51 protein-coding genes (2 of these 51 running past the window's edge) are annotated in these 56,983 nt (G+C 74.3%); 25 read left to right on the forward strand and 26 right to left on the reverse strand.

The genetic code is table 11. The features are described 5' to 3' along the window. Positions 1 to 362 carry the start of a LacI family DNA-binding transcriptional regulator gene (locus BM385_RS08010; RefSeq protein ID WP_019436184.1) on the reverse strand. Its footprint begins 676 nt before the window's first position, so 362 of the gene's 1,038 nt are visible here — the first part of the coding sequence; it begins with the start codon at positions 360 to 362; its stop codon lies off the left edge, out of view. 136 nt (positions 363 to 498) lie between these two features. Here BM385_RS08010 and BM385_RS08015 point away from each other — a divergent pair, with 136 nt between their 5' ends. From BM385_RS08015 to BM385_RS08035, 5 genes are all read left to right on the forward strand, one after another. After that, on the forward strand, positions 499 to 1,926 hold the full coding sequence (locus tag BM385_RS08015) for an endo-1,4-beta-xylanase (protein WP_093842623.1): 1,428 nt from the start codon (positions 499 to 501) through the stop codon (positions 1,924 to 1,926). A 189-nt stretch (positions 1,927 to 2,115) separates the two neighbouring features. Continuing rightward, a complete protein-coding gene (locus BM385_RS08020) occupies positions 2,116 to 2,649 on the forward strand; it encodes a hypothetical protein (RefSeq protein WP_093842624.1) in 534 nt (177 codons plus the stop codon). 72 nt (positions 2,650 to 2,721) lie between these two features. Further along, a complete protein-coding gene (locus BM385_RS08025) occupies positions 2,722 to 3,408 on the forward strand; it encodes a helix-turn-helix domain-containing protein (RefSeq protein ID WP_019436181.1) in 687 nt (228 codons plus the stop codon). A 77-nt stretch (positions 3,409 to 3,485) separates the two neighbouring features. After that, the gene (locus tag BM385_RS08030; RefSeq protein ID WP_093842625.1) at positions 3,486 to 4,244 is read left to right on the forward strand and encodes an HAD family hydrolase; all 759 of its coding nucleotides are present in this window, start codon (positions 3,486 to 3,488) and stop codon (positions 4,242 to 4,244) included. Between the two features lie 5 nt (positions 4,245 to 4,249). Continuing rightward, positions 4,250 to 6,742, forward strand: a complete 2,493-nt coding sequence (locus BM385_RS08035; protein ID WP_175542946.1) for a glycoside hydrolase family 65 protein — start codon at positions 4,250 to 4,252, stop codon at positions 6,740 to 6,742. Positions 6,743 to 6,757: 15 nt separating this feature from the next. On the opposite strand, the gene nirD is transcribed toward BM385_RS08035, so the two are convergent. The 3 genes from nirD to BM385_RS08050 are packed head-to-tail and all read right to left on the reverse strand — an operon-like array spanning position 6,758 to position 10,850. Beyond that, positions 6,758 to 7,114: a nitrite reductase small subunit NirD gene (nirD, locus tag BM385_RS08040; protein ID WP_019436178.1), complete on the reverse strand. Its 357-nt coding sequence runs from the start codon at positions 7,112 to 7,114 to the stop codon at positions 6,758 to 6,760. Beyond that, positions 7,114 to 9,702: a nitrite reductase large subunit NirB gene (nirB, locus tag BM385_RS08045; protein WP_093842626.1), complete on the reverse strand. Its 2,589-nt coding sequence runs from the start codon at positions 9,700 to 9,702 to the stop codon at positions 7,114 to 7,116. Before nirB ends, nirD begins: the two co-directional genes overlap by 1 nt. Continuing rightward, positions 9,702 to 10,850 carry an NAD(P)/FAD-dependent oxidoreductase gene (locus BM385_RS08050; RefSeq protein ID WP_093842627.1) on the reverse strand — a complete coding sequence of 383 codons (1,149 nt, stop codon included), beginning with the start codon at positions 10,848 to 10,850 and terminating at the stop codon, positions 9,702 to 9,704. The genes nirB and BM385_RS08050 overlap by 1 nt, the downstream gene beginning before the upstream one ends. 389 nt (positions 10,851 to 11,239) lie before the next feature. Here BM385_RS08050 and BM385_RS08055 point away from each other — a divergent pair, with 389 nt between their 5' ends. Continuing rightward, on the forward strand, positions 11,240 to 11,764 hold the full coding sequence (locus BM385_RS08055) for a GNAT family N-acetyltransferase (RefSeq protein ID WP_093842628.1): 525 nt from the start codon (positions 11,240 to 11,242) through the stop codon (positions 11,762 to 11,764). A gap of 10 nt (positions 11,765 to 11,774) precedes the next feature. On the opposite strand, the gene BM385_RS08060 is transcribed toward BM385_RS08055, so the two are convergent. Further along, positions 11,775 to 12,539 (reverse strand): SDR family oxidoreductase, encoded by a 765-nt coding sequence (locus BM385_RS08060; RefSeq protein WP_093842629.1) that lies wholly within the window; start codon positions 12,537 to 12,539, stop codon positions 11,775 to 11,777. A gap of 184 nt (positions 12,540 to 12,723) precedes the next feature. On the opposite strand from BM385_RS08060, the gene BM385_RS08065 reads away from it, so the two are divergent. Further along, on the forward strand, positions 12,724 to 13,179 hold the full coding sequence (locus tag BM385_RS08065; protein WP_019435558.1) for a lamin tail domain-containing protein: 456 nt from the start codon (positions 12,724 to 12,726) through the stop codon (positions 13,177 to 13,179). Here the strand turns inward: BM385_RS08065 and cutA are convergent. The 3 genes from cutA to BM385_RS08080 form a co-directional block, all read right to left on the reverse strand. Beyond that, positions 13,166 to 13,489 (reverse strand): divalent-cation tolerance protein CutA, encoded by a 324-nt coding sequence (gene cutA / locus BM385_RS08070; RefSeq protein ID WP_093842630.1) that lies wholly within the window; start codon positions 13,487 to 13,489, stop codon positions 13,166 to 13,168. The two genes, BM385_RS08065 and cutA, sit on opposite strands and share 14 nt — an antisense overlap. Before the next feature lie 156 nt (positions 13,490 to 13,645). Next, positions 13,646 to 14,029, reverse strand: a complete 384-nt coding sequence (locus BM385_RS08075; protein WP_019435560.1) for a cupin domain-containing protein — start codon at positions 14,027 to 14,029, stop codon at positions 13,646 to 13,648. Between the two features lie 60 nt (positions 14,030 to 14,089). After that, the gene (locus tag BM385_RS08080) at positions 14,090 to 16,207 is read right to left on the reverse strand and encodes a molybdopterin oxidoreductase family protein (RefSeq protein ID WP_093842631.1); all 2,118 of its coding nucleotides are present in this window, start codon (positions 16,205 to 16,207) and stop codon (positions 14,090 to 14,092) included. Positions 16,208 to 16,381: 174 nt separating this feature from the next. On the opposite strand from BM385_RS08080, the gene BM385_RS08085 reads away from it, so the two are divergent. The 10 genes from BM385_RS08085 (at position 16,382) to BM385_RS08130 (ending at position 29,249) form a co-directional block, all read left to right on the forward strand. Beyond that, positions 16,382 to 17,173, forward strand: a complete 792-nt coding sequence (locus BM385_RS08085; protein ID WP_026047746.1) for a sirohydrochlorin chelatase — start codon at positions 16,382 to 16,384, stop codon at positions 17,171 to 17,173. An 815-nt stretch (positions 17,174 to 17,988) separates the two neighbouring features. Then, entirely contained in the window at positions 17,989 to 19,236 is a 1,248-nt protein-coding gene (locus tag BM385_RS08090) for an MFS transporter (RefSeq protein WP_093842632.1), read from the forward strand. Between the two features lie 9 nt (positions 19,237 to 19,245). After that, positions 19,246 to 20,544, forward strand: a complete 1,299-nt coding sequence (locus BM385_RS08095) for a deoxyguanosinetriphosphate triphosphohydrolase (protein WP_093842633.1) — start codon at positions 19,246 to 19,248, stop codon at positions 20,542 to 20,544. 76 nt (positions 20,545 to 20,620) lie between these two features. Next, positions 20,621 to 21,874: an NAD(P)/FAD-dependent oxidoreductase gene (locus BM385_RS08100; RefSeq protein WP_093842940.1), complete on the forward strand. Its 1,254-nt coding sequence runs from the start codon at positions 20,621 to 20,623 to the stop codon at positions 21,872 to 21,874. 155 nt (positions 21,875 to 22,029) lie between these two features. Beyond that, complete coding sequence (locus BM385_RS08105) at positions 22,030 to 23,064, forward strand: Acg family FMN-binding oxidoreductase (RefSeq protein ID WP_019435566.1); 1,035 nt, start codon at positions 22,030 to 22,032, stop codon at positions 23,062 to 23,064. A gap of 49 nt (positions 23,065 to 23,113) precedes the next feature. Next, entirely contained in the window at positions 23,114 to 23,605 is a 492-nt protein-coding gene (locus tag BM385_RS08110; protein ID WP_093842634.1) for a GNAT family N-acetyltransferase, read from the forward strand. A gap of 42 nt (positions 23,606 to 23,647) precedes the next feature. Continuing rightward, complete coding sequence (locus BM385_RS08115) at positions 23,648 to 25,396, forward strand: pyruvate dehydrogenase (RefSeq protein WP_019435568.1); 1,749 nt, start codon at positions 23,648 to 23,650, stop codon at positions 25,394 to 25,396. 122 nt (positions 25,397 to 25,518) lie between these two features. Beyond that, positions 25,519 to 26,127, forward strand: a complete 609-nt coding sequence (locus BM385_RS08120; RefSeq protein ID WP_093842635.1) for a Uma2 family endonuclease — start codon at positions 25,519 to 25,521, stop codon at positions 26,125 to 26,127. 39 nt (positions 26,128 to 26,166) lie between these two features. Further along, the gene (gene dnaG / locus BM385_RS08125) at positions 26,167 to 28,086 is read left to right on the forward strand and encodes a DNA primase (protein ID WP_093842636.1); all 1,920 of its coding nucleotides are present in this window, start codon (positions 26,167 to 26,169) and stop codon (positions 28,084 to 28,086) included. 155 nt (positions 28,087 to 28,241) lie between these two features. After that, positions 28,242 to 29,249 carry an RNA polymerase sigma factor gene (locus BM385_RS08130; RefSeq protein WP_019435571.1) on the forward strand — a complete coding sequence of 336 codons (1,008 nt, stop codon included), beginning with the start codon at positions 28,242 to 28,244 and terminating at the stop codon, positions 29,247 to 29,249. A 36-nt stretch (positions 29,250 to 29,285) separates the two neighbouring features. Here BM385_RS08130 and BM385_RS08135 read toward each other — a convergent pair whose 3' ends face one another. The 5 genes from BM385_RS08135 to BM385_RS08155 all read right to left on the reverse strand — a co-directional run bounded on the left by BM385_RS08135 (position 29,286) and on the right by BM385_RS08155 (position 35,939). Further along, a complete protein-coding gene (locus BM385_RS08135; protein WP_093842637.1) occupies positions 29,286 to 30,362 on the reverse strand; it encodes an SDR family oxidoreductase in 1,077 nt (358 codons plus the stop codon). 294 nt (positions 30,363 to 30,656) lie between these two features. After that, positions 30,657 to 32,099 (reverse strand): FGGY-family carbohydrate kinase, encoded by a 1,443-nt coding sequence (locus BM385_RS08140; RefSeq protein WP_093842638.1) that lies wholly within the window; start codon positions 32,097 to 32,099, stop codon positions 30,657 to 30,659. 67 nt (positions 32,100 to 32,166) lie between these two features. Then, on the reverse strand, positions 32,167 to 32,982 hold the full coding sequence (locus tag BM385_RS08145) for a DeoR/GlpR family DNA-binding transcription regulator (RefSeq protein ID WP_019435574.1): 816 nt from the start codon (positions 32,980 to 32,982) through the stop codon (positions 32,167 to 32,169). 75 nt (positions 32,983 to 33,057) lie between these two features. Next, complete coding sequence (locus BM385_RS08150; protein ID WP_019435575.1) at positions 33,058 to 34,455, reverse strand: GntP family permease; 1,398 nt, start codon at positions 34,453 to 34,455, stop codon at positions 33,058 to 33,060. A gap of 65 nt (positions 34,456 to 34,520) precedes the next feature. After that, the gene (locus BM385_RS08155; protein ID WP_093842639.1) at positions 34,521 to 35,939 is read right to left on the reverse strand and encodes a homoserine dehydrogenase; all 1,419 of its coding nucleotides are present in this window, start codon (positions 35,937 to 35,939) and stop codon (positions 34,521 to 34,523) included. Between the two features lie 191 nt (positions 35,940 to 36,130). Between BM385_RS08155 and otnK the strand changes: the two genes are divergently transcribed. Together otnK and BM385_RS08165 are read left to right on the forward strand one after the other, a co-directional pair. Further along, complete coding sequence (otnK, locus tag BM385_RS08160) at positions 36,131 to 37,393, forward strand: 3-oxo-tetronate kinase (protein WP_093842941.1); 1,263 nt, start codon at positions 36,131 to 36,133, stop codon at positions 37,391 to 37,393. A 31-nt stretch (positions 37,394 to 37,424) separates the two neighbouring features. Then, positions 37,425 to 38,099, forward strand: coding sequence for a class II aldolase/adducin family protein (locus BM385_RS08165; RefSeq protein WP_093842640.1), 675 nt, complete (start codon positions 37,425 to 37,427; stop codon positions 38,097 to 38,099). A 75-nt stretch (positions 38,100 to 38,174) separates the two neighbouring features. Here the strand turns inward: BM385_RS08165 and BM385_RS08170 are convergent, their stop codons facing one another. From BM385_RS08170 to BM385_RS08180, 3 genes are all read right to left on the reverse strand, one after another. Beyond that, on the reverse strand, positions 38,175 to 39,131 hold the full coding sequence (locus BM385_RS08170) for a C45 family autoproteolytic acyltransferase/hydrolase (protein WP_093842641.1): 957 nt from the start codon (positions 39,129 to 39,131) through the stop codon (positions 38,175 to 38,177). Between the two features lie 101 nt (positions 39,132 to 39,232). Further along, positions 39,233 to 40,600, reverse strand: coding sequence for an MFS transporter (locus BM385_RS08175; RefSeq protein WP_019435580.1), 1,368 nt, complete (start codon positions 40,598 to 40,600; stop codon positions 39,233 to 39,235). After that, on the reverse strand, positions 40,597 to 41,250 hold the full coding sequence (locus BM385_RS08180) for a winged helix-turn-helix domain-containing protein (protein WP_093842642.1): 654 nt from the start codon (positions 41,248 to 41,250) through the stop codon (positions 40,597 to 40,599). Before BM385_RS08180 ends, BM385_RS08175 begins: the two co-directional genes overlap by 4 nt. A gap of 119 nt (positions 41,251 to 41,369) precedes the next feature. On the opposite strand from BM385_RS08180, the gene BM385_RS08185 reads away from it, so the two are divergent. The 3 genes from BM385_RS08185 (at position 41,370) to BM385_RS08195 (ending at position 43,513) form a co-directional block, all read left to right on the forward strand. Continuing rightward, positions 41,370 to 41,849, forward strand: coding sequence for a cation:proton antiporter regulatory subunit (locus tag BM385_RS08185; RefSeq protein ID WP_019435582.1), 480 nt, complete (start codon positions 41,370 to 41,372; stop codon positions 41,847 to 41,849). Between the two features lie 6 nt (positions 41,850 to 41,855). After that, positions 41,856 to 43,094, forward strand: coding sequence for a cation:proton antiporter (locus BM385_RS08190; protein WP_093842643.1), 1,239 nt, complete (start codon positions 41,856 to 41,858; stop codon positions 43,092 to 43,094). 122 nt (positions 43,095 to 43,216) lie between these two features. After that, a complete protein-coding gene (locus BM385_RS08195) occupies positions 43,217 to 43,513 on the forward strand; it encodes a hypothetical protein (protein WP_019435584.1) in 297 nt (98 codons plus the stop codon). Positions 43,514 to 43,516: 3 nt separating this feature from the next. Here the strand turns inward: BM385_RS08195 and BM385_RS08200 are convergent, their stop codons facing one another. The 6 genes from BM385_RS08200 to BM385_RS08225 form a co-directional block, all read right to left on the reverse strand. Then, positions 43,517 to 44,617: a universal stress protein gene (locus tag BM385_RS08200; protein ID WP_093842644.1), complete on the reverse strand. Its 1,101-nt coding sequence runs from the start codon at positions 44,615 to 44,617 to the stop codon at positions 43,517 to 43,519. A 7-nt stretch (positions 44,618 to 44,624) separates the two neighbouring features. Continuing rightward, positions 44,625 to 45,197 carry a potassium-transporting ATPase subunit KdpC gene (gene kdpC / locus BM385_RS08205; protein WP_019435586.1) on the reverse strand — a complete coding sequence of 191 codons (573 nt, stop codon included), beginning with the start codon at positions 45,195 to 45,197 and terminating at the stop codon, positions 44,625 to 44,627. Between the two features lie 5 nt (positions 45,198 to 45,202). Further along, positions 45,203 to 47,263 carry a potassium-transporting ATPase subunit KdpB gene (gene kdpB, locus BM385_RS08210; RefSeq protein ID WP_093842645.1) on the reverse strand — a complete coding sequence of 687 codons (2,061 nt, stop codon included), beginning with the start codon at positions 47,261 to 47,263 and terminating at the stop codon, positions 45,203 to 45,205. Beyond that, positions 47,260 to 48,921, reverse strand: coding sequence for a potassium-transporting ATPase subunit KdpA (gene kdpA / locus BM385_RS08215; protein WP_093842646.1), 1,662 nt, complete (start codon positions 48,919 to 48,921; stop codon positions 47,260 to 47,262). The genes kdpB and kdpA overlap by 4 nt, the downstream gene beginning before the upstream one ends. Next, a complete protein-coding gene (locus tag BM385_RS27060; protein ID WP_019435589.1) occupies positions 48,921 to 49,010 on the reverse strand; it encodes a potassium-transporting ATPase subunit F in 90 nt (29 codons plus the stop codon). The genes kdpA and BM385_RS27060 overlap by 1 nt, the downstream gene beginning before the upstream one ends. 128 nt (positions 49,011 to 49,138) lie before the next feature. After that, positions 49,139 to 49,942 carry an alpha/beta fold hydrolase gene (locus BM385_RS08225; RefSeq protein ID WP_093842647.1) on the reverse strand — a complete coding sequence of 268 codons (804 nt, stop codon included), beginning with the start codon at positions 49,940 to 49,942 and terminating at the stop codon, positions 49,139 to 49,141. Positions 49,943 to 50,037: 95 nt separating this feature from the next. On the opposite strand from BM385_RS08225, the gene BM385_RS08230 reads away from it, so the two are divergent. The 3 genes from BM385_RS08230 to BM385_RS08240 all read left to right on the forward strand — a co-directional run bounded on the left by BM385_RS08230 (position 50,038) and on the right by BM385_RS08240 (position 53,875). Then, complete coding sequence (locus BM385_RS08230) at positions 50,038 to 51,393, forward strand: aminotransferase-like domain-containing protein (RefSeq protein ID WP_093842648.1); 1,356 nt, start codon at positions 50,038 to 50,040, stop codon at positions 51,391 to 51,393. A 147-nt stretch (positions 51,394 to 51,540) separates the two neighbouring features. Beyond that, positions 51,541 to 52,863 (forward strand): acyltransferase family protein, encoded by a 1,323-nt coding sequence (locus tag BM385_RS08235; protein ID WP_175542947.1) that lies wholly within the window; start codon positions 51,541 to 51,543, stop codon positions 52,861 to 52,863. A 4-nt stretch (positions 52,864 to 52,867) separates the two neighbouring features. Further along, positions 52,868 to 53,875: a polyprenyl synthetase family protein gene (locus tag BM385_RS08240; protein WP_019435594.1), complete on the forward strand. Its 1,008-nt coding sequence runs from the start codon at positions 52,868 to 52,870 to the stop codon at positions 53,873 to 53,875. Between the two features lie 199 nt (positions 53,876 to 54,074). Here BM385_RS08240 and BM385_RS08245 read toward each other — a convergent pair whose 3' ends face one another. The 4 genes in view from BM385_RS08245 to BM385_RS08260 are tightly spaced (at most 8 nt apart) and all read right to left on the reverse strand, a layout consistent with a single transcriptional unit that may run on beyond the window. Further along, the gene (locus BM385_RS08245; RefSeq protein WP_093842650.1) at positions 54,075 to 54,794 is read right to left on the reverse strand and encodes a class I SAM-dependent methyltransferase; all 720 of its coding nucleotides are present in this window, start codon (positions 54,792 to 54,794) and stop codon (positions 54,075 to 54,077) included. An 8-nt stretch (positions 54,795 to 54,802) separates the two neighbouring features. Next, positions 54,803 to 55,747: a UbiA family prenyltransferase gene (locus BM385_RS08250; protein WP_237751372.1), complete on the reverse strand. Its 945-nt coding sequence runs from the start codon at positions 55,745 to 55,747 to the stop codon at positions 54,803 to 54,805. Next, positions 55,747 to 56,877 carry an FAD-dependent monooxygenase gene (locus BM385_RS08255; protein WP_019435597.1) on the reverse strand — a complete coding sequence of 377 codons (1,131 nt, stop codon included), beginning with the start codon at positions 56,875 to 56,877 and terminating at the stop codon, positions 55,747 to 55,749. Before BM385_RS08255 ends, BM385_RS08250 begins: the two co-directional genes overlap by 1 nt. Continuing rightward, positions 56,877 to 56,983, reverse strand: the end of a protein-coding gene (locus BM385_RS08260) for a chorismate--pyruvate lyase family protein (protein ID WP_019435598.1). The gene runs 436 nt beyond the window's last position; the window shows 107 of its 543 coding nt (coding positions 437-543); the start codon falls outside the window, past its right edge; the stop codon is at positions 56,877 to 56,879. The genes BM385_RS08255 and BM385_RS08260 overlap by 1 nt, the downstream gene beginning before the upstream one ends.

Here is a 56,983-nt window from a genome sequence, read left to right on the forward strand (position 1 = left end):
CGCAGGTTCTTCATCCACTGGCGGGCCGCGCCCGCCCGGTCGTGGATCGCGGAGACGACGGTGCCGACCCCGGCCGCGTGCGCGACCTCCTCCACGCCCCGGATGATCTCCACCGCCCAGGGGCTGTCGAGGTCGTTGAAGACGAGATCGAGCAGCGCCGCCCGGTCGCCGGGGGCCACCGTACGGCGCCGGTAGCCGTAGCTCCGCAGCAGCTCCTCCACCCGCGCCCGGGTGTCGGGCGCGACGTCGGAGCGGCCGTTGACCACCCGGGAGACGGTGGGTACCGAGACGCCGGCCTCGCGGGCGATGGCTGTGATGGTGACCTTGCGCCGACCGTCGCCCTGGTCCTTGTTGCCGCCCATGTTCCCTACTTTCTGCCGCCGGCCGACTCCCGCCGGAAGTTTTTCAACATTATTCCGGAAGGGTTGACGCCCACCATGGTCCCCCTTACAACGGTCCCGTCAGCCTGCGGGGGCATGACAATGGGAAGGGACGGCCATGTTTTCCCAACTGCGCAGAGCCGCGGTCGTCGTCGCCACCGGGGTCCTGCTCTCCGGTGCGGCGCTGCACGGCGGCGCACAGGCAGCTCCGACGACCACGGACGAGGCGCCATCGGCTCAGCTGGCGACCTTACGCGAAGCGGCGTCAACAAGCGGTAAATTCATCGGAACGGCGGTCGCCGACCACCGGCTGAGCGACGCCACCTACAGCGGGATCGCGGCGCGCGAGTTCAGCAGCGTCACCGCCGAGAACGTCATGAAGTGGGAGTCCATCCAGCCGCAGCGCGGCTCGTTCAACTGGGCGGGCCCCGACCGGCTGATGCAGTTCGCGCAGGCCAACGACCAGCAGGTGTACGGGCACACCCTGGTGTGGCACAGCCAGATGCCGGGCTGGCTGGCGAACGGCAACTTCGGCGCCACCGAGATGAACCAGATCATGAACACCCACATCTCCACGGTGATGGGCCGCTACCAGGGGCAGATCAACCGCTGGGACGTGGTGAACGAGGCGTTCAACGAGGACGGGACGCTGCGCAACTCCAAGTGGCTCCAGGTGCTCGGCCGGGACTACATCGCGAACGCCTTCCGCGCGGCGCGCGCGGCCGACCCGGACGCGAAGCTGTTCATCAACGACTACAACACGGACGGCATCAACGCGAAGAGCACCGGGCTGTACAACCTGGTGCGCGATCTGCGCGCCCAGGGCGTGCCGATCGACGGGGTGGGCTTCCAGTCGCACCTCATCCTGGACCAGTTGCCCAGTGACTATCAGGCCAACCTCCAGCGGTTCGCCGACCTGGGCGTGGAGGTCGTGGTCACCGAGCTGGACATCCGGATGCAGATGCCGTCCGACGCGGCCAAGCTGGAGCGCCAGTCCCAGCAGTTCGCGCGCGTGGTGCAGGCGTGTCTGAACGTCTCGCGCTGCTCGGGCGTCACCGTGTGGGGCTTCAGCGACCGGGACTCGTGGGTGCCCGGTACGTTCCCGGGCGAGGGCGCGGCGCTGCCGTACGACGACAACTACCAGCCCAAGCCCGCCTACAACGGCATCCTGACGGCGTTCGGCGGCGACCCGGGCGGCGGCGACCCGGGTCCGGGCCCGGGCCCCGGCGCCGACTGCACGGCCGCCTACCAGGTGGCCAACCGGTGGAACGCCGGCTCGGTGGTGGACGTCCGGGTCACCGCTCGGCAGGCCCTCAACGGCTGGGCGGTGACCTTCACCCTCCCGGCCGGGGAGTCGGTGACCAGCCACTGGAACACCCAGCTCACCCAGTCCGGGACGACGGTGACCGCGCGCAACGTCGCCCACAACGCGACGATCCCGGCGGGCGGCACCCTGAACTTCGGGTTCCAGACCAACAGCGGCGCCGTCTACTCGGCCCCGGTGGTGAGCCTGAACGGCACCGCCTGCACGGCGGCGACCGGCTGAGCCGGGCGTCCGGCACGGACCCAGGGAGGTCCGAGCCCGAGCCCGAGCCCGGGCCCGGGTCCCGGGTGGTCACCATCGGCTGCGGCCGGCGGTGGCCACCCGCACCGGCACCGGCGCCGTACCCGCGCCCGTACCGGCCCCGACCCGCACCCGCTGACGCCCCGGCGGCGATGCCGTACCGTTCCGCCCATGAGCGACCGTGAGCTGCTGGACCGGATCGCCGAACAGCCCGAGCTGTTCCGGTACTTCGAGTGGCCCTGCGACTTCGACGTGACCCGCCGCGACCCGGTGGAACCCGGCCTCGCGCTGCGCTCGGGCGCCGCCCTCACCCCCGTCGCGGGCTGCGGGGCCGGCGGCAGCTACTTCCTCGCCGACGGTGCCTCCCTCCTCTACGCCTCCTCCGAGGGCGAGTGCGCCCTGCTCGCCGGCTCGCTGCGCACCGCCCTGGAGCTGATGACCGCGGTGCCGTTCTGGAAGGAATACCTCCACCTCAGCCCGTCCCGCCGCGCCCGCCCCGTCGCCGGGGTGCTGGCCGAACTGGACGAGGAACTGTCCGGGCTCCCCGAGTTCGACCCGGCCCGCGGCCGGGCGGCCGCCCGCGCCCTGGGGCTGGCCCCGGGCGACCGCGTCGCGCTGCTCACCGGGCTGCGCGAGGCGATCGACCGCACCGCCCCCGCGCACCTGCTGCACAACGCCGCGGGCGACCCGTACACCGTGTTCTGAGTGTTCCGACCCGTGATCGACGAGCGGCCCGCCCGCCCCCGCGCCATGCTGGGGTGAGGGAGGTGGTCGCCCATGGCAGGACCACGGTCCGGACACCGCTCGCACCCGCGGCAGACGGCGGCCGACCACCGTACGGACGTCGGCCGCCGCGTCGTGCTGCTGCGCGAGCGGCTCGGCCTCAGCCGCGAGGAGGTCGCCCGGCGCGCCGGGATCGCCCCGGAATACCTCGCCTACCTGGAGGAACACCCGGCCGAGCCCAGCCGCAGCTCGCTCACCCGGGTCGCCCGCGCCCTGGACACCACCGTGGCCGAGCTGACCGGCTCCGACGTCGCCTCCGGCGGCGGCCGGGCCAACCGCGAGGCGCGCCTGGTGGCCCTGGACGCCGCCGAGTCCCGGGCCCGCATCCCCGACTACGGCGTCGGCCGGATCGGCGTGGAGAGCGAGGCCGGGCCCGGCATCTACCCCGTCAACTACTCGATCGTCGGGGACAGCGTCGTCCTGCGCACCTCCGCCGGCTCCCCGGTCGCCTCCGCCGCCGGGCACGAGGTGGCCTTCGAGGTCGATCACATCGACGAGGCCCTCAGCCAGGGCTGGAGCGTCCTCATCGTCGGCCACGCCTCGCTCGTCACCGACGAGGAGACCCGCCGCCGGCTGGAGGAGGCCGCGCACACCGAACCGTGGGCGGGCGGCGACCGGCAGCTGTGGGTCCGCATCCGGCCCGAGCGGGTCTCGGGCAGCGAGATCACGGCGGACTCCTGACCCGCCCCGCCCGCACCCCGCACGGCCCCCGCCCGCTGCCGTTGCCGACCTGGCGAACAGGGGTTCCCATGGAAACCATGAGTGCCATCACCGTTCCGGAGCTGGAAGCGTGCCGGGCCGTCGTCTTCGACACCGACGGAGTCATCACCGACTCGGCCCCCGCGCACGCCGCCGCCTGGAAGGCGGCCTTCGACCCGGTCTGCCGCGAACACGGCCAGCCACCCTTCGACCCCGGCGAGGACTACCGGCGCTACGTCGACGGCAAGTCCCGGCTCGACGGCGCCGCCTCCTTCCTCACCCAGCGCGGCATCGGCCTGCCCTTCGGCGACCCCGACGACCCGCCCGGCACCGGCAGCGTCTGCGCGGTCGCCGCCCGCAAGGAGGAGGAGTTCCTGCGCCGCCTCACCGACGGCTCCGTGGACGCCTGGCCCGGCACCGTCCGGCTGCTGCACGCCCTGTACGAGGAACGCGTCCCCTGCGCCGCCGTCTCCTCCTCCCGGCACGCCCGCGACCTGCTCGCGCACACCGGCGTCCGCACCCTCTTCCAGACCGTCGTCGACGGCAACGACGCCGCCCACCTCGCGCTGCGCGGCAAACCCGACCCCGCGCTCTTCCTGGAGGGCGCCCGGCGGCTCGGCGTGCCGCCGGACGCCTCCGCCGTCGTCGAGGACGCGCTGGCCGGCGTCGAGGCGGGCCGGCGCGGCGACTTCTCCTTCGTCATCGGCGTGGACCGGGCCCACACCGCCACCAGCGCCGGCGACCTGCGCGACCACGGCGCCGACCTCGTCGTGACGGATCTCGGCGAACTGCTGGCCCCCGACGACGGCGGGAGGTGAGCGCGGTGACCTCCATCGAGCTGAGCCGGCTGACGGACGAGTGGATCTGGGCGTACGAGGACTACGACCCGCGCAGCGAACGGCTGCGGGAGGCGCTGTGCACCCTCGGCAACGGCTACTTCGCCACCCGGGGCGCCGCCCCCGAGGTGACGGCCGGCGCCGCCCACTACCCCGGGACGTACGTGGCCGGCTGCTACAACCGGCTCACCTCGCACGTCGCGGGACGCGACGTGGAGAACGAGGACATCGTCAACCTCCCCAACTGGCTGCCGCTGCGCTTCCGCATCCACCCCGACGACGGGCCGCCCGGACGCTGGTTCTCCCCCGACCGCGAACGCGACGGGCTGCTGCTGTACCGCCAGTGGCTCGACCTGCGGCAGGGCACCCTGCACCGCGCGCTGCGCTTCCGCGACGCCCACGGCCGGCACCTGGGCGTGGAACAGACCCGGCTCGTGCACATGGGCGACCCGCACCTGGCCGCGCTGCGCACCACCTTCACCGCCGAGGACTGGCACGGCACCGTCGAGGTCGACTCGGCCATCGACGGCACCGTCGCCAACAACGGCGTCGCCCGCTACCGCGACCTGGCCGGCGCGCACCTCACCAAGGTCAGGACGGGCGCGGCGCCCGACGCCGCCGACACCGTGTGGCTGCACTGCCGCACCACCCGCTCGGCCATCCATGTCGCGCTCGCCGCCCGCACCCGCTGCCGCGCCGGGCGCCGCAAGCCGGAACAGGTGCTCACCAAGCTGGCCGGCCGCCGCGCCGCCCAGCGGCTCACCGTCCCCATCGGCCCGAAGAAGCCGGTGACGGTGGAGAAGACGGTGGCCCTGCACACCTCCAGGGACCGCGCGATCAGCGGCCCGCTGGAGGCCGCGCTCGAACGCGTCCGGCACGCCGGGGACTTCAACACCCTGCTCGGCTCGCACGCCGCCGCCTGGGAACGGCTGTGGCGGCGCGCCGACGTCGAGGCGCCGGGCGAGGCCGGGCACATCCTGCGGCTGCACCTGTTCCACGTCCTCCAGACGCTCTCCCCGCACACCGCCGACCTGGACGTGGGCGTGCCCGCGCGCGGCCTGCACGGCGAGGCGTACCGGGGGCATGTCTTCTGGGACGAGCTGTTCGTCCTGCCCTATCTGAACCTGCACTTCCCCGAGGTGTCCCGGGCGCTGCTGACCTACCGGTACCGCCGGCTGCCGCAGGCGCTGCGCGCCGCCCGCGCGATCGGCCGGGACGGCGCCCGCTTCCCGTGGCAGAGCGGCAGCGACGGCCGCGAGGAGACCCCCGAGGTGCACCTCAACCCGCGTTCGGGGCGCTGGCTGCCCGACCACTCCCGGCTCCAGCACCATGTCGGCTCGGCCATCGCGTACAACGTGTGGCGGTACGGGCAGGCCACCGGCGACACCGGGTTCCTGCACGCCGAGGGCGCCGAGATGCTGGTGCAGATCGCCCGCTTCTGGGCCGACTCGGCGGTCTTCGACGACGATCTCGGCCGGTACCGCATCAAGCAGGTGGTCGGCCCGGACGAGTACCACGAGGGGTATCCGGACGCGGACCGGCCCGGCCTGGACGACAACGCCTACACCAACGTCACCGCCGCCTGGGTGCTGGCCCGCGCCCTGGAGCTGACCCGCGAGCTGCCCGCCTCCCGCCGCGACGACCTGTTCGCCCGGCTCGACATGCGGCCCGGCGAGACCGAGCTGTGGGACGAGGTGTCCCGGCGGCTGTACGTGCCCTTCCACCGGGGCGTGGTGAGCCAGTTCGCGGGCTACGGCGAACTGGCCGAGCTGGACTGGGAAGGGCTGCGCGCCCGGCACGGCGACATCCGCCGGCTGGATCGCATCCTGGAGGCGGAGGGCGACAGCGTCAACCGCTACCAGGCGTCCAAGCAGGCCGATGTGCTCATGCTGGGCTATCTGTTCACCCCCGCCGAGCTGGGCCGGCTGTTCGGCCGGCTCGGCTACGACCTGGACGAGGCGACCTGGCGGCGCACCGTCGACTACTACCTGGCCCGTACCAGCCACGGCTCCACGCTCAGCGGTCTGGTGCACGCCTGGGTGCTGGCCAGGGCCCGGCACCGGGACGCCTGGGAGCAGTTGCAGGAGGCGCTGGCCAGCGACGTCGCCGACATCCAGGGCGGGACGACGGCCGAGGGCATCCACCTGGGCGCCATGGCGGGCACCCTCGACCTGCTGCAACGCGGGCTGACCGGCCTGGAGGCGCGGGACGGGGTGCTGTGGATGGACCCGGCGCCGCTGCCGGAGCTGTCGGAGTACGGGTTCTCGGTGCGCTACCGCAGCGACGGCGGCATCCAGGTGCGGATGAAGCCGGGCCAGCTGTGGGTGGGCGTCCCGCCGTGGGAGGAGGAGCCGGTACGGGTGCAGCTCGCCGATGGTTATGTCGCGCGGGACGGGGCGGGCCCGCGCGACGGCGTCGGCTTCGAGGTGGCGCCGGGCGAGAACCGGCTGATGCCGCTGCGGGAGAGCACCCTGTCCTGACCGACCGGACGGGCCCTACGCTCGCGTGTCCGCCGGCCGGACCCGGACCGGATGGACAGGGACGGAGCGGGCCGGATCGTCGTCGTCCAGGCACCGTCCGGTGCGCAGATCGAACCGCTGCTTCAGCAGCGGCGACGCCACGAAGGCCCGCCCGCCCGCCGAGCCCAGCAGCCCGCGCGAGAGGACGTAAGCGCCGGTGAACGGGTCCCGGTTGCCGATCGCGTACGCCGTGCCCGAGCGGTCGGTGAACACCGCGATCTGCCGCCCGTCCGGCAGCAGCGCCGCCACCCCGCGCCCCGGCACCAGACCGTCCGCCGCGCACACCGGCACCCACCCGGTGCCGCACCTGACCTCGATCCGCTCCCCGGCCATCACACCCGCCCCCCGACCGGGATCTCCGGGCCGGACAGCAGCACCAGATCGGGCTTGCTCTGCCCCCGCTCCGGCACGAACCGCACACTGGGGTCCGGTACGTCCGGCGCGTTGACGAAGGACACGAACCGCCGCAGCTTCTCCGGATCCTCGATCACCTGCGCCCACTCGTCGCGGTAGCCGGCCACATGCGCCGCCATCAGCGCCTCCAACTCCGCACAGATGCCGAGCGAGTCGTGCACCACGACGTCCCGGACATGGTCGAGACCGCCCTCGATCCGCTCCAGCCACACCGAGGTGCGCTCCAGCCGGTCGGCGGTGCGGATGTAGAACATCAGGAACCGGTCGATGAGCCGCACGAGTTCGGCGTCCGACAGGTCCTGCGCCAGCAGATCGGCGTGCCGCGGGGTGGCGCCGCCGTTGCCGCCGACGTACAGGTTCCAGCCGTTCGCCGTGGCGATCACCCCGAAGTCCTTGCCCATCGCCTCCGCGCACTCGCGCGCGCAGCCCGAGACCCCGGACTTGAGCTTGTGCGGGGAGCGCAGCCCTCGGTAGCGCAGCTCCAGATCGATGGCCATCCGCACGCTGTCCTGCACCCCGTAGCGGCACCAGGTGGAGCCCACGCACGACTTGACGGTGCGCAGCGACTTCCCGTACGCGTGCCCCGACTCGAACCCGGCGTCCACCAGCCGGCCCCAGATGGCGGGCAGCTGGTCCACGCGGGCGCCGAACAGGTCGATGCGCTGCCCGCCGGTGATTTTGGTGTAGAGGCCGAAGTCGCGGGCGACCTCCCCGATGACGATCAGCTTCTCCGGGGTGATCTCGCCGCCCGGGATGCGCGGCACCACCGAGTAGGAGCCGTTGCGCTGGATGTTGGCGAGGAAGTGGTCGTTGGTGTCCTGGAGGGCGGCCTGTTCGCCGTCCAGCACATGGCCGCCGGCGCCGATGGACGGGGCGAGCGAGGCGATGATCGAGGCCACCGCCGGCTTGCAGATCTCGCAGCCCTCGCCGCCGCGCGCCGCCTCGCGGCCGTGGCCGTCCAGGAGCTGCCGGAAGCCGGTGATGCGCAGCGCCAGCACGATCTCGTACAGCTCCCGGCGGGTCTGCGCGAAGCAGCCGCACAGGCCGCTGTCGATCTCGGCCCCGCCGGCCGCCAGTTCCTCGTTGACGAGCTGGCCCAGTACCTTGACGCAGCTGCCGCAGCCGGTGCCCGCCCGGGTGCACTTCTTCACCTCGGGCAGCGAGGTGCAGGCGTGGTCGGTGACGGCGGCCCGGATGGTGCCCTTGGTGACGTTGTGGCAGGAGCAGATCACCGCCTCGTCGGGCAGCGCGCCCGGCCCGAGCGCGGTGGGCGGCGCCAGCCCGGCGGGCAGCACCAGCTGCTCGGGCGGGGCGGGCGGCACGCTGCCGGTGAGCGGGCGCAGCATGCCGTACGCGTCGGCGTCCCCCACCAGCACCCCGCCGCGCAGGGTGCCGTCCGGGCCGATCACCAGCTTCTTGTACACCCCGGAGCGGGAGTCGGCGTACACCACGTCCAGCGCGCCGTCCGCCGTGCCGTGCGCGTCGCCGAACGAGGCCACGTCCACTCCGAGCAGCTTCAGCTTGGTGGAGGTGTCGGCCCCCGTGAACCCGGCCGCCCCGTCCTGCCCGGCGATGGCCCGGGCGGCGGTGGCGGCCATCTCGTAGCCCGGCGCCACCAGGCCGTACACCCGGCCGTCCGCCGCCAGCGCGCACTCGCCGATCGCGTACACCGCCGGGTCGGACACCGAGACACAGCGCTCGTCGACCGCGACGCCGCCGCGCTCACCGACCGTCAGCCCGGCGGCCCGGGCCAGCGCGTCCCGGGGGCGCACCCCGGCCGAGAAGACCACCAGTTCGGCGTCCACGGACGAGCCGTCCGACAGGTCCATGCCGCTGACCGCGCCGTCCTCGGCACGGGTGCGGATGCGCTGCCCGCCGACCCCGGTGTGCACGGTCAGCCCCATCTCCTCCACGGTGCGGCGCAGCGCCGCGCCGCCGCCCTCGTCCACCTGGACGGGCATCAGCCGCGGGTTGAACTCCACGATGTGCGTGTCAAGGCCGAGCCCGCGCAGCGCGCCCGCCGCCTCAAGACCCAGCAGCCCGCCGCCGACCACCACCCCCGAGCGGGTGCGGTCCGACTTGGCCCACTCCTCGATGGCCAGCAGATCCTCGATCGTGCGGTACACGAAGCAGCCGGGGGCGTCCCGGCCCTCCACCGGCGGCACGAACGGCGCCGAGCCGGTGGCCAGCACCAGCGTGTCGTACCGGATCACCCGGCCCGAGCGGGCGGTGACCGTGCGGGCGGCCCGGTCGATGGACTCGGCCGGGTCGGACAGCAGCAGCTCGATGCCGTGCTCCCGCGCGAACCCGGGCGGGGTGAGGGAGAGTTCGTCCGGGGTGACGCCCGAGAAGTACGAGGTGAGCCGCACCCGGTCGTACGCGGGCCTGGCCTCCTCGGCGAGCACGATCACCCGGGAGCGGGCGGTGACGCCGCGCTCGGCCAGCTCCTCCAGGAAGCGCTGGCCGACCATCCCGTGCCCGATGAGCACGATGGTGTCCGTGGACATCAGTTACCTCCGTCGTGGGTGAGCAGATGGAGCAGAGGGGTGGCGGGCAGCGGCTCGTCCGCCTCCCAGGTGCGGGTGAGCGTGCCGACGGCGCCGAGGTCGCCGACCAGCACCCCGCCGCGCAGCCGGTCGCCGCGCACCACGAGGCTGCGGTACGTGCCCCGGGTGGCGTCGGCGAGCCGCACCGTGTCGTCGCCGGGGTCGGCGCCGGTGGTGCCGAACGCCGCCAGATCGATGGGTCCCGGCAGCGAGAGCCGGTACAGCGGGCGGGAGCCGCGGTAGGCGGCGCCCGGGCGGCCGGCCAGCAGCTCGGCCAGCACATCCGCCTGTTCGAGCGCGGCCGAGGCCAGCCCGTAGGCCCGTCCGGCGTGTTCGGCGCAGTCGCCGATGGCGTGGATGTGCGGGTCGGAGGTCCGCAGCCGGTCGTCGACGATCACCCCGCCGGTGCGGCCGGTGCGCAGCCCGGCGTCGCGGGCGAGCCCGGTCAGCGGCAGCGCGCCGCAGGCCAGGATCACCGTGTCGGCGGCGAGTTCGTAGGCGTCGGCCAGCTGGACCGCCCCGGGCAGCAGCCGCCGTACCCGGCACGCGGTGTGCACCTCGACGCCCAGCGCGGTCAGCCGCTCCCGCAGCACGGCGGACGCCCCGGCGTCCAGCTGCCGCTCCATGAGCCGTTCGCCCTGCTGCACCAGCACCGTCTCGGTGCCGCGCACCGCGAGCGCCGCCGCGGCCGACACCCCCGACAGGCCGCCACCGATCACCACCGCCCGCGCCCCGGGCGGCGCCAGCGCGTCGTCCAGGGTGCGGAACGCCCGTACGCCCTCGGGCAGGACGCCGTCGTGCAGCGGCGGCAGCACCGGCGCGGCGCCGGTGGCCAGCACCAGCGTGCCGTACGGCTCGGACGAACCGTCGTCGCACCGGACCGTACGGGCGGCGGTGTCGATCGCGGTGGCCCGCACCCCGGCGCGCCAGCGCACCCGCTCGCCCGGCTGCGGCAGGGCGATCACCTCGGGCCCGTACTGTCCCGCGAGCACGCCGGGCAGCAGTACCCGGTTGTACGCCGGGCCCCGCTCCCCGGCGATCACGGTGGTGGGCGCGTCGATCCGGCGCGCCAGCCGGGCGGCGGCCATCCCGCCGCCGACGATCACCACATCTGCCATGCCCTGAGCGTGCGCGGTGCGCGTTACCCGCCCGCATCACCCCCGTTTCCCCCGGGCAACGCTGCCCTCAGCGTCCGGGGCGGCCCGCTGTGAGCCGCCCGGCGGGTGGTTAAGGACCGCTCAGCGCCGCCTTATGCCCCGCTTAACGGCCGCCCCGGCCACCGGCGGCGGCCGTACGCTGCCGGTCATGAAGGCGACCCGGCCGGCGCCCCCGCGACCGGCCCGCACACCGCCCCGCCCGCCCCGGCCGCCCGTTCCCCGGCCGTCCCCCGGCACCGGGAGCCGCACCGCGGGGCCCGCGTCCTGACGCCGCGTCACGGCGGTGACGCCGGCACCGATCCCGTCCGTACCGGAGCCCGCAGCAATCGTGGAGGCACAGGATGACGCCGCACGTACGCACCGCCCACACCGCGGAACTGTCCACCCCGACCCTGCGCGCCATCCGGGGCCTGCTGGGGCTGGCCGAACACGACTGGGACCACACGCTCGGCGGCCTGCACACCATGGTGTGGGACAGCGACGGCGACCGGCTGATCGCGCACGGCGCGGTGGTGCAGCGCCGCCTCATCCACGCCGGCCGGGCGCTGCGCACCGGCTACGTCGAGGCGCTGGGCGTCCACCCCGACCACCGGGGCCGGGGCCACGGCCGCACGGTGACGGGCGTCCTGGAACGGGTGATCGCGGCGGCGTACGACCTGGGCGCGCTGTCCGCCCGCCCCGGCACGGCGCCGTACTGGCAGGACCGCGGCTGGCAGCCGTGGCAGGGCCGCACCTGGGCGCTGACCCCGATGGGCATCGCCCGCACGGAGGAGTGGGACGGCACGGTCCACATCCTCCCCGGCCCGGTCCCGCTGGACACGACGGGCGAACTGGTCTGCGACTGGCGCGACGGCGACATCTGGTGAGCCGCCCCGGCTACGCGCTCACCCGTTCGCGCAGGAAGTCCTCCCAGGAGCGCGCTCCCCGGGTGACGCCCTCGGCGGCCAGGTTGCCGCCCTCCCGGTAGACCCGGCCCGCCCGGGGTGGCAGCGGGAGCGGGAGGACCGGGCGGCGGGTGGCGGTGGCGCCGAGGTAGGAGCGGACCAGGTCGGGTGCCGCGTACACCGTGGGGCCCGGCAGGTCGGGCACCAGGCCGGCCGGGGAGCCCAGGGCCAGTTCGGCGAGCCGGGCCGCCACGTCGCGGGCGTCCACCGGCTCCAGCCGGACCTGCTTCGGGGCCGGGACCGCCGGGAGCTTCGCCATCTTCCGCAGCACCATCAGCACCAGGTCGTGGAACTGCGCCGCGCGCAGCGTGGTCCACGGGATGCCGGATCCGGCCACGGCCGCTTCCGTGCCGTGCTTCATGCGGAAGTAGCCGACCGGGACCCGGTCCGCGCCGATGACCGAGATCAGCACCAGATGCCGCGCCCCGGCCTCCGCCGCCGCCCGCACCAGGTTGCGGGTCGCCTCCACGTCGCCCTTGGGCCCGCCCGCGAGGTGCAGGATCGTCTCCGCCCCGGCCACCGCCCGTTCGACACCCTCGTTCGCGAGCAGATCGGCCGTGACGTACTCGACGCCCTCGCTCGCCGGGTGCTCGTGCCGGCTGAGCACCCGCACCCGCTGTCCGGCGTCGCGCAGCAGGGGCACGACCTGCCGGCCGAGGGTGCCGGTGCCGCCGGTGACCAGGATGGGTGCTGCCATGGCGTCTCTCCTCCGTGCGGGGATTCTCTTCTGCCATGACCCGTGGGGCGCCACCGATGTGACGCGCCGCAGACGCCGCCGCACGAATGAGAACGAACGCCTGCGCACGCTCATCGGGTTTCCCTAAAATCTCGTTCACCTCGTCGCCTCATGGGGCGACTCTGTGCGCAATGCAAGGAGAAACATGACACGCTCGCGCTTAACCGCACTGCTGGCCACCTGTGTGGTGGCCCTGCTGCTGCCGCTCGGAACGGCCGGCGGCGCGCAGGCGGCCGGAGCCGTGAAGATCAGCAAGATCCACTACAACAGCCCCGGCAAGGACGACCGGAGCAACGCCAGCCTCAACGGGGAGTGGGTGCGGATCACCAACTCCACCACCAAGGCGGTGAGCCTCAAGGGCTGGACGCTGACGGACGCCCAGAAGCACACGTACACCTTCGGCACGTTCACGCTGGGCTCCGGCAAGTCGGTGACGGTGCGCACCGGGTCGGGCAAGAACACCGCGAGCAACGTCTACCAGAACCGGCGCGCCTACGTCTGGAACAACGACAAGGACACCGCCACCCTGCGCAAGGCCAACGGCACCAAGGTGCACTCCTGCTCGTACAACAACCCCAAGGTCGAGTTCAAGAACTGCTGACCTGCTCCTCCAGCCACCGCAGATAGGCGTCGCTGCCCCCGGTGACCGGGGTCGTGATCAGCTCCGGGGTGTCGTACGGGTGGCGGGCGAGGAGGTGCGCCTGAAGGTCCGGGTAGCGGGCCGCCGTCGTCTTGTAGGTGACGCGCCACTCGGTGGCCGTCTCCACCTCGCCCTGCCAGCGGTACACGCTGGTGATCGGCCCTTCCACCTGGGCGCAGGCCGCGAGCCGGGCCTCGATCGCCGAGGCGGCCAGCTCGCGGGCCGACTGCTCGCTGTCGGTGGTCGTGCAGGCCAGGACATGGGTGGTCATCGGCAGCCTCCCGGGGCTCGTTTCCGGTCTCCGGGAGGCTATCCAACGCACCGGCCGCGCCACACGCCCGCAGTCGGTGACGGCGCCGGGCGCCCGGCGCGTACCGCGTCGGCTACGGCAGCGGCTTCGCCCGCAGCGCCGCGTCCGAGCGCCGCATCAGCCCCAGCCGGCACCGGGAACGTCGGCATCCGGCACCGCCGTCACCGAGGTGAGCACCAGCACCGCGTCCTCCAGCGCCACCACCGCGTGCCGTACCTGCGGCACCTTCAGGATCTCGCCCTCCGTCAGCGGGATGCTCGCGCCCTGCCCCTCGGCCGGCACCACCCGGACGGACCCCCGGACCAGGTACAGACTGGCGGCCGGCGGGGCGTTGTGCTCCTCCAGCTCCGCGCCCGCCGTCAGGGCGATGACGCTCTGCCGCAACGGGCCGTCGTGCAGGAACAGATGCGCGCTGCGGCCGTGCTCGGCCTCCCGGGCCCGGCTGAGGTGATGATCGGCCAGGGCGCTCAGATGCGTGGTGTGCTGCGTGGTGTCGGTCACCCTTCCATGCTCCGGGGTGCGGGCGCCTCCGCAACCCGGTTCACCGCGACGCGCCCCGCTTCACTCCTGTTCCACCGGTTCCGCGCGCTCCACCCGTACCGCGCAGACCTTGAACTCCGGCATCCGGGAGGCCGGATCGAGCGCCGGGTTGGTCAGCGTGTTGGCCCGGCCCTCACCCGGCCAGTGGAACGGCATGAACACCGTGTCCGGACGGATCGCGGTACTGATCCGGGCCGGCGCCACCGCTCGCCCGCGCCGCGAGACCACCGCGAGCCGGTCGCCCTCCGCCGCCCCGATCCGCTCCGCCAGCCGCGGATGCACCTGGACGAACGGGCCCGGCGCCGCCGCGTTCAGCTCCGCCACCCGCCGCGTCTGCGCCCCCGACTGGTACTGCGCCAGCACCCGCCCCGTCGTCAGCAGCACCGGGTACTCGGCGTCCGGCTCCTCCGCCGCCGGCCGGTGCCCGGCCGCCGCGAACCTGGCCCGCCCGTCCGGCGTCGCGAACCGGTCCAGGAACAGCCGCGGCGTCCCCGGATGGTCCTCGGCCGGACACGGCCAGAACACCCCGCCCTCCGCCGCGATCCGCTCGTAACTGATGCCCGCGTAGTCCGCCACACCCCCGGCCGACGCCCGCCGCAGCTCCGCGAACACCTCGGCCGGCTCCTCCGGGAACCCCCGCTCCCAGCCCGCCCAGCCCAGCCGGCGCGCCAGGCCCCGCAGCACCGCCAGATCGCTGCGGCAGCCCGGCGGCGGATCCACCGCGCGCCGCCGCAGCTGCACCCGGCCCTCCAGATTCGTCATGGTGCCGGTCTCCTCCGCCCACTGGGTGACCGGCAGCACCACATCCGCGAGCCGCGCGCTCTCGGACAGCACCACGTCGCACACCGCCAGGAAGTCCAGCGACCGCATCCGGTCCTCGATGTGCGCGGCGCGCGGCGCCGACACCACCGGGTTGGAGCCCATCAGCAGCAGCGCCCTGATCCCGGCGGGGGAGGGGTCGCCCAGCGCGTCCAGCAACTCGTACGCGCTGCGGCCCGGGCCCGGCAGCACCGCCGGGTCCACGCCCCACACCCCGGCCACATGGGCGCGCGCCGCCGGGTCGGTGAGCATCCGGTAGCCGGGCAGCTGATCGGCCTTCTGCCCGTGCTCGCGCCCGCCCTGACCGTTGCCCTGCCCGGTGAGACAGCCGTAGCCGGAGTACGGCCGCCCGGCCCGCCCCGTCGCCAGGCACAGATTGATCCACGCCCCGACCGTGTCCGTACCCTTCGCCTGCTGCTCGGGCCCGCGCGCGGTGAGCACCATCGCCGCCTGGGGCGCGCAGAACAGCTCCACCGCCTCCCGCAGCCGCGGCACCGGCACCCCGGTGATCCGCTCCACCAGCTCCGGCCAGTGCGCCATCGCCTCCGCCCGCGCCCCCTCCCAGCCGCTGGTGCGCTCCGCCACGAACGCCTCGTCCACCCGGCCGCCCGCCACCACCAGATGCAGCAGGCCCAGCGCCAGCGCCAGATCGGTGCCGGGACGCGGCGCCAGATGCAGATCGGCCTGCTCGGCGGTCCGGGTACGGCGCGGGTCGATCACGATCAGCGTGCCGCCGTTCGCGCGCAGCTCGGTGAAGTACCGCAGCGCGGGCGGCATGGTCTCGGCGGGGTTCGCGCCGACCAGGATGATGCAGCCGGTGCGCGGGATGTCCTCCAGCGGGAACGGCAGCCCCCGGTCCAGGCCGAACGCCCGGTTCCCGGCCGCCGCCGCCGAGGACATGCAGAACCGGCCGTTGTAGTCGATCTGCGAGGTGCCGAGCACCAGCCGGGCGAACTTCCCCAGCGCGTACGCCTTCTCATTCGTCAGCCCGCCGCCGCCGAACACGGCGACCGCGTCCGCCCCGTACCGCTGCCGCGTCCCCGACAGGCCGCGCGCCACCCGCTCCAGCGCCTCGTCCCAGCCGGCCGGGGCCAGCTCGCCGTCCGCGCCGCGCACCAGGGGCTGGGTGAGCCGGGTCCCGGGCCGCAGGACGGCGGTGGCGGTGGCGCCCTTCCCGCACAGCGCGCCGCGCTCCACCACCCGCAGCCCGCTGCCGTCCCCGGCGCCGTTGCTGCCGTCTTCGCCGTCGCCGGTCCTGGCGAGCCCCATCGCGCACTGGAGCGCGCAGTACGGGCAGTGGGTGTCCGTGATGTCTGTCATAGCGGGGCTCATGGCGGCCATCCTGCGGCGGCCGTGTTACACCGGCCCGGCCCCGGAGTTACGGCCCCGGCGCGCCCTGCTCACCCCCGGGACCCGGCCGCCGGTGAACGCCGGGCACGGCATTGGTGACACCCGTGCAACACAACGGCAACGCCAGGGGCTCAGGCTGGCGGCATGAACGCCCGCACGCTTCCCACTCTGGTGGCCGTCGCCCACGGCTCTCCCGACCCCCGGGCCGAGCGGAGCACCGCCGCGCTGCTGCGCCTGGTGCGCGCGCTGCGGCCGGGGCTGCGGGTGGAGCCGGGCTTCCTGGAGAACGACCGGCCGCGCCTGGCCGACACCCTGGCCGGGCTGTGCGGCGGCGGCCGGGCCGTACTCGTCCCCCTGCTCTTCAGCCGCGGATACCACGTCAAACACGACATACCCGGCGTCCTGGAGAACGTGCGGGACGACCTGACCGTCAGCACCGCCGCCTGCCTGGGCCCGCACCCGCTGCTCGTCGACGCCCTGCACAGCCGGCTGATCGAGGCCGGCTGGCACCGCGACCTCACCGACCCGCACGCCGACGCGGTCGTCCTGGCGGCGGCCGGCTCCCTGGACCCGGAGTCGGCGGCCGGCACCGAGTACACCGCCCACATGCTCGCCGACCGGCTCGGCGGCGTACCGGTGCTGCCCGCTTACGCCTCCGCGTCCCGGCCCACCGTGCCGGAGGCGGTGGCCGCCCTGCGCGAGCGGGGCCACACCCGGATCGCGGTGGCCTCCTGCTTCACCGCGCCGGGCCGGTTCGCCACCCGCTGCGCCGAAGCCGCCCCCGGGGTGGCCGCCGCCCCGCTGGGCGCGCACCCGGCACTCGCCCGGCTGCTGCTGCACCGCTACGACCAGGCGCGCGGCGCGATCCCCGCGCCCGCCCCCACCCCTCTCCCCGCCACCCGCCGCCCGGCCCTCGCGGCGGGCCCGCAGCGCTGACCGGGGCGGGTACGGGGCGGACGGGGACGCCGATCCCGGCTGCGATGGCGCAGACCGGCGACGGCCGGCCCGGGCGGGGCTGCCGGAGCCGTGCCCGGCGGGCACGGCGCTCGCTGCCCGGAGGGCCGCCGGTTGGTATACAACCGCAGCGAGCCGGGGCCGGACAGCGGGGTCCTGCCGGCCGGGCCGCAGCCCCGTGCGACGGTCGGCCGTACCGGCCCGGGGCCGCACCCACCGCCCGCCCGGGAACGGCGACTCCCGCGCTCCTCGCGCCACACCACTCGCCCCGGCCGCCGCTGCGCTCCGCCGCCCGCTGCGGCGGGCGTGGTGCCGTGCGGCACCGCCCGTGCGGCTGATGCCCTGTCGTTTCCCCCGCTCGCCGTCAACCGCACCGCGGTGCCGCCGCTCGCCCCGCCGCTGTCTGCGCAGTGCCGGGGGGTGGGCATGGCCGTGTCACGTCGCTGCGGTTCCGTCCGCACCACGCGGCGCCGCCCGCACCGCGCTCCCGCACCCCCCGGTGCGTCCGCATGTCCATGAGGTGACCGCCGCCCGGACGGCGGCGGGACGTTGTGTACGTTTCTCCGCATGGGCGGCACGCGGAGCACCGGAACACGGACCCGCGCCCGGCGACCCCGCGTCCCCCGGGCCGCCGCCCCGCCGCCGCTCCCGCGTCCCGCCGGGCGGCGCCCCGGCTCCGGCCGCCGCGCGCCGCTCGCCTGGCGGGACCCGGCCACCGCCGCCGGGCCGCACCGTTCCGCAGCATCCCCCCGGCAGCTCCTCCGGCATGCCGGCACCACACCGGGCAGGTACCTCCCATGACCCAACGCGACACGCCGCCGTCCGGCCGTCCCCCCGTCGCCCTCTCCGCGGCGGGCTTCGTCAGCTGCTTCGACCGGTTCGCCATCAGCCCGCTGCTGATCCTCATCTCCACCGGTCTCGGCATCCCGCTCTCCACCGCCGTGGTCACCGCCAGCGCCTACTTCCTGGCCTACGGACTCTCCCAGCCCCTGTGGGGCATACTCTCCGACCGCGTCGGCCGGGTCCGCGTCATGCGCGTCACCCTCCTGGTCGCCGCGCTCGCCGGGGCGGTCTCCGCGCTCGCGCCCAATGCGGCCGTGCTGATCGGCGCCCGGATCGTCGCGGGCGCCTGTTACGGCGCGGTCGTCCCCACCTCCCTCACCTACCTCGGCGACACCGTCCCGGCCGCCCGCCGCCAGCGGGCGCTGTCCGACCTGATGGCCGTGATGGCCGTCGGCACCGCCCTGGCCACCGCCGTCGCCGGCGCGCTGGCCGAAGCGGTGGACTGGCGGCTGGTGTTCGCCGCGCCCGCCGTCTGCGCCGTCGTCTGCTCCTGGGCGCTGCGCTCGCTGCCCGAGCCGCGGCGGGAGAAGGGCACCGGCGGCATCGGCGGCCACCTCGGCGCGGTGCTCCGCAACCGCTGGGCCCTCACCGTCTTCGGCCTCGCCTTCGTCGAGGGCGCGGTGCTGCTCGGCACCATGACGCTGCTCGCCACCGCGCTCCAGGCCCGCGACGTCAGCGCCTCCGTGGCCGGTCTGGCCACCGCCATGTACGGGGTCGGCGTCGTGGTCTTCTCGCAGCTGGTCCGGTTCCTCAGCGGCCGGCTGCCGGTGTGGGTGCTCATCGCCATCGGCGGGGCGCAGATGTGCGCCGGGTACGCCATCGTCACCGCCTGGGTGACGCTGCCCGCCGTCTTCACCACCGGGCTGCTGCTCGGCGGCGGCTGGTCGTTCATGCACTCCTCGCTCCAGGCCTGGGCCACCTCGGTGGTGCCGCAGGCGCGCGGCACGGCGGTGGCGTTCTTCGCCGGGGCGCTGTTCATCGGCTCCTCGGCCGCCGCCGCGGCCGGCGGGCCGCTCGCGGAGAACGGCCACTTCGCCCTGCTGTTCGGCATCGCCTGCGCGCTCACCGTCCCGCTGACCCTCACCGCCGTGCTGACCCGCCGCCGCTGGCGCCCGGCGGCCGAGGACCCGTCCGGTCACGAGGGCGCGGGCGCCGCCCGGCGCGACCCCCACCCGCCGACCACCGCCACGCCCGCCGGATAATGTCGGGATATGCAGCCGAGTGCCGTCTACGCCCCAGCCGATGCCGAACGGTGGGACCCCGAACCGGACAAACGGTCCGGGCGGACCGCCTTCCAGCGGGACCGGGCCCGGGTGCAGCACTCCGCCGCGCTGCGCCGCCTCGCCGGGAAGACGCAGGTGGTCACCCCGGACACGGCCGGCGCGCAGGAGAGCGCGGCCGGGCACGCCTGGGACGCCAGCCCGCGCACCCGGCTCACCCATTCGCTGGAGTGCGCGCAGGTGGGACGGGACCTGGGCGCGGCGTTCGGCTGCGACTCCGACATCGTCGAGGCGGCCTGCCTCGCCCATGACCTGGGCCATCCGCCGTTCGGGCACAACGGGGAACGGGTGCTGGACGAGATCGCCGCCCCGTGCGGCGGTTTCGAGGGGAACGCGCAGTCGCTGCGGCTGCTGACCCGGCTGGAACCGAAACGTTTCTCCGAGCCGCTGCACCGCCCCGTCGGCCTCAACCTCACCCGCGCCACGCTGGACGCCGCCACCAAGTACCCGTGGCCGCGCGGCGGCCACCCCACCGACCCCGACTCGCCCAAGTTCGGCGCGTACGAGGACGACCTGCCGGTCTTCGACTGGCTGCGCACCGGCGCCCCGGACGGCAGGCGCTGCTTCGAGGCCCAGGTCATGGACTGGTCGGACGACGTCGCCTACTCCGTCCACGACGTCGAGGACGGCCTGCACGCCGGCCATCTCGACCCCGGACTGCTCCTCGCCGAGCCCGAACGCGCCGAGATCTTCCGCGTCGTCCGGGCCCGCTACGCCGCCTCCGGCACCGGCGACGCCGAACTCGCCGCCGCCCTCGACCGGCTGCTCGACCAGGACTGGTGGCCGCACGGGTACGACGGCTCCGCCACCGCCCAGGCCCGCCTCAAGGACGCCACCAGCCAGCTCATCGGCCGGTTCTGCGCCGCCGCCGAACAGGCCACCCGGGAGCGCTACGGCCCCGGGCCCCTGCACCGTTACACCGCCGAACTGATCGTCCCGCCCGCCACCCGGCTGGAGTGCGCCGTCCTCAAGGCGGTCGCCGACGTGTACGTCATGCAGCGCCCCGACCAGGAACTGCGGCGCGGCCGGCAGCGCGAACTGCTCGCCGGACTCGGCGACGCGCTCATCCGCCGCGCCCCGCACGGGCTCGACCCGCAGCACCGCGCCCTGTACGCGCGGGCGGGCTCGGACGCAGCCGCCCTCCGGGTGATCGTGGATCAGATCGCCGCGCTCACCGACGCATCGGCACGCTCCCTGCACGCCCGCCTCACCGGGCCGTCCCCGGGGTAGAGGTGGGGGGTGAACCGCCCCCCGCGCCCCGGGGGGCCCTGCGGCAAGGAGGCAGCGCGTGGTCGGTAGCGACGGCATGGACGGTGCGCACCGTACGTTCGTGATCATCGGAGGAGGTCTCGCCGGCGCGAAAGCCGCCCAGACCCTGCGGGAGGAGGGCTTCGCCGGCCGCGTCATCATCATCGGCGACGAGCACGAGCATCCCTACGAGCGCCCGCCGCTGTCCAAGGGCTACCTCATCGGCAAGGCGGCCAAGGACAGCGTGTACGTGCACGAACCGTCCTGGTACATCAGCCACCGGGTGGAGCTCCACCTGGGGCAGCAGGCGGTGCACATCGACCGCGCCGAGCGCGAGGTCCGGCTCGGGGACGGCACCCGCGTCCCGTACGACGCCCTGTTGCTGGCCACCGGCGCCGAGCCGCACCGGCTGCCGATCCCGGGCGCGCGCGGGCTGGCCGGGGTGCACCATCTGCGGCGGCTGGCGCACGCCGACCATCTGCGGGCGGTGCTGACCGACCGCACCCGCGAGCGCGATCCGCTGGTGGTGGCGGGCGCGGGCTGGATCGGCCTGGAGGTGGCCGCCGCCGCCCGCGAACTGGGCGCGCCGGTGGTGGTCGTGGAGCCGGAGCCGACCCCGCTGCACCGGGTGCTGGGCCCGGAGCTGGGCGAGGTGTTCACCGGGCTGCACCGCGAGCACGGCGTGGAGTTCCGGTTCGGCCGCCGGCTCGCGGACATCACCGGCAGGGACGGGCAGGTCGCCGGGGTGGTGACGGACGACGGCGAGCAGATCCCGGCCCGCGCGGTGCTGGCGGCGATCGGGGTACGGCCGCGCACCGCGCTGGCGGAGGCGGCCGGGCTCGAACTGGCCGCGGACACCGGCGGGGTGGTGGTGGACGCGGCGCTGCGCACCAGCGATCCGCACATCTACGCGGCCGGGGACGTGGCCGCGTTCCCGGCGCCCGGCACCGGCCGGCTGCGGGTGGAGCACTGGGCGAACGCGCTGAACTCCGGCCCGGCGGCGGCCCGCGCCATGCTGGGGCGTGAGGTGACCTACGACCGGGTGCCGTACTTCTTCTCCGACCAGTACGACGCGGGCCTGGAGTACTCGGGCTGGGCGCCGCACGGGAGCTACGACCGGGTGGTGTTCCGGGGCGACGTCGGCAAGCGGGCCTTCCTGGCGTTCTGGCTGAGCCCGGAGGGCCGGGTGCTGGCCGGGCTGAACATGAACGTGTGGGACGTGACCGGGCCCGTCCAGGACCTGATCCGGTCCGGGCGGCCGGTGGACCCGGACGCGCTCGCCGACCCGGCCACCGAGCTGACCGCGCTGTGACCCCCGCGCCCGGACCGGCCCGCGCGCCGGTCCGGGCGCCGCACGGGCCCCGGGGACGATCCGGCATAAAGTGACCTGCGGCGCATCAACCGGACGCGCCGTGGACAACCCGGACGAACGGCGACCGGACGACCCGGCGAGCGAGGTGGCGGCAGGTGGCGCGGGACGGAACGACGCAGGGCGGGGCGGACGGCGGCGCAGCCGGCGGTGGCGCCCCGGACGAGCACACCGTGACCGCGCTGGTGGCGGCGGCCGGCGCCGCCCCGTCCATGTTCAACGCCCAGCCCTGGCGCTTCCGCTATCTGCGCGACGCCGTCACCCTCCAACTGCGCGCCGCCCTGGACCGCACCCTCCCGCACGCCGACCCGCACGGCCGCGCCCTGCACCTGGGCTGCGGCGCCGCCCTGTTCAACCTGCGGGTGGCCGCCGCCGGCGCCGGCTGGGAACCGGTCGTCACCCTGCTGCCCGACCCGTTCGACCCGCGGCTGCTCGCCACCGTCCGGCTGGCCGCCGCCGTCTCCCCCGACCTGGAGCTGGCCCGGCTGCGCCCGGCCATCCCGGAGCGGCACAGCAGCCGGCAGCCGTTCCGCGACGAGCTGGTGCCCGAGCCGGTACGGGCCGCGCTGCGCCGCGCCGCCGAGCTGGAGGGCGCCGAGCTGCACTTCCCGTCCGCCTGGCATGTGCGGGCCATCCTCGAACTCGTCCGGGACGCCGAGGGCCGCGACCGGGACACCCCGGCCCGCGCCGAGGAGCGCGAGCGCTGGACGCGCGACGCCGACGCCGCCCGGACCGCCACCGACGGACTGCTGGCGGAGGCGCTCGGCCCGCGCCTGGGCTACGGCGGGTTCCCGCTGCGGGACGCCACCGCCCGCCGCAGCGCCTTCGCGGCGGGCGACCCCACCCCGTACGAGGAGGAGCCGCAGCTGGCGCTGCTCGGCACCGGCGAGGACCGGCCGGCCGACTGGCTGCGGGCCGGCCAGGCGATGGAGCGGGTGCTGCTGCTGGCCACCGGTTACGGGCTGTCCACCGGGCTCACCACCCAGGTGCTGGAGTGGTCCGAGCTGCGCTGGCCGGTGCGCGACCCCGAGTCGGGCATGGGGCAGGTGCAGATGGTGATCCGGCTCGGGTACGGGCCGCCGGTGCCGCGCTCCCCGCGCCGCCCGGTGGACCAGATCCTGGAGATCGTCTGACCGGCCGCCGTGCCGCGCCGGCGTCCGGGCCGTCACTACAGTGGCGCACATGAGCGCCGAGCCCCCTGCCCGTACCCCTGCCCGCACCCCCGTCCGTACCGCAGCCGTGCCCGTCTCCGCGATCCTCGCGCTGCGCGCCGAGGTGCTGCGCCCGGGGTTGCCGGTGGCGAGCGCGGAGTTCGCCGAGGACGCGCGGCCGGGCACCGTCCACCTGGCCGCGTACGCCGGGGAGACGGGCACGGAGGTGCTCGGCTGCATCACCCTGTTCGCCGATCCGCTGCCCGGGGACGGCACCGCCCACCGCTTCCGCGGCATGGCCACCGCCCCCGCCGTGCGCGGCCGGGGGTACGGCGCGGCCCTGCTGGCGGCGGCCGAGGCGGAGGCGGCGGCGCGCGGGGCGCGGACGCTGTGGTGCAACGGCCGCACCGGCGCCCGCGGCTTCTACGAGCGGCACGGGTACACGGTGCTCGGCGAGGAGTTCGTCATCGAGGGCGTCGGCCCGCACTACGTCTTCACCCGGCGGCTGCCTCCCCGGGCATAACACCCCAAATGCGGTTACGTTGCTCGTGGAGGTGCATGAGCGATGGCCAAGCAGACCGTGGCGGAGCAGTTCGTCGACACCCTGGTGCGCAGCGGGGTGCGCCGCCTGTACGGCGTCGTCGGGGACAGTCTCAACCCCGTCGTCGACGCCATCCGGCGCAACCGTTCCATCGACTGGATCCAGGTCAGGCACGAGGAGACCGCGGCCTTCGCCGCCGGCGCCGAGGCCCAGATCGCCGGCCGGCTCGCCGCCTGCGCCGGCTCCTGCGGCCCGGGCAATCTGCACCTCATCAACGGCCTGTACGACGCGCACCGCTCCATGGCCCCGGTGCTCGCCCTCGCCTCCCACATCCCCTCCAGCGAGATCGGCACCGGCTACTTCCAGGAGACCCACCCGGACCAGCTGTTCCGCGAGTGCAGCCACTACTGCGAGCTGATCTCCAACCGGCGGCAGATGCCCCGCGTCCTCCAGACGGCCGTCCAGCACGCGGTCGGCCGGGGCGGCGTCAGCGTGATCGCGCTGCCCGGGGACATCGCCGGCGAGCAGGTCGCCGACCGCCCCGAGGAACACGCCCTGGTCACCAGCCGCCCCAGCGTCCGCCCGGCGGACAGCCAGATCGAGGAACTGGCGCGGATGGTGGACGAGGCCGACCGGGTCACCCTGTTCTGCGGCAGCGGCACGGCGGGGGCGCACGCCGAGGTGATGCGCTTCGCCGAACGCGTCAAGGCGCCGGTGGGCCACGCGCTGCGCGGCAAGGAGTGGATCCAGTACGACAACCCGTACGACGTCGGCATGAGCGGCCTGCTGGGCTACGGCGCGGCGTACGAGGCCACCCACGAGTGCGATCTGCTGCTCCTGCTGGGGACGGACTTCCCGTACAACGCGTTCCTGCCGGACGGCACCCGGGTGAAGATCGCGCAGGTGGACGTCCGCCCCGAACACCTGGGCCGGCGCTCCACGCTCGACCTCGCGGTGTGGGGCGATGTCAAGGAGACGCTGGACTGCTTGACGCCGAAGGTCCGCGCCAAGACCGACCGCCGCTTCCTGGACCGGATGCTGAAGAAGCACGCCGAGGCGCTGGAGGGCGTGGTCAGCGCCTACACCCGGAAGGTGGAGAAGCACGTCCCGATCCACCCGGAGTACGTGGCCTCGGTGCTGGACGAGGAGGCGGCGGACGACGCGGTGTTCACGGTGGACACCGGCATGTGCAACGTGTGGGCGGCCCGCTACCTCACCCCGAACGGGCGGCGGCGGGTGATCGGCTCCTTCAGCCACGGCTCGATGGCCAACGCCCTGCCGCAGGCGATCGGCGCCCAGTTCACCGACCGGCGGCGGCAGGTGATCTCGATGTCGGGGGACGGCGGGTTCACGATGCTGATGGGGGACTTCCTCACCCTGGTGCAGTACGACCTGCCGGTGAAGGTGGTGCTGTTCAACAACTCGACGCTGGGCATGGTGGAGCTGGAGATGCTGGTGGCGGGCCTGCCCGCGTACGGCACCGGCAACCGGAACCCCGACTTCGCGGCCATCGCGGAGGCGGCCGGGGTGCGCGCGCAGCGGGTGGAGAAGCCGAAGGACCTGCGCGGCGCGCTGCGGTCGGCGTTCCGGCACAAGGGCCCGGCGCTGGTGGACGTGGTCACCGACCCGCACGCGCTGTCCATCCCGCCGAAGATCAAGGCCGAGATGGTGACGGGTTTCGCCCTGTCGGCGAGCAAGATGGTCCTGGACGGCGGCGTCGGCAAGATGGTGCAGATGGCCCGCTCGAACCTCCGCAATATCCCGCGCCCGTAAACCCGAGTCCCTTCGTTCGCTCTTTCGAATGGCTTTATGGTGATGAGAGTGATGGGATGATCAGCCGCACCTAGAGTCTGGGAGGGCAGGGCGTGCGTGAGTCAGAGCGAGGGAGGTTCCTGGTGACCACCGTGCTGGAACGACCGGTTACGGCAGATCATTTTGCCCCGGGGGAGTTCGAGGATCTGCTCCAGATCGCACTGGACCTGGATACGCCGGACGGCTTCAAAGCCGAGATCATCGAGGGGGCCATCGTTGTGTCGCCGTTCCAAAGTCCCTACTACCGACGGCCCATGAAGCGGCTGCGGGAGGACCTGGAAGCCCATTGTCCCGCTGGGCACGAGGCGGACACCTCCCCTTTCCTTTTCGCCTTTCCCAAAGCCACGCGCGCCTACGCTCCGGATCTTTATGTCGCCGACGTGGAATCCTTCGAACAGCTGCGAGGGCCGGTCAACGGGGCCGCGCTTTCTCTCGTCGCCGAGTTCACCTCGCCCTCCACCCGGGCCGCCGACGTCAAGGACAAGCTCGCCGTGTACGGCCGCCATGTTCCGGTGTATCTGCTGCTCGACATGCAGGACGAGGAAGCCACCGTGTTCTGGGAGGTTTCGCCGAACGGTTACCGCGCGTACCGGAGTGTTTCCTTCGGGCAGTCGCTGAGGATTCCCGAGCCCTTCGGCTTCGACCTCGACACCTCGGGCTTCGGGCGGCCGGAGGAAGCCCCCAGCCGGTGAGGCCGTGGCGCTGTCGGCGGCCGGTCGTAGACTCTCGGTGTGGCGGGCAGGATCAATGACGACGATGTGAAGGCGGTACGGGACGCGGTCCCGATTGACTCCGTCGTGTCCGAATACCTCCAGCTGCGCAGCGCCGGCGGGGGGAACCTGAAGGGCCTGTGCCCGTTCCACGACGAGAAGTCCCCGTCGTTCCAGGTGTCGCCCAGCAAGGGTCTCTTCCACTGCTTCGGCTGCCAGGAGGGCGGCGACAGCATCAGCTTCCTGATGAAGCTGGAGCACCTGACCTTCGCCGAGTCCGTCGAGCGGCTGGCCGCCCAGGCCGGGATCACGCTCCGCTACGAGCAGGGCGGGTACAACACCCACCGGCAGCAGGGCGAGCGCACCCGGTTGCTGGAGGCGCACAAGGTGGCCGCCGCGTTCTTCGCCGAGCGGCTGGCCTCGCCGGAGGCGGAGATCGGGCGCCGGTTCCTCCAGGAGCGCGGGTTCGACGAGCAGGCGGCGGCGCACTTCGGGGTCGGGTACGCGCCCGGTGGCTGGGACCAGCTGGTGCGATATCTGCGCGGCCGGGGCTTCACCGACCGGGAACTGCTCACCTCCGGCATCGCCCAGGACGGCCGGCGCGGCCCGATCGACCGCTTCCGGGGCCGCCTGGTGTGGCCGATCCGCGACATCACCGGCGAGGTGGTCGGTTTCGGCGCCCGGCGGCTGCGCGAGGAGGACACCGGCCCGAAGTACCTCAACACCCCCGAAACCCCCATCTACCAGAAGTCCCGGGTGCTCTACGGCATCGATCTCGCCAAGCGCGACATCGCCAAGGACAACCGGGCCGTGGTCGTCGAGGGGTACACCGACGTCATGGCCTGCCATCTGGCGGGCATCACCACCGCCATCGCCACCTGCGGCACGGCCTTCGGCAGCGAGCACATCAAGATCCTGCGCCGGGTGCTGATGGACGACAGCAGTTCCCACCGGGCGGGCGAGGTGGTCTTCACCTTCGACGGGGACGCGGCCGGGCAGAAGGCGGCGCTGCGCGCCTTCGACGAGGACCAGCGGTTCGCGGCCAGGACGTCGATCGCGATCTCGCCCGGCGGCATGGACCCGTGCGATCTGCGGCTGGCCCACGGCGACACCGCCGTGGCGGAGATGATCGAAACCCGCTCACCGCTGTTCGAGTTCGCGCTCCGGTCGGTCATCGAGCGGCACAATCTGGACACGGCGGAGGGCCGTTCGGCGGCGCTTGAGCACGCCACCCCCATCGTCGCGCGGATGAAGGACTCCTCCATCCAGCACGAGTACGCGGTACGGCTCGCCGGCCTGGTCGGCATCCCGGACGAACGGTTCGTCGTCCAGCGGGTGGCCCAGCTCGCCCGCTGGGAGCGCGAGCGCAAGCAGCGGGGCGAGGCGCCGGGCGCCGGGCGCCGCAATGCCCCGGCACCGGCCCCCGCCCCGGCCGTCCCCGAACGGCGCGGCCCCGCCGTCGACCCCGGCAACCCGGCCCACCAGGTGGAACGCGAACTCCTCAAGCTCGCCCTCCAGTACCCGCACCTGGTGGCGCCCGCCTTCGACGCGTACGAGGAGAGCGAGTTCACCGCACCGCCCTACGCGGTGGTGCGGCGCGCCATCGCGGCGGCCGGCGGCGTCACCGACGCCGACGAGAGCCTGGTGACCCGGGTCCTGGACGCGGCACCCGACGACACGGTGCGCGTCCTCATCCGCGAGCTGACCGTGGAGGCGCCGCTGACCTCCCGCGCCCCCGACGAGCGGTACGCGGGGGAGCACCTGGTCCGGGTCCGGCTCGCCGCCGTCGAACAGCGCATGCGCGATCTGGAGATCGTCGCCCGCCGCATCGAGGCCCAGTCCGCGAACAGCCAGGCGGCCGGGGAACGGCAGCAGCTGTGGACGCTTCAGCAGTACCGCACCGCCTTGCAGGCACGGGGTCCGGCGGCGCTGTACGGCTGACCGGATGCCACCCACCCGGGAACGTGAACCCCGTGTAACAGCGGGGTAATTGGGCATAGCACACGAGGAGCCGCCAGCACAAAAAATGGACGCATGCCTCTCGTGACCGGGTAGCCCCCCACTCCCACCGGTCGCGACCACCGTGGAGGTCGCCCGTGTCGCCCGTGCAGAGCCAGATCCTCGACGCCCCGGCACCGGCCGTTCCGGTGCTGAAGCCATCCCCGCCCACCACGGCCGCGGGCGCCTCGGCGGACCTCTTCCGCCAGTACCTGCGGGAGATCGGCCGCATCCCGCTGCTGACGGCGGCCGAGGAAGTGGAACTGGCCCGCCGCATCGAGGCGGGCCTTTTCGCCGAGGAGCGGCTGGCAGCAGCGGCGGACGCCGGGGAACCGTGGGACCCCCAGCTCGCGCTCGACCTCGACCAGCTGGTGGTCCGCGGGCGCCGGGCCAAGCGGCAGCTCATCGAAGCGAACCTGCGGCTGGTCGTCTCGGTGGCGAAACGGTACATCGGGCGCGGCCTGACCATGCTCGACCTGGTGCAGGAGGGCAACCTCGGGCTGATCCGGGCGGTGGAGAAGTTCGACTACGCCCGTGGCTTCAAGTTCTCGACGTACGCCACGTGGTGGATCCGCCAGGCGATGTCACGGGCGATCGCGGACCAGGCCCGGACGATACGGGTCCCGGTGCACGTGGTCGAGCTGATCAACCGCGTGGTGCGGGTCCAGCGCCGGGTCCTCCAGGAACGCGGGTACGAGCCGTCCCCGGCCGAGGTCGGCATGCTGCTGGGCCTGACGGCGGCCCGCGTCACCGAGATCCTGCGGCTCGCGCAGGACCCCATCTCCCTCCAGTCCCCGGTGGGCGAGGAGGACGACGTCAACCTCGGCGACCTCATCGAGGACGTGGACATCCCCTCACCGGCCGAATCGGCCGCGTTCCTGCTGCTGCGGGAGCAACTGGAGGCGGTGCTGTCCACGCTCGGCGACCGTGAACGGCGCGTGGTGGAACTGCGGTACGGCCTCACCGACGGCCGCCCCCGCACCCTGGAGGAGATCGGCCGGCTGTTCGGCGTCACCCGGGAACGCATCCGCCAGATCGAACACAAGACGCTGGGCAAGCTGCGGGACCACGCGTACGCGAACCAGCTGCGCGGCTACCTGGACTGAGCGCCGCCGGGTGCGGCGAGGTGCGGCGGGGCCGGGTCACGGGCGGCGCGGCTGCGCCGGGCCGCCGAGCCCCCGGAGCAGATAGGCGCGGTCGACCGGCGGAACGCCGTGCGCGGGCGCGCTGCGCAGATAGCTGCGCCGGTGGACCCCGTACGGCGTGAACGCCGCCACCGCCTCCAGCACCCGGCGCTCGGCCGCACTGGGCTCGCCGACCGGCGGCGCGGTGAGGACGAACCGGACCCCGAGGTGGTCGCCCAGCGCGTCGTACAGCGTCTGGAGCGGGGTCTCCTCGGGATGGGTGATGTGCCGGGTGAGCGGCCGGCCCGGCTCCGGGTCGGCCGCCGCGCCCGCGTCGAGCATCATCCGGGCGGCGGTGTCCACCGGCAGCATGTTCTGCCGGCAGTCCGGCCGCCCCGGCAACCGCACCACGGCCGGGGGCTGCGCGGCGTTCCGCAGCGTGCGCCCGTACGCGGCGGCCATGTCGAGCAGGGTGTGCCCCGGCGCACCGGCGGCGGGCGGCCGGTCGGTGACCAGCAGGCTGGGCCGGTGGATGACGACCCGGGCCCGGTGCCGGGCGGCCCAGTCGTGCACGTGGCGTTCGGCCTCGTACTTGGACTGCTCGTAGAAGTTCACGAAGCCGTGGGAGCCGTCGAGATCGCTCTCGGCGATCGTGCCGGTGTGCCGTTTCCCGGCGACGAACGCGGTACTGACGTGATGGACCGGCGTCCCGGCGGGCGCGGCGGCGGCGAACTGGAGGAGATGCCGGGTGCCGGTGAGGTTGGTGCTGTTCGCGGACCGCTGCGACGCCGCGAGCCCGACATGCCCGGCAACATGCCAGATACTGTCCGCCGCCTGGGCCAGCGCGGTGAACTCTCGCCCCGGTAACCCGAGATCGGCCCGGCCCAGATCGACCTCCACACCCCGGACGCGCTGCCGCGCCGCCTCGACAAGAGGCGCGGGCGCCCCGAGCGCCCGTAACGCCCCCGCCACCCGCTCCCCGGCCGGCGCCCGCCCACCCCGCACGAGCGCGGTGACGGACTGCCCGCGCTCCAGCATCAGCCCCACGAGCCGCACCCCGAGAAACCCGGTCGCACCGGTCATGACGACGGTCATCGCTGCCTCCTGGGACCACGGCCGTACGGTGACAAACGCCTCCACAGTAGGCACAACGGGGGCAAGGACAACAGACCGCTTGACGAGCAACAGGGCTTGCCGCCCGGGCAACCGGCCGGACCTGCCCGACCCGAGAGCGGGGTGGGAGCCGGGTAAAGTAAGCAAAACCCACCTGCCCCGGCCCTGAACGTGCAGGTCAAGAACTGTGCTCCCCGCACACGCGGGGATGGTCCCACCTCGGCAGCCGGCTCCACCCGGTCACCGGCGTGCTCCCCGCACACGCGGGGATGGTCCCTACCCCTCCCCGTGCGTGGATTCCCGCACCGCTGCGAATTGGTGGCGGATGCCCGTGCCTGTTGCCAGGGCTTCGTCCGTGGGGTGGTACGTCTCGCCCGCCGGTTCGGGCCATTTGGGTGGGGTGTCGGGGGACAGCGTGCCCTGGTCCACGCCCAGGGACCAGGCTGCCTGGCGGGCCGCGCCCAGGGCGGTGTACGTGGCGGGGGCGGGGATGACGACCGAGGCGCCGAGCAGGGAGGGGGCCAGGTCGCGGACGGCGGGGAGGTCGGCCGCCGCGCCGAGGAGGAAGACGCGGTCGATGCGGACGCCGCTGCGGCGCAGGACGTCCGCCGCGTCCGCCAGGCCGCACAGCATGCCCTCGAAGGCCGCGCGGGCGAGGTGTTCGGGTTTCATGCTCTCCCGGCGCAGGCCCGTCAGGGTGCCCGCCGCGTGGGGGAGTGCGGGGACGCGTTCGCCGGCGAGGTAGGGGAGGAAGACCAGGCCGTGGGCGCCGGGTGTGGAGCGCAGGGCGAGGTCGGAGAGGGCCGGCAGGTCGCAGCCGAGGAGTTCGGCCGTGCCGCGCAGGACCCGGACCGCGTTGAGGGTGCGGACCACCGGCAGGTGGTGGCCGGTGGCGTCCGCGTACGCGGTGACGCTGCCGGTGGCGTCCGGGGGCAGTGCCGCTCCGTGGACCGCGCACACCGAGCCGGAGGCGCCGAGTGAGATGACCGCGTCGCCGGGGCCGACGCCGAGGCCGAAGGCCGCCGCCATGGTTTCCCCGGTGCCGGCGGAGATCAGCTGGCCCTCGGGGGTGCGGCCCGCCGGCTGGGCGGGGGCGAGGACTTCGGGGAGGGCGACGGCGTGGCCGAGGGCGAGTTCGACGAGTTCGGGGCGCCAGGCGCCGCCGAGCGGTGACCAGTAGCCGGTGCTGGAGGCGCCGCCCCGGTCAGTGGCCATCCGGGCGGGGCGGCCGAGGAGTTGCCACACCAGCCAGTCCTGGGCGAGCGCCACTCCGGCGACCCGGCGGGCGGCCTCGGGGTTCTCGCGGGCGAGCCGGCGCAGCCGGGCCACCGGGGCTCCGCCCTGCGGGACGGAGCCGACCGCGCGGCTCCAGGCGTCGGGGCCGCCGAGCGCGTCGACCAGTTCGCGCGCCGCGGTGTCCAGGGCGGCGGCCCGGCCGCGGTCCTCGGCGCCGACCGGCGGGGAGGCGGCGCGTACGGGGGCGCCGGTTTCGTCGAGTGCGACGACGGCGTGCGCCTGGGCGGCGACGCCGATGGCGGAGACGTCCTCCAGGACGCCGCCGCCGGCGGCGTCCCCGAGGGACAGCAGCCACGCCTCGGGGGTGGCTTCGGCGGCCGGGTGGTCGGCGTGTCCGTGCCGTACCACCTGGCCCGTATCGGCATCACAGACCACGATGCGGGTGTAAACGGATGAGCTGTCCAGACCGGCGACAATCCCCATGGGGCAGATGATGCCCTACCGCACCGGACATCCGCCCCCGGCGATCAGTGTTGTGACAGTCCGCTCATCACTCTGTAGCGGTAGTGGTGGCGGTCGCGACGGCGGTGGCGATGCCCTGGCCGCGCAGGGTCTCCCGCGCCGCCTGCGGCAGGCCGTCGTCGGTCACGATCGACTCGAACGCGTCGAGCCCGGCCACCCGGTACATGCCGAAGGTGCCGTACTTGGCGGAGCCGGCCAGCAGGACGGAGCGCGAAGCGCTCGCCATGGCGGCCTGTTTGACCTCCACCTTCGCGGGCGACGGCGTGGTCACCCCGCGCTGCGGGTCCCAGGAGCTGGTGGAGATGAACGCGATGTCCAGCGCGAGCTGGGTCAGCGTCTGGGCCGCGAGCCGCCCCACGGTGGAGCGGTTGGCGTGCTCTATGCGGCCCCCGGTGTGGATGACCTCCACGTCCGGGTTGCCCATCAGGGCGTTGGCCGTGGTGAAGTCGTTGGTCACCACCGTCATGCCCTGGCGCCGCACGAGGTGCGGGACCAGGGCCTGACAGGTGGTGCCGGCGTCCAGATAGACGGTGGTGCCGTCGTGCAGGAGTTCCCCGGCACGGGCGGCGATGGCGAGCTTCGCCGGCTGGTCCATGGTCGACTTGTCGACGAAGCTCGGCTCGTGGTGCACCTGCCCGGCGATGCGCACACCGCCGGGCACCGACACGGCGCGTCCCTGCCGCTCCAGCGCGGCGATGTCGCGCCGCACCGTCATGTGGGAGACCCCGAGCAGCTCGGTCAGCTGGTGCACGCTGAGCACCGAGTGCCCGCGCAGCAGCTTGATGAGCAGCTCCCGGCGCTGATCGGGGATCAGCGGGGTGTCCGGGGACGCGTCCGAGGCCACGTTCGTACCTCCCAGTGCCTTGTCTGTCTGTCGGCCTGTCTGTCTGTCAGCTTGTCAGCCCGTACGCGCCGGTCGTCAGATGACGCCGAACCCGTACAGCGCGTACACGATCGCGAAGCCGGTGACCCCGGACAGGGCCGAGGCCACCCCGATGGAGCGGATGCCCTGGCCGACCGTCATGTTGGACAGGGTCGTGGTGACCCAGAAGCCCGAGGAGTTGGCGTGCTTCATGATCTGCGCTCCGGTGCCGCACGCCAAGTAGATGGCCAGCGCGGAGATGCCCAAGCCCTCGGCGAGCGGTTCCATGATCGCGGCGGCGGTCATCACGCCGAGGATATTCGAACCCGTGATGGTGCAGATGGCCGCGGCCACCAGGAAGGGCACGATGATCGGGGACAGGCCCCAGTCCTGGATCATCTCGGCGACGGAGTCCGCCACCTCGGTGTCCCGGATGATGGTGGCCAGCGCACCGCCGACACCGGTGAGGGCCAGCGGCATGGCGGCCAGCTTCAGACCGGCCTCGAACAGGTCGTTCAGGGTCTCCTTGCTGGACCAGCGGCGGCCGAACAGCGGCAGCGCGGCCAGACAGCCGATGAACAGGGCTATGACCGGCTCGCCCAGGAACGCGAGGACGCCGCCGACGGAGTTGTCCGCCTCGAACAGGTCGACCACGAACGAGCTGGCCATGATCAGGACGATCGGCAGGAAGATCGGGACCAGCGACATCCACAGCGGGGGCAGCTCGCGCTCGCTCTCGCCGTCCGCGTCGGTGCCGGAACCGCCCAGGGAGAGGCGGGGCTTGCCGGTGCCGTCGCCCGCGGCGGTGCCCGCGAGGTGGTCGGTGAACTCCGGCTTGGGGTCGACGTGCGTCTTGATGGTCAGCAGGTACAGCGTGGCGACGATGATGCCGGGGATGGCCACGACCAGGCCCCACAGCGTCGCCTCACCCAGGTCGACGCCCAGCAGCGAGGTGGCGGCCAGCGGGCCGGGGCCCGGGGGCACCAGCGAGGTCATCACATAGGCGCCGATGTACAGGATCGGGCCGAGCCGCATCATCGACATCTTCGACTGGTACGCGATGGCCGAGACCACCGGGATCAGCATCAGCACGACGGTGTCCGCGATCAGCGGGATACCGACGACCGTCGAGGCCAGGGCGATGGCCCACGGCACCTTCCGGCCCGAGAACAGGCTCAGTGCCGCCTGCGTGATCCGCAGCGCCGCCCCGCTCAGCTCCAGCATCTTCCCCAGCACACAGCCGAAGATGACCAGCAGACCCACGCTGGCGAGCGTGTTGCCGAAGCCGGTGGTGACCAGCTCGATCGTCTTGGCGCCGCCCATGCCGAGCACCAGGCCCAGCGAGGTGACGATGATGAACAAGGTGGCCACCGGGTGGACCTTGAACTTGGCGATCAGCAGCACCAGCGCCGCGATCGCCGCGCCGAACGCGAAGAGCGTGTAGGCGTCGGACATGGCGAACCTCTTTGTTTCATGGCCGCGTCACTGCGGCCGTCCTGGGGAGGGGGAGTGGGGGGAGATCAGGGGGTGGGGGTGGTGGGGACGGGGGTCGCGGGGTAGGCCGCGCGCCCGGCGGTCCAGGCGGCGAGCAGGTCGGGGTCGTAGCCGCTCACGTCGTCGAGGGTGAGCAGCGCGCCGGCCGCCACGTCCCGGACGAGGGTGGCGTGCGCGGCCAGGTACAGCGGCGCGGTGCCGGTGGGCGCGTCGGCCACGGGGAGCAGGACGGGGGCCACGCCGGTCACCTCGTGGTGGTGGCCGCCCATGGTGAGGACGGTGCCGGCGGTCAGGTCCTGGGTGGCGCGTCCGGCGAGCACGGCGTGCTGGGTCGGGGTGGGGGACCCGGCGGGGATGCCGCGCAGGACGGCGTCGCGCAGGGTGGTCGGGGTCTCGACGCCCATCAGGTGGTAGGGCAGGTAGAGGCAGGCGTACCGGCCGTCGCGGCTGACGACGTGGCCCTTCTGCCGCAGCGTCTCCCAGGTGATGGAGTCGTGGGTGCGGACGACGACGAACACGCCGCCGGCGAAGCTGGCTTCCTCGGGGAGGCGCAGCACACTGAAGACGTCCACGACGCCGGGCCGGGTGACGACGCCGCCGTGCTCGCGCAGCGCGTAGACGTCGGCGAGTTCGGCGGTGCGGGCCACCGGGTAGTGCATCGCCTCGACGTCCGGGGTGAACCCGGTGCTGGTGGCGACCACGGCCATCTCGCAGTAGTCGGCGGCGGCGCTGCGCTTGAGGGCGGTGACGGCCTCGGCGCGGGCGGCGAGGGTGGTGCGGACGCCGTCGGGGCCGTCGGCCAGCTTGAGCAGGCCGCCGAGGGCGGGGGCGTGGACGGTCTGGTCGAGCTGGGTGACGGTGCCGGTCTCGGGGTCGTAGACGAGGTCGTACTCGCTGGACTTGCCGATGGCGACGATGTCGAGACCGAGGCCGCTCGCCCAGGTGAAGAGCTGGATGAGGTTGGCGGGCTGGTCGCCGGTGGCCGTGGTGTACACCACACCGTGCCGGGCGGCGAGCGCGGCCAGCTCGACGCCGCTGACGGAGTCGACCTCCTTGCTGACCATGGCGACGTGCCGGCCGCCGGTCAGGGCGGTGCGGGCGGCGCGGTAGCCGACGGCGGGGTTGCCGGTGGCCTCGACGAGGATGTCGTAGGAGGCTTCGGCGAGCAGCGCGACGTCGGCGACGACGGCGGTGCGGCCCGCGGCGCGGGCGGCGTCGAGTCCGGCCCGGTCGGTGACGACGGTGAGGGAGCCGGGTCCTTCGGCGGGCAGGCCCAGTTCGGTGCCGAGCGCCAGTACGCCCTCGGTGTCGAGATCGCACAGGACGGCCGGCTGGACGTCGGCGGTGAGCCGGGTCTGGGCCAGCAGCGTCCGCGCGAAGCCGCCGCGCGCGCCCGTCAGTGCGTACGTGACGGTTTCCCGCGTCCCGTGCGGCTCGGCGTTCATGGTGCCCTCCTGGCGCTGGTGCTCTGCGGGTGAATCGGGTGAACCCGCCTATGGAGCGCGAACGTAACGCCAATTAACATGAGCGTCAACTGTAGTACCATAAATTCACAGATTGGCGCGGTGGAATCACGCGCCTCTCGCCTGGATACGTAAGAACGGCCTAACGGACGGTGACGGGAATGGCGACAGGACTGGTCAGATGGGGCGGCGTGGCCGATGACTTCACCGGTGCCACCGACCTCGCCACCAACTGGGTCGCCCGGGGGCTGCGCACCAGCGTCACCCTGGGCGTCCCCAGCGACGAGGAACTCGCGGACCTGCGGCTCGCCGGGATGGACGCGGTGGTCGTCGCGCTGAAGACCCGCACCGCGCCCGTGCGGGACGCGGTCACCCAGTCGGTGGCCGCGCTGGACGCCCTGCGGCGGCTGGGCTGCTCCCGCTTCTACGACAAGTACTGCTCCACCTTCGACTCCACCCCGCAGGGCAACATCGGCCCCGTCGCCGACGCCCTGCTGGCCCAGCTCGGCGCCGACAAGGCGGTCGTCGTGCCGTCCTTCCCGGCCACCGGGCGCACCGTCTACCAGGGGCACCTGTTCGTCGGCGGGCAACTGCTGAGCGACAGCTCCATGCGGCACCACCCGCTCACCCCGATGACCCGCTCGGACGTCGCCGAGCTGCTGCGCCCGCAGACCCGGCACCGGGTCGCCACCGTCCCGCTCCAGGTGGTACGCGCCGGGGCGGCGGCCCTGCGCGCGGCGATCGACGCCGCGGACGGCACGTACGTGGTGGTCGACGCCGTCGACGAGAGCGACCTCGCCGTCATCGCCGAGGTCACCGCCGGCGACCCGCTGGTGACCGGCGGCTCCGGGCTCGCCCTCGGGCTGCCCGCCGTGGCCGACGCCCCGGCCACCGCCGCGATGCCGGTCGCCGCCGGCCACCGCGCCGTGCTGGCCGGCAGCGCCTCCTCGGCGACCCGCGGCCAGATCGCCCACGCCCGCGCGCACCTGGCGCACCGCAAGCTCGACCTGGCGGCGCTGCGCGCCGACCTGGCGGGCGAGGTGGAGCGACTCACCGCCTGGGCGACCGAGTGCTGGACCCGCTCGCCCGGCGAGCCGGTGCTGGTCTACGCGGTGGACTCACTGGAGGACCTGGAGGCGGCACCGCCCGCCGGGCAGCGGCCGGCCGCCGAGCTGATCGAGGAGGCGCTGGCCGGCTGCGCCACCGCCTTCGCGGCGGCCGGGGCCCGGCAGTTCCTGGTGGCGGGCGGCGAGACCTCCGGCAGCGTCGTGCAGGCCCTGGACGTCCGGCGGCTGGAGCTGGGCCCCGCGCTGGCGCCCGGCGTGTCGTGGGCGCACGGCACGGCCGGCGACGGCCGCGCGTACAACCTCGCCCTCAAGTCGGGCAACTTCGGCCACCAGGACATCTTCACGGCGGGCTGGCAGGCCCTTGCGTGACTCACACAGCGAACGGGAGCGGGAACGGCACATGAGCGACGCACGCCACGAACTCGTCGCGGCGGGGCGTGAGCTGACCGCCGCCGGGCTGAGCCCGGGCGCCTCGGGCAACCTCAGCGTCCGGATCGGGAACCGGATCCACATCACCCCGACCGGGACACGGCTCGACACGCTGGACCCGGACGGCCTCGCCGTCCTGGACGCGGACGCCCCGGTGGACACCCCGCTGGAACAGGCGCTGCTGGCCGGGCCGCGGCCCTCCAAGGAGTTCCCGCTGCACCTGGCGCTCTACCACCGCGACCCCGCGACGACCGCCGTCGTCCATCTGCACAGCGCGCACGCCGCCGCGTACGCCTGCCTGCCACCGTGGTCGGAACGCAGCGCGGTGCCGCCGCTCACCCCGTACTTCGTGATGCGGGTCGGCCAGACCCCGCTGGTGCCGTACGCGGAGCCCGGGGACGTGACGCAGGCGGTGCTGCTGCGCGAGCTGGACTTCCCGTTCCGGGCGGCCCTGCTCCAGAACCACGGGCCGGTGACGGCCGGGACCTCGATGGCGGCGGCGGCCGACGCGGCGATAGAGCTGGAGGAGACGGCGCGGCTGCTCCTGCTGCTGAACGGCGGCACGCCCCGGCTGCTGACCGAGGACGAGGCCGGCGCACTGGCCGAGCGCTACGGCACCCCCTGGCAGCCGGTCACGGCCGGCTGACACCCCCGCGCGGCAGAACGGGTTCGGAGCCCCCGGCGGAGATCCGCCGGGGGCTCCGGCGCGCCCGGCGCCCGCTCAGGCGGCACCGAGCCGGACCGTCCGGGTCTCCTCGGTGAAGGCGCCGAACGAGAGGGACCAGCTGTCGGCGGCGGGCCAGTGGTAGGTCACGGCGCCCTCGGCCGGCCGGTAGTGGGCGGTGTAGACGGTGCCGAAACCCCGGTCGTACCCCCCGTGGTGCAGCGGCGGGCGCAGCATCGCGGCCACGTCCGGACCGGCCGCCCGGACGGCCGCGAGCCGTTCCCCGGTCCGGGTCTCCCGCTCCTGCTCCGGCGGCACCGGCTCGCTCTGGTGGTTGGCGGCGCAGGCGTCGGGGGCCTCGGTGAGCGGGATGTCCGGGCCGAGATGGACGGTGACGGCGCGGTGCGGGTCCACCAGGGTGAGGTTCTGCGGGACGGTGATGGGGAGGGTGCGCAGCCGGGCAAGGGCCTCATCGACCGTGGTGCAGGTCTCCAGCAGATAGCGGATGACGATCACCACCGCGAAGCCCGGCCCGTGGACCTTGCGCCCGCCGAAGGTGAGGGAGATGGCCAGGCCCGCGTCGTTCATGCCGTCCAGCAGGCCCCAGCCGCCCTCCTGGGTGCCGATGACCGGGCGCAGCAGGTGGGAGCGGACGATGGAGCCCTCGACCTGGTCCGGGTCGAAGTCGTAGTTGCGCAGGAGTTCGCCGCCGGCGCCGATCTGGGTGCAGCCGGCGTAGAAGGGGCGTACGGCGGCCAGGGTGAGGAGGGTGCCGGTGTGCGGGATGTCGGCCAGTCCTGCGCGCAGCCGCTCCAGAGCCGGTACGAGTTCGGGCAGGTGGGTCTCGAACAGCCGCCGGGCGGCGCGGGCGCCCTCGTCGGTGCGGCCCTCCTCGGTCAGCCAGCCGGCCAGGGCCTCGGGCGGATAGGTCGCGCGTATCAGCCCGGCCCACCGGCCGTCGTCACCGGAGCCGACATCGACGGTCCGGAAGGTCTTGTGTGGGGTGTTCGCCATGGGCGGCACCGTAGCGGGATCCGATAAACGTTCGCGGTACGAGCCCGCCCGCCCGCCGGGGGGACTTCACACCACGGGGCGGGCCGGGCGGGCTCTTCCCCCTACCGCGGCGAGGCGGCCCGTGGATGATCCGCCGGGCCGTCGGTGGGGGCGTCGGGGGGCGGCTGGCCGGTGGCGGCGGCGCGGGCGGCGCGCCGGGCCCGGTCCATGCCGCGCCATTCGGGGCGCAGTCCGGTGAGGGACGTGGTGACCGCGTACAGGATGCCACCCGTGACCAGGGCGGGCACCAGTCCGATGCCGCCGATGGCGGCGCCGGCCAGCAGTCCGCCGAACGGGATGCCCGACCAGGCGAGCGAACTGACCAGGCCCTGCACCCGGGCCAGATGGCTGCGCGGGGCGCGCTCGACGATGATCGCGCTGATGATCGGGTTGAGGAAGCCGCCGCCGAGGCCGCCGAAGGCGAAGACCGCGACCACCGCCCACAGCGGGGCGCCCGCCGCCAGGACGAGGAAGCGCGGTGCGCCGGCGATGAGGAAGCCGACGAAGAACACGGTGCGCCGGGGCATGCGGTGCGCGATGGCCGCCGCGACCAGGCTGCCGGCCACGGCGGTGATGCCGTTCGCGGTGCCCAGCAGGCCCATCACCTCGGGGCCGTGCCCGGCCCCTTTGACCCACACCGGCAGCATGACCTGCATGAAGGCCGCGTCCAGCAGGTTGGTGACGGCGATCATCAGGGCGATGGACAGCAGCAGCGGATCACCGCGCACCACGCCGAACCCCTGGCCGAGCCGGGCCCAGTAGCCCAGGTCGTCGTCGCCCGCGCCGTCCGGGTCCCGGTGCGGGCGGCCCATGGCGCGCGGCAGGGTGGCGGCGATGATCAGCGAGCCGGCGGCGAAGCAGCCGGCGATCACGAAGAGCGCGCTCATCGAGCCGATCAGCGCCACCAGCAGCCCGGCGGCGCCGGGCCCGATGGTGGCGGAGAGCCGTTCGGTGGTACCGGAGAGGCCGGTGGCCCGCTCCAGCGGGACGCGGCAGCGCTCGGCGGCCTCCGGGACCATCACCTGCTTCGCCAGGTCGCCCGGCCCCCGGGCGGCCCCGATGACCGCCACCAGGGCGAGCAGCACGGGCAGCGAGAGCGCGCCGGCCGCGTGCAGCAGCGGGATGAGCAGCGCGGGCACCGCGCTGACCAGGTCCATGGTCCAGGAGACGCGGCGCGGGCCGATCCGGTCGATGACCGGCCCGGACAGGCCCTTGAGCAGCACGTAGGGTGCCATCTCGAACAGCGCGACCAGACCGGTCTGCACCGCGCTGCCGGTGGTGGTGAGGACGAACCAGGGCAGCGCGATGGTGGAGATCTTGGTGCCGGTCTGGGAGACGGCGACGGCGCCGAGCAGCCCGGCGAGCGGGCGCAGCGTCCGTCTCTCATCAGCGTCGGCGCCGGGGTCGGCGGTGGGCGCACCGGCCGTCACCGTTCCTCCTCATTCCGGTCAAGGCCGGCTCCTGCCGGGTCAAAAGATCCCTCAAGGCCGGGCAAAACATGCAGCACGACCTGGACCCCTTCGGCACCCTCGGGCGCCTCCCCGGGCCCGGTGGCGGAGGCCGGGCGGTAGCGGGCGACGACCTCGTCCAGCTCGTTGCGCAGCCGGGTCGCCTCCTGCGGGGTGAGCCGCAGCAGCCGGTCGCCGAGGCCGAGGGTCTCGCGCCATTCGCGGGGCATCGTCACCAGTTCGTCGAGGGTGCGCCGGGTGGCCTCGGCGTGCGCGAGAGCAACGGACTGGAGGAAGGCCAGGGTGGCCTCGGGCTCCCGCTCGCGCAGGGTGCGGTCGCCGAACGAGGTGAGCCGGTGGACCGAGCGCCACCAGCGTTCCCGGGCGTTTCCGCGCTCGGTGTCCTCCTCGACGAAGCCGGCCGCGGCCAGCTGCCGCAGGTGGTAGCTGGTGGCCCCGGAGGTGAGCCCGAGCCGGGTGGCGAGCAGGGTCGCGGTGGCCGGTCCGTTGCGGCGCAGCAGGCCGAGCAGCCGGACCCGTACCGGGTGGGCGAGGGCGCGCAGGCCCTTGGCGTCGAGGACGGCGACGTCCCGCTCGTCGTACGGCAGGGGGGCGGGCTGTGGATCGGTCATGGACGCACTCTAGAACCGCAAAGAGAGTTTTGCAAAGAAGTCTTTCCAAAGAGTTCCGGGCAATCCGCGTGGCTATCCTCGGCCCCGACCACTGCGGCTCAGGAAGGCGCGACACACTCATGGGCACCAAACGAACCCCGCTGCCGGGCGTGGGCGTTCAGTACGACATCAGCAGCCGTGACGGGCGGCACATCTCCGTCGTGGCCCACGAGGACGGCCGGCGCTTCCTGGGGTTCTACGACCCCGAGGACCCCGACACCTGCCGCTGCACCGTGCCGCTGGACGCCGACGAGGCCGCCAAGCTGGCCTCGCTCATCGCCCCGGACTCCACCAGTGCGTCCTTCGCCCCCGGCGAGATCGGCCTGGACCTCATCACCGAACGCATCGCGATCGGCGCCGACTCGCCCTACCGGGGCCGCCCGCTCGGCGACACCAGAGCACGCACCCGCACCGGCGCCTCGATAGTCGCCGTGCTGCGCAGGACCGGCGCCCACCCGTCTCCCGGTCCCGACTACCGACTCGAGGCAGGTGACACGCTGCTGGTCGTGGGCACGCGCGAGGGTGTCTCCGACCTCGCCGACATCATCGCTGGGGGATAACCGCGTATGCACGAAACCACCACCATGCTGATCGAGCTGGGAGCGGTCGTGTTCGGGCTCGGCATCGTCGGCCGCCTGGCCGGCCGGCTCGGACTCTCCCCCATCCCGCTCTATCTGCTCGGCGGGCTCGCCTTCGGCCAGGGCGGACTGCTCCCCCTCACCACCACCGAGGGCTTCATCGAGATCGGCGCCGAGATCGGCGTCATCCTCCTGCTGCTGATGCTCGGCCTGGAGTACAGCCCCTCCGAACTCGTCGACAGCCTCAAGACCCAGTACCCCTCCGGCATCGTCGACTTCGTCCTCAACGCCACCCCCGGCGCCGTCGCCGGACTGCTGCTCGGCTGGGGCCCGGTCGGCGCCACCGCGCTCGCCGGCGTCACCTACATCTCCTCCTCCGGCGTCATCGCCAAGGTCCTCACCGACCTCGGCCGGCTCGGCAACCGGGAAACCCCCGTCATCCTCGGCATCCTCGTCATCGAGGACCTCACGATGGCCGCCTATCTGCCGCTGCTCACCGCCATGCTGGCCGGCGTCGGCCTGGCCGGCGGCAGCCTCACCCTGCTCATCGCCCTCGGAACGGCGGCCACCGCGCTGTGGGTCGCCCTGCGGCACGGCCGGTTCATCTCCAAGGCGGTCTCCTCCGACAACCCCGAGATGCTGCTGCTCGTCGTCCTCGGCCTCACCCTGCTGGTGGCCGGCTTCGCCCAGCAACTCAAGGTCTCGGCCGCGGTCGGCGCGTTCCTCGTCGGCATCGCCCTCTCCGGCGAGGTCGCCCACAACACCCGGCAGCTGTTCACCCCGCTGCGCGACCTCTTCGCCGCCGTCTTCTTCGTCTTCTTCGGCCTGTCCACCGTCCCCGGCGACATCCCGCCGGTGCTCGTCCCGGCGCTGCTGCTCGCCGCCGTCACCACCGTCACCAAGATCGGCACCGGCTGGTACGCGGCCAAGCGGGCCGGCATCGGCCCCCGCGGCCGGCTGCGGGCCGGGGGAGCGCTGGTGGCCCGCGGCGAGTTCTCCATCGTGATCGCGGGGCTGGCCACCGGCGTCGAACCACGCATCGCGCCGATCGCCACCGCCTACGTGCTCATCCTCGTCATCGTGGGCCCGTTCGCCACCCGCTGGGCCCAGCCGGTCGGCATGAAGATCCTCGACTGGCGCGAGGAGCGCCGCGCCACCACGGCGGCCACCGCGACCGAGCGAACCCCCGCCCTGGAGTCCACCGACCCGCAGGGCGCCACCTCCTGACCCTCACCCCGGGAAGGGATGTGCGAATCCGGGGCCGTCCGCCCAGCGCACGGCCCCGGCGCCCCCGGGCACCGGCAGCCGGCCGGCCCCAGGTGGCCCCCGGCGGCGCCTAGCCTTCCCGGGTGGAGTGTCCCGGCTGCCAAGACCCCAGCGGCATCTCCGCCGTCAGCAACCGACGGGGCGCCTACTGCTTCCCCTGCCTGAGCTGCGGACAGGTCGCCATCGTCGCCCCGGACGGCGGCTTCGCCTTCTCCACCGCCGAACCCTGCCGCACCCCCGGCTGCGACGGCTCCACCGGCCTCGGCTACCGCTACCTGGACTCCGGCGTCTTCGACCGCGCCGCCCTCGAACCCTGCGACCAGTGCTACGGCGGCGACCGCACCCAGCAGTGGCCGACCCGGGTCGGCCGGCTCGGCTGACCCTCACAACCGGCCGTGCGCCGCCTCCTCGTGGGTCACGACGTACACATCGATGTACTCGCCCGACCCCTCCACGATCGCGGTGCCCACCCCCTTGCCCGCCACCAGTGACTTCATCCGGCCCCGGCGGGACGCGCCGATCACGATCTGGGTGGCGTTCACCCCGCGCGCGAACTCCACGACCGCCGCCGCCACATCGTCCGCCGTCACCAGCTCGAACGTGCCGCCCAGCCGCTCCGTCAGCGCCCGCTGCCGCTCCAGCTCCGCGCTCGGCGCCTCGGCCAGCCCGTCGTCCCGGCGCACGTGCAGCGCCAGGAACTCCCCGCCCGCGCCGCGCACCGCGATGCGGTGGCCCCGGCGGATCAGCGTCAGGCCCTCCGGGCCGCCCGACAGGGCGACCAGCACCCGCTCCCGCGTCGCCCACGGCGCCCGGATGCCCTGCTCGCCCCGGTACCGCTGGAGCGCCTCCTCCACCCGGTCGGCCACCCACAGCAGCGCCAGTTCGCGCAGCGCGGTGAGGTTGCCCTCCCGGAAGTAGTGGGTCAGTGCCTCCCGCGCCCTGGGCGGCGGATAGATGTCGCCGTACTCCATCCGGCGGCGCAGCGCCTGCGCCGACAGGTCCACCAGCTCGATCTGGTCGGCCCGGCGCACCACCTCGTCGGGGACCGTCTCGCGCTGCGTCACCCCGGTGATGTGCGCGACCACCTCGTTGAGGGACTCCAGATGCTGGATGTTGAGGGTCGACACCACATGGATGCCGGCCTCCAGCAGTTCCCCGATGTCCTGCCAGCGTTTCTCGTGGCGGCTGCCGGGCACGTTGGTGTGCGCGAGTTCGTCCACCAGCGCCACCTCGGGGCGCCGCGCCAGGACCGCGTCGAGGTCCATCTCGGTGAAGGTGACACCCCGGTGGGTCAGCTCCCGGCGCGGTACGGTCTCCAGGCCCTCCGCCATCCGCCGGGTCGGCTCCCGGCCGTGGTCCTCCATGAAGCCGATGACCACGTCCCCGCCCAGCGCCGCCCGCCGCCGGCCGTCCGCGAGCATGTCGTACGTCTTGCCCACACCGGGCGCCGCGCCCAGGAAGACCCGCAGGGTGCCCCGTGCCATGCCCGCCTCACCCCGCCGCCGCGGCCAGCGCCGCGTTCAGTTCCAGCACGTTCACCCGCTCCTGGCCCAGGAAACCGAGGGCGCGGCCGGTGGTGTGGGCGTCCACCAGCTCCCGTACCCGCTCCGCGTCCAGGCCGCGGGCCCGCGCCACCCGGGTCACCTGGAGGTGCGCGTACGCGGGTGAGATGTGCGGATCGAGGCCGCTGGCGGAGGAGGTGAGCGCGTCGGCCGGGACGGAGTCCGCCGGTACGCCCTCGGTGCGCGCCACCGCCGTACGGCGCAGCCGCACCTCCGCCAGCAGCCGGCCGCTGTCCGGCCCCAGGTCGCTGCCGCCGGTGGCCAGCGGGTCGTACGCGCCGGGGCGCGGGTGGAACCACAGCGGCCCGGTGAACTCCTGGCCGATCAGCGAGGACCCCACCACCCGGCCGTCCACCCGCAGCAGCGAGCCGTCCGCCCGGCCGGGGAACGCGGTGCGGGCGATGCCCCAGATCAGCAGCGGGTAGAGCAGCCCGCACACCACCGTCATCAGCAGCAGGATGCGCAGCCCTGCCGCCGCCTGGCGGGCGACTCCGGCGAACACGCTCGTCAGCCTCCCAGACCCGGCAGCGGTGAGATGAGCAGATCGATCAGCTTGATGCCGGCGAACGGGGTGATCAGCCCGCCCACCCCGTACAGCGCCAGATTGCGGCGCAGCAGCCGGGACGCGCCGGCCGGCCGGTAGGCGACGCCGCGCAGCGCCAGCGGGATGAGCGCCACGATGACCAGCGCGTTGAAGACGACGGCCGACAGGACGGCGGACTCGGGGGAGTGCAGCCCCATGACGTTCAGGTGCCGCAGCCCGGGATGGAGGCCGGTGAACATCGCCGGGATGATCGCGAAGTACTTGGCCACGTCGTTGGCGAGGGAGAAGGTGGTGAGCGCGCCCCGGGTGATGAGGAGCTGTTTGCCGATCTCCACGATCTCGATCAGCTTGGTGGGGTTGGAGTCCAGGTCCACCATGTTCCCGGCCTCCTTGGCGGCGTTGGTGCCCGCGTTCATCGCCACGCCCACGTCCGCCAGGGCCAGCGCCGGGGCGTCGTTGGTGCCGTCGCCGGTCATCGCCACCAGCCGGCCGTCCGCCTGTTCCTGCCGGATCAGCCGCATCTTGTCCTCCGGCGTGGCCTCGGCCAGGAAGTGGTCGACGCCCGCCTCGTGGGCGATGGCGGCGGCGGTGGCCGGGTTGTCGCCGGTGATCATCACGGTGCGGATGCCCATCCGGCGCAGCTCCGCGAACCGCTTGCGGATCCCGGCCTTGATGATGTCCTTGAGCCGGACCACGCCGAGTACGCGGGCGGGCTGTCCCGGCGCGCACGCGGCGACCACCAGCGGGGTGCCGCCGGAGGCGCTGATCGCGTCCACCAGTGGGCCGATCTCGGTGAGCGAGGCGCCGCCGGTCTCCCGCACCCAGGTGATGACGGCGGCGGCGGCGCCCTTGCGGACCATCCGGCCGTCGTCCAGGTCCACGCCGGACATCCGGGTCCGCGCGGAGAAGGGCACGAACGCGGCGCCGGTGACCTGGCCCTCCTCGCGGGCGCGCAGCCCGTGCCGTTCCTTGGCGAGGACGACGATGGAGCGGCCCTCGGGGGTCTCGTCGGCGAGGGAGGCCAGCTGGGCGGCGTCGGCGAGTTCGGCCTCGGAGACGCCGGGGACGGGGACGAACTCGGTCGCCTGCCGGTTGCCGAGGGTGATGGTGCCGGTCTTGTCCAGCAGCAGGGTGTCGACGTCCCCGGCCGCCTCCACGGCCCGCCCGGAGACGGCCAGCACATTGTGCCGGACCAGCCGGTCCATGCCGGCGATGCCGATGGCGGACAGCAGCGCGCCGATGGTGGTCGGGATGAGGCACACCAGCAGCGCCACCAGCACGATGACGCTCTGCGGGCCGCCGGAGTAGGCGGCGGCGGGCTGGAGCGCGGTGACGGCCAGCAGGAAGACGGTGGTGAGGGCGGCCAGCAGGATGGACAGCGCGACCTCGTTCGGGGTCTTCTGCCGGGTGGCGCCCTCCACCAGGGCGATCATCCGGTCCAGGAAGCTGTCGCCGGGTTTCGCGGTGATCCGGACGACGATCCGGTCCGACAGCACCCGGGTGCCGCCGGTCGCGGCCGAGCGGTCGCCGCCCGATTCGCGGATCACCGGGGCGGATTCGCCGGTGATGGCGGACTCGTCGACGCTGGCGATGCCCTCGACCACCTCGCCGTCGCCGGGCACCGTCTGCCCGGCCTCCACCACCACCAGGTCGCCGACGCGCAGCCGGACGCCGGGCACCTCCTCCTCGCGGCCGTCCCCGTCCGGCACCAGCCGCCGGGCGACCGTCTCGTGCTTGGCGCGGCGCAGCGCCGCCGCCTGGGCGCGGCCCCGGCCCTCGGCGACCGCTTCGGCGAGGTTGGCGAACAGGACGGTGCACCACAGCCACGCGGCGACGGCGACGGCGAAGAAGCCGGGGGAGGCGAGGGCCAGGACGGTGGTCAGCGCGGCGCCGGTCCACACCACGAACATCACCGGGTTGCGGGCCATGTGGCGCGGGCCGAGCTTGCGCAGCGCGGCCGGGAGGGCGGCCAGCAGCCGGCGCGGGCCGAACGCGCCGGGCGGGGCGCCGCCGCGCCCGGTCACCGCAGGCCCTCCGCGAGCGGCCCGAGGGCGAGGACCGGGAAGAAGGTGAGCCCGGCGACCACCACGGTGACCGTGACGAGCAGCCCGGTGAACAGCGGGGTGTGGGCGGGCAGGGTGCCGGTACCCGTCGGGGTGTGCTGCTGGCCGGCCAGCGAGCCGGCGAGTCCCAGCACCACCACCATCGGCAGGTAACGGCCGATCAGCATCGCCAGACCCAGGCCGGTCTGCCAGAACACGGTGTCGGCGCCGAGGCCGGCGAAGGCGCTGCCGTTGTTGTTGGCGGCGGACGCGAACGCGTACAGCGCTTCGCTCAGCCCGTGCGGCGGGCCGGCCAGGAGGGTGGCGCGCGGCTCGGGGAAGCCGAGCGCGAGCCCGGTGCCGGCCAGCACCGTCACCGGCATCACCAGCACGTACAGCGCCAGCAGGGTGATCTCCTTGGGCCGCAGCTTCTTGCCCAGGTATTCGGGGGTGCGGCCCACCATCAGCCCGGCCAGGAACACCGCGAGCATGGCCAGCACCAGCATCCCGTACAGGCCGGCGCCCACCCCGCCCGGCGCGACCTCGCCCAGCAGCATGGCGGCCAGCAGGGCGCCGCCGCCCAGCGGGGTGAAGCTGTCGTGCCTCGCGTCGGTCGCCCCGGTGGAGGTGCCGGTCGTGGAGGCGGCGAACAGCGCCGAGTCCCACACCCCGAACCGCCACTCCTTGCCCTCGGTGGCCGCGCCGACCGCCTGCGGCACCTGTCCGCCGTGGGCGGCCTCGGCGGCGGTGACGGCGGCGAGCCCGGCGGCCCACAGCACGCCCATCGCGGCCAGTACCGCGAGGCCGTGCCGGGGCGAGCCGGTCATCCTCCCGAAGGCGCGGGGCAGGGCGGAGGGGATGAGCAGCAGCAGGAAGATCTGGAAGAAGTTGCTGAACGGGGTGGGGTTCTCGTACGGGTGGGCGGAGTTCGCACCGTAGTAGCCGCCGCCGTTGCTGCCGAGCAGTTTGACGGCCTCCTGGGAGGCGACCGGGCCGCCGGTCAGCGCCTGGGTGCCGCCGCCGAGGGTGGTGATCTCGCGCGCCGCGTGGAAGTTCTGCACCACGCCGCAGGCCGCCAGCACGACGGCGGCGAGCACCGCGAGCGGCAGCAGCACGCGGACCGTGCCGCGCACCAGGTCCACCCAGAAGTTGCCCAGCCGGTCGGTGCGGGAGCGGGTGAAGCCACGGATCAGGGCCACCGCGACGGAGAGGCCGACGGCGGCCGAGAGCACGTTCTGGACGGCGAGTCCGGCCATCTGGACGAGCGGTCCCAGGGTGTTCTCGCCCGCGTACCACTGCCAGTCGGTGTTGCTGACGAAGGCGACGGCGGTGTTGAAGGCGCCCGAGGGGTGCATCCCGTCGTGGCCCTGGGCCAGCGGCAGTACGCCCTGGAGCCGCAGCAGGGCGTACAGGAGGAGCGCGGAGACGGCGGAGAAGGCCAGCAGCGACAGCGCGTACGCCGTCCACCGCTGGTCGGCGCGCGGATCGACGCGGGCGATCCGGTACACCAGCCGCTCGGCGCCCAGGTGCCGTTCGGAGGTGTAGACGCGGGCGAGGTGGTTGCCGAGCGGGACGTGGGCGAGGGCGAGCAGGAGCAGCAGCGCGCCGATGCCCAGCAGTCCGGCGCCGGCGTCCGGCATCAGAACCGCTCCGGGAAGACCAGCACCCACAGCAGATAGCCCAGCAGACCGCAGGAGGCGAGGAGGCCGAGAACGTTCTCCCAGCTCACCGGCGGTCCACTCCCCTCACGATCAGCACCAGCACCGCGAAGAACCCGGTCGTCAGCGCGATAACGGCCACGTCTGCCATCAGCGAAGTCTGCACAGCGGGCCGCGGGGGCGCGGGGCGCGCGCCGGGTCAGCCGGGTGAACCACCCGATCGGGCCAGGGTGGTGGCGGCGAGGAAGTCGCCGAGGGCGGCGTTGAACGCCGACTCCTGCTCCAGGTTCGGCAGGTGACCGGCCGCCTCGATGACGGCCAGCCGGGAGTCGGGGAGGTGCCGGTGCATCAGCTCGGCCTCGGCGACCGGGGTGTACGCGTCGTGCCGGCCGACCACGATCAGGGTGGGCACGGTGATCCGGGGCAGCAGCGGCAGATAGTCGGGGCGTTCGGCCCGGCCGCGCAGCGCCGCCGCCGCGCCGGCCGGGTCGGTGGTGTCCATCATGGCCAGCACGTGCCGGTTGACGTCGGGCCGGGTCTGGAGGGTGTCGCGGCACACCATCTTCGGCAGCGTCTCGTCGGCGTACGCGGTCATGCCCTCGCGCAGCAGCCGGTCGGCGGTGGTGCGGCGCAGCCGCCGGGCGGGCTCGGTGTCGGCGCGGGCGCTGCCGGCGGCGAGGACGAGGGCGGCGACCCGCTCGGGGAAGAGCCGGTAGAACTCCAGGGCGATCTGGGCGCCCATGGACAGGCCGCCGACCGTGCAGCGCTCGACGCCGAGCCGGTCCAGGAGCGCGGCGAGGTCCCGGGCGAACACGTCGAGGGTGGTGTGGTCGCCCGCGGGCGGGGTGTCCCCGTAACCGCGCAGGTCGGGGACGATCACCCGGTGGCCGGCGGCGGCGAAGTGCTCGGTCTGCGGCTGCCACAGGGTGCGGTTGAAGGGGTGGCCGTGCACCAGCAGCAGGGGAGCACCGGTACCCCGGTCCTCGAATGCGGTGTTCCGCATGGGGTCCTCCCGTTCGGGTCTTGACGGATCGAGGCTATCCGGAGCAATATCCGAGTGCAATAACGTCATTATTCTCGGTGCAATATGGGATGTGCATGGACGACTACCGGCTGATCGCCGACCGGATCGCTGCCGACATCACCGAGGGCCGGCTACGGCCCGGCGACCGGCTGCCCCCACAGCGGCAGTTCGCCCGGCAGCACGCCATCGCCGCCTCCACCGCCGCCCGCGTCTACACCGAACTCGCCCGGCGCGGCCTCACCGTCGGCGAGGTCGGCCGCGGCACCTTCGTCCGCGCCACCCCGCCGCTCGCCCCCGGCACCTGGCTCGCCGAACCCGCCGACCCCACCCCCGGCCGGATCGACCTCGGCATGAACCGCCCCGGCTCCTCACCCGAACACGCCGCCCTCCTCGCCCGCGGCCTCAGCGGCCTGCTGCGCGCCGACGTCCTCACCGACGCCCTGCGGCAGGTCGGCGCCCGCGGCACCCCGCAGGCCCGCGCCGCCGCCGCCACCGGCCTCGCCCGGGCCGGCTGGGCCCCCGACCCGGCGCACACCCTGTTCACCGCCGGGGCCCGGCAGGCCATCGCCGCCGCCATCTCCGCCCTGGTGCCCCCGGGCGAACGGCTCGGCGTCGAACGCTTCACCTACCCGCCCGCCGCCGGGATCGCCGCCCGGCTCGGCGTCACCCTCGTCCCCCTCGACATGGACGACGACGGCGTCCACCCCGACGCCCTGCGCGCCACCCACCGGCGCACCCCGCTGCGCGCCCTCTACCTCCAGCCCACCCTGCACAACCCGCTCACCCTCACCATGCCCCCGAAGCGCCGCACCGAGATCGCCGCCACCGTCCGCGACCTGGACCTGCCGGTCATCGAGGACGCCGTGTTCTCCTTCCTGCGCGAGGAGGTGCCGCCGCTCGCCGCGCTCGCCCCCGAGCGGACCGTCGTCGTGGAGAGCCTGTCCAAACGGATCTCGGCCGGCCTCACCGTCGGCTTCGCCATCACCCCGCCCGCCCTCACCGAACGCGTCGCCACCGCCGTACGGACCGGCCCCTTCACCGCCGCCCCCTACGCGCTCGCCGCCGCCACCCGCTGGCTGACCGACGGCACGGCCGCCGAGATCGCCGCAGCCAAACGCGCCGAGGCCGCCGCACGGCAGCGCATCGCCCGCGAACGGCTGGCCGGCTTCACCGTCCGCGCCGACGAACGCTCCGACCACCTGTGGTGGGAACTCCCCACCCCCTGGCGCGCCGACACCTTCCTGGCCGCCGCCGCCCGGCGCGGCATCGCCCTCGCCCCGGCCGCCGCGTTCACCACCAACCCGGCCCACGCCCCGCACGCGGTCCGCATCGCCCTGGCCACCCCGCCGCACGACGCCCTGGCCGCCGCCCTCACCACCCTCGCCGAACTCGCCCGCACCCGCCCCGAGGAGGCCCGCGAACTGGAATGACCCGGGCCCGACACGCCCCGGCCCGGGGTGCCGGGGCCCGGCCCGTCCATCGCCCAGGATGGCGACCACCGCCGGTCACCGGGCGACCGGCGCCCCCGCGAGAGAGAAGGACCCCGGGATGGCACCGGCAGTCAGCGCACCCCCGCGGTGAACGCCGCACCGGGCCGCAATCCGTACGCCGACCTGCTGCGGATCGGGGCCGTCGGCTTCGTCGTCACCGGCCACTGGCTGCTCACCTCCATCAGCGACCACGGCGGCCACTTGCACGGCGAGGACGTGGTCAGCGCTCTGCCCTGGACCCAGTGGCTCACCCTCTTCTTCCAGGTCATGCCGCTGATCTTCCTGGCCGGCGGCTACGCCAACGCCGGCTCCTGGGCCCGCCACCACGCCGCCGGCGAACCCTGGGCCGGCTGGCTCGCCGACCGGGCGCGCCGGCTGCTGGTCCCCACCACCGTGTACGTCGCCGTCGCCGTGCTGGCCGTGGTGGTGTGCGTGGCCGCCGACGTGCCCGCCGCCATCCGGGAGGAACTGTTCTGGGCCGCCGCCCTGCACCTGTGGTTCCTGCCCACCTATCTGGCGCTCCTCGCGCTCACCCCCGCCCTCGCGGCCGGCTGGCGCCGCCGCCGCTGGCAACTGCCCCTGGCGTTCGCCGTCCTCACCGCCGTGGTGGACGTGTTCGTCATCGGCCCGCGCCTGCCGCTGATCGGCTGGTCCAACTACCTGTGGGTGTGGGGCGGCCTGTACCTGCTCGGCTTCGCCTGGCGCGACGGCGCCTTCACCCGGGCCGGCGCCCTGTGGCTCGCCGCCGCCGGCGCCGCGCTGTGGGCGCTGCTCGTCCTGCCGGGACCGTTCCCGGTCAGCACCGTCGGCGTCCCCGGCGCCCGCATCCAGAACGCCTCCCCGCCCTCCATCGCCCTGGCCGCCTACGCCGCCGTCCTCATCGGCCTCCTGCTCGCCGCCGAGGACCCGGTACGCCGCCGGATGCGCCACCCGCGCCGCGTCACCGCCGCCAACGCCGCCGCCATGCCGCTCTACCTGTGGCACATGGCCCCCGCCCTGGCCGTCGCCGCCGTCGCCTACCCCGCGGGCCTGCTGCCGTTCACCCCCATCGGCAGCGGCGGCTGGTGGCTGCTGCGCCCGGTGTGGGTCCTGATCTGCGCCGCCCTGCTCATCCCGCTCGTCCTGGCGCTGGCCCGGCTGCCGCACCCGCCCCCGTACCCCGCCCGCCGCGCCTGGACCACCGGGCCCCGGCTCCTCCTGGTGGCCGCCCTGGCCGCCGCCTGCTACGCGCTGGCCCACCTCGCCCTGCACGGCTTCGCCCCCGGCGGCCGGCTCCCGGCCGTCCCGCTGCTGTGCTACGCGGTGGGCACCGCCGTCCTGTTGGGCGTCTCCACCGCACCCCGGACGAGTGGCGTCGAGGGCCATTCGGCGGCCCGGCAGTGCCCGGAGCCCGGCCGCGGCGTTGACTGACGGTGTGACCACGGGGACGAACACCACCACCACACAGGTACGCGCCGCGCTGGAGCGCCGCTTCGGCCACCGCGCCGGCGGCGGGCGCAGCGACGAACTCGACCGGATGAACCGGCACGCCGTCCTCGGCGGCGGCAAACTGCTGCGCCCCCTGGTGCTGCTGGAGTTCGGCGCCGCCTGCGGCACCCCGGCCGCCCCGCTGCTCGGCGCCGCCGAGGCGGTCGAGGTGCTGCACTCCGCGTCCCTGGTGCACGACGACATCATCGACGGCGACGACCTGCGGCGCGGCCGGCCCGCCCTGCACCGCGCCTACGGCACCGAACGGGCCCTGGTCACCGGCGACGCGCTGTTCTTCATGGCCTTCAGCGCCCTCACCGGCTGCGTACGGGCCGGGGTGCCCGCCGAGGCGGTGGTCCGGGCCTGCGCCATGGTCGCCGACACCGGCGAGGAGATCTCCCGGGGCGTGCTGCGCGAACTCGCCCTCAGCGGCGACTGGGAACTGCCGCCCGGCGAAGGGCTGCGGATGGCCGGTCAGAAGACCGGCGCCCTGCTCGCCCTGGCGGCCGGCGTCGGCGTCGTCCTCGGCGGCGGCGACGCGCCCCGGCTGACGGCCGCCACCGCCTACGGGCACGCCCTCGGCATCGCCTTCCAGCTCCGCGACGACCTGCTGCCCTGGACCACCAGCGAGGCCGTCGCGGGCAAACCCGCCGCCAGCGATCTGCGCAACCGGCGCGCCGCCATGCCGCTGCTGCTCGCCTGGCAGTACGCCACCCCCGCCGAACGCGCCCGGCTCACCGCCCTCACCGCGGACGCCCCGCTGCTCACGGACGACGAACTGCTGGCCGGCGCCGCCCCGGTGCTGCACCGCACCGACGCCCTGGCCCGCACCAGGGAACTGGCCCGCGCCCACGCCACCGCCGCCAAGTACGCCCTCACCGGCGGCTTCCCGCCCTGCCCGCACCGCGACCGGCTGCTGGCCCTGACCGACTGGGCGCTCAGCCGGGAGAGCTGACCGCCCCTCACGCCCACCGCCCACCGCCCGGCGCCCGGGCACGGGCTTCCCGGGACAGCAGCCGGGTCGGTCGGGCGCCCGGCCGGAAGCGCTGCGGCAGCCTGCCAGGCAGCCGCGGCGGCTCCGGGCCCGCGTCGCGGCGACGGATCGCCCGCCCAGCCCCCGCGCACCGTAACCAGCTCCCGGAGCGGCCGGGCGGTCAGCCCGGAGCGCTGACCGCCGCCACCAGACAGCCGGGCAGCCCGAACCGCATCCGCAGCCGCAGCGGCTCCGGGCCCGCCGTCGCGGCCAGTTCGCGCAGCGCCGCCGCCCCGTACGCCTTGCGCAGACTGATCAGTCCGTCGTGCACATGGGCCGGCCCGCCGGTGACGAACATCAGCGGCACCGCCGGCACGCACAGCAACGGGCTGCGCCACGCGTCGATCAGCAGCAGGGTGCCCGCCACCCGGGTGCCCTCCCGCAGCACCGCCCGCACCGCGTCGGCCGGCAGATGATGCAGCGAGGCCGCGAACACCGCCACGTCGAAGGCCAGATCCGGCGCGTCCACCGCCGTGGCGTCCAGCCGCCGCACCGTCGCCCGCGGATGCGCCCCCAGCGGCCCGGCCCGCAGCGCCGCCACCGTGCCCGGCTCCACATCGCTCACCGTCACCCGCGCCGCCGGGTGCCGGTGCAGCACCCGCCGCGACAGCCCGCCGGTGCCCGCGCCCAGCTCCAGCACCCGGGGGGCGGGCGCCCGGCCGGCGTACGCCAGCGTCCAGCGCGCGAACCGGTCGTACCCGCCGGTCAGCCGGTGCAGCCGGTCAAGACCGCGCCGTACCCGGGCCGCCTCGCGCGGGGTGTCGGGGCGGTCCAGGTACTCGGGCCGGTCGGTCTCGTACCAGCGGTCCAGGCGGGAGGCGTCCGGGCCGCCGCGCGGCATCGCCGCCGTCATTCGGGACGTGCCGAGGCGAGCAGCAGCACCACCAGCACCAGCACCGGGTACAGGCTGGCCCGGTTGAACACCGTCAGCGCCGTCTCGGGGCGCGGGTCGCGGCGCAGCGCCAGCCCCGGCATCAGCAGCGCCCAGCCGCCCGCGAGCAGGGTGCCGACCACGCCGATGGCCCGGAACGAGGTCCAGCCGGCGATCATCAGCACCACCCCGGCGACGAAGGTGAACACCAGGAAGACGTACACCAGCCGGCCGGCCGCCCGGGGCCCGCGCACCACGGGGACGGTGCGCACGCCCAGATGGACGTCCTCCTCCACATCCGCCCAGTCGTTCACCAGGTTCCGGCCGCCGATCTCCCAGGCCGCCAGCCAGCAGAAGAACAGCAGCAGCCGCGGCCAGTCCACGCCGCCCTCCGGCGGCGCCACCGCGAACCAGCCGGCGCAGCCGCCGAGCCCCACGCTGAGCCCGGTCAGCCAGAACTTGTGCGGGGTGACGGTGGCCAGCAGGCAGTACCCCACCTGGAGCAGCGCGGCCGTCACGAACAGCGCCGCGCACAGCCAGTGCAGCCGGGCGGCCAGCACCAGCGCCAGCAGGCTGAGCGTCACCACCCAGGCCAGGCCCGCGCGGTAGCTGAGCCGCCCCTGGGCGAGCGGGTGCCGGATGCCGGCGCTGTCGATGTCGAAGCGCTGGTACGGCCGCAGGTGCGCGAAGCGCCGCCGGTCGAGGCGGGCGTCCAGCAGGTCGTTGGCGGCGAACAGCGCGAAGTACCCGGCGAACGCCGCCACCAGCGCCACCGCCAGCCGGTCGAGCGCCGGTCCGTCCACCGCGATCAGCGCACCGATCAGCGGCTGTGCCACCGAGAGCGTGGCCTGGGTGCCGCGGGAGAAGCCGTACAGGGCCCGCACCCGGTCGCGTACCCGGTCAGCCGGCACGGGGATCGCCATCATGCCCTCCACTGAGCGTCGTCGGTCTCCTCGGATGTGCCCGTGAACTCACGGGCGAACGCCGTCGCGTGCGGCCCCGGCGCGGTGAGCAGCCGCAGGTCGGGCAGGGCCTCGTCCGGCGGCCGGTGCAGCAGCCGCAGCAGCCGCTCGGAGAAGTCCTGGGCGCGGCGTACGGCGGCCAGCCGGCGCCGCCCGTAGCCGTCGAGCCCGCCGTGCAGCAGGGAGTCGGCCAGGTCGGTGGCGTCCGCGATGGCCAGGTTCATGCCCTTGGCGCCGGAGGGGGTCAGCACATGGGCGGCGTCCCCGGCCAGGACGAGCCGGCCGTGCCGGAAGGGCCGGGTGATCCGGCTGTGCATGCGCAGTATCCGCACCTCGTGCAGGGCGCCGAGGCCGACCTCGGCCAGCGGCAGCCGCAGCGCGAGTTCGGCCCGCACCCGGGGGCCCGGCCAGTCGGCGGGGGTGTCGCCGGCCGCGCACTGGAGGTAGAAGCGGCCGATGGCGGGGGTGCGCGGCATCATGCCGGCGAAGCCGCGTTCGTGCAGCGCGTACAGCACGCCGCCGACCGGCCGGGCGACCTCGGCGAGCACCGCGACCCAGTCGTAGGGGTAGCGGCGGGTCGTCTCGCGGCGCAGCCCGGCGGGCAGGGCGCGGCGGGTGACGCCGCGCGCGCCGTCGCAGCCGATCACGTACTCGCAGTCCAGTTCGAGACCGTCGCAGCGGATGCGGCGCCGCTCCTCCACGGCCAGGACGGGGACGCCGAACCGGGGCGGGCGGCCGGCCGTCTCCAGCGCGGCGATGAGGTCGCGGACCAGCCAGTGCTGCGGGTACACCCAGTGTTCGGCGCCGCCGAGCGCCGCGTAGTCCATCCGCAGCCGGTGGCCGGCGCACAGGAATTCGCACCAGCCGTGCCGGGTGCCCTCGGCCAGCAGCCGGCCGGCGAGGCCGTGGCGGCGCAGGTGGGCGACGGTACGTTCCTCCAGCAGGCCGGCCCGGGCGCGGGCCTCGACCCGGGCGCGGGAGTGGCGTTCCAGGACGAGGCAGTCGACGCCGGCCCGGCCCAGGGCGTGCGCGAGCACGAGGCCGGCAGGCCCGGCGCCGACGATGCCCACCTGGGTGCGCAGCCGGCGCATCAGGGGGCCACCACGGCGGGGTGGAACAGTTCGTGGACCAGCGCCAGCGGGGCGTCGCCGTGCCACAGGAGATACGTCTTGTAGCAGGCGGTCCTGCCGCTGGGCC

This window comes from Streptomyces harbinensis (genome assembly GCF_900116145.1).
Classification (GTDB): Bacteria; Actinomycetota; Actinomycetes; order Streptomycetales; family Streptomycetaceae; genus Streptomyces; species Streptomyces carpaticus.

Coding starts and splice junctions, on each gene's coding strand:
- BM385_RS08055 (WP_093842628.1), top strand. CDS start 11,240: ATGACGCCGCACGTACGCACCGCCCACACCGCGGAACTGTCCACCCCG.
- BM385_RS08180 (WP_093842642.1), bottom strand. CDS start 41,250: ATGACCGATCCACAGCCCGCCCCCCTGCCGTACGACGAGCGGGACGTC.
- BM385_RS08015 (WP_093842623.1), top strand. CDS start 499: ATGTTTTCCCAACTGCGCAGAGCCGCGGTCGTCGTCGCCACCGGGGTC.
- BM385_RS08020 (WP_093842624.1), top strand. CDS start 2,116: ATGAGCGACCGTGAGCTGCTGGACCGGATCGCCGAACAGCCCGAGCTG.
- BM385_RS08225 (WP_093842647.1), bottom strand. CDS start 49,942: ATGCGGAACACCGCATTCGAGGACCGGGGTACCGGTGCTCCCCTGCTG.
- BM385_RS08115 (WP_019435568.1), top strand. CDS start 23,648: ATGGCCAAGCAGACCGTGGCGGAGCAGTTCGTCGACACCCTGGTGCGC.
- BM385_RS08200 (WP_093842644.1), bottom strand. CDS start 44,617: ATGGCACGGGGCACCCTGCGGGTCTTCCTGGGCGCGGCGCCCGGTGTG.
- BM385_RS08250 (WP_237751372.1), bottom strand. CDS start 55,747: ATGGCGATCCCCGTGCCGGCTGACCGGGTACGCGACCGGGTGCGGGCC.
- BM385_RS08030 (WP_093842625.1), top strand. CDS start 3,486: ATGAGTGCCATCACCGTTCCGGAGCTGGAAGCGTGCCGGGCCGTCGTC.
- nirD (WP_019436178.1), bottom strand. CDS start 7,114: ATGGCCGGGGAGCGGATCGAGGTCAGGTGCGGCACCGGGTGGGTGCCG.
- BM385_RS08095 (WP_093842633.1), top strand. CDS start 19,246: ATGCAGCCGAGTGCCGTCTACGCCCCAGCCGATGCCGAACGGTGGGAC.
- BM385_RS08230 (WP_093842648.1), top strand. CDS start 50,038: ATGGACGACTACCGGCTGATCGCCGACCGGATCGCTGCCGACATCACC.
- BM385_RS08110 (WP_093842634.1), top strand. CDS start 23,114: ATGAGCGCCGAGCCCCCTGCCCGTACCCCTGCCCGCACCCCCGTCCGT.
- BM385_RS08135 (WP_093842637.1), bottom strand. CDS start 30,362: ATGACCGTCGTCATGACCGGTGCGACCGGGTTTCTCGGGGTGCGGCTC.
- BM385_RS08150 (WP_019435575.1), bottom strand. CDS start 34,455: ATGTCCGACGCCTACACGCTCTTCGCGTTCGGCGCGGCGATCGCGGCG.
- BM385_RS08090 (WP_093842632.1), top strand. CDS start 17,989: ATGACCCAACGCGACACGCCGCCGTCCGGCCGTCCCCCCGTCGCCCTC.
- BM385_RS08100 (WP_093842940.1), top strand. CDS start 20,621: ATGGACGGTGCGCACCGTACGTTCGTGATCATCGGAGGAGGTCTCGCC.
- BM385_RS08170 (WP_093842641.1), bottom strand. CDS start 39,131: ATGGCGAACACCCCACACAAGACCTTCCGGACCGTCGATGTCGGCTCC.
- BM385_RS08155 (WP_093842639.1), bottom strand. CDS start 35,939: ATGAACGCCGAGCCGCACGGGACGCGGGAAACCGTCACGTACGCACTG.
- BM385_RS08190 (WP_093842643.1), top strand. CDS start 41,856: ATGCACGAAACCACCACCATGCTGATCGAGCTGGGAGCGGTCGTGTTC.
- nirB (WP_093842626.1), bottom strand. CDS start 9,702: ATGTCCACGGACACCATCGTGCTCATCGGGCACGGGATGGTCGGCCAG.
- BM385_RS08065 (WP_019435558.1), top strand. CDS start 12,724: ATGACACGCTCGCGCTTAACCGCACTGCTGGCCACCTGTGTGGTGGCC.
- BM385_RS08025 (WP_019436181.1), top strand. CDS start 2,722: ATGGCAGGACCACGGTCCGGACACCGCTCGCACCCGCGGCAGACGGCG.
- kdpA (WP_093842646.1), bottom strand. CDS start 48,921: ATGCCGGACGCCGGCGCCGGACTGCTGGGCATCGGCGCGCTGCTGCTC.
- BM385_RS08165 (WP_093842640.1), top strand. CDS start 37,425: ATGAGCGACGCACGCCACGAACTCGTCGCGGCGGGGCGTGAGCTGACC.
- BM385_RS08140 (WP_093842638.1), bottom strand. CDS start 32,099: ATGGGGATTGTCGCCGGTCTGGACAGCTCATCCGTTTACACCCGCATC.
- BM385_RS08185 (WP_019435582.1), top strand. CDS start 41,370: ATGGGCACCAAACGAACCCCGCTGCCGGGCGTGGGCGTTCAGTACGAC.
- cutA (WP_093842630.1), bottom strand. CDS start 13,489: ATGACCACCCATGTCCTGGCCTGCACGACCACCGACAGCGAGCAGTCG.
- BM385_RS08085 (WP_026047746.1), top strand. CDS start 16,382: ATGAACGCCCGCACGCTTCCCACTCTGGTGGCCGTCGCCCACGGCTCT.
- BM385_RS08255 (WP_019435597.1), bottom strand. CDS start 56,877: ATGCGCCGGCTGCGCACCCAGGTGGGCATCGTCGGCGCCGGGCCTGCC.
- BM385_RS08060 (WP_093842629.1), bottom strand. CDS start 12,539: ATGGCAGCACCCATCCTGGTCACCGGCGGCACCGGCACCCTCGGCCGG.
- BM385_RS08080 (WP_093842631.1), bottom strand. CDS start 16,207: ATGACAGACATCACGGACACCCACTGCCCGTACTGCGCGCTCCAGTGC.
- BM385_RS08245 (WP_093842650.1), bottom strand. CDS start 54,794: ATGCCGCGCGGCGGCCCGGACGCCTCCCGCCTGGACCGCTGGTACGAG.